The sequence below is a fragment of the Pelagibacterium lentulum genome (assembly GCF_003992625.1).
GTDB classification, from domain to species: domain Bacteria; phylum Pseudomonadota; class Alphaproteobacteria; order Rhizobiales; family Devosiaceae; genus Pelagibacterium; species Pelagibacterium lentulum.
In genome coordinates this window covers 1-57,671 of sequence record NZ_RZMW01000004.1, presented here as the reverse complement: position 1 = coordinate 57,671, position 57,671 = coordinate 1, and the positions used below count along the sequence as shown (strand labels likewise).

Sequence of the window (57,671 nt, the reverse complement as noted above, 5' to 3'; positions counted from 1 at the left end):
CACCAGATTTTCTCAATCAACTCCCCGTCAAGATCGCCGGCGAGTTTGGTGACGGGCTGAGCAATCGCTATACTGGTGAACAACAAAACCGCCGCAACCGTTGCACCCGATTTGCTCAAAACATTCATTTTGCCTCCTTGCATCCTGCGCGAATTTGCGTCCCTCGCGGGCTCAAACTAAAGCGATAGTCTATCTGAGCTTTTAAACGTGGCACAAAAAGAAAAAAGCCCGGAACTTCCGGGCTTTTAAACTGATAAGAACGGCAGAACTTTACGTCAAGCGCCCGATTTAATTTCTTCGGGCTGACGTTCCGCATAGATATAGAGCGGACGCACATCCTTGTTCTCGACCACTTCCTGACTGATCACGACCTCTTCGACACCTTCAAGCGACGGCAGGTCATACATCGTATCGAGCAGGATACCTTCAAGGATCGAGCGCAACCCGCGGGCACCGGTTTTCCGAGCGATTGCGAGCCTTGCAACTGCCTTCAGCGCATCCTCGTGGAAAGTCAATTCGACATTTTCCATCTCGAACAGACGTGCATACTGGCGCACCAGCGCGTTCTTGGGTTCGGATAGAATTCGCACGAGAGCGTCTTCATCGAGATCCTCAAGTGTCGCGATCACCGGCAAACGCCCGATAAACTCGGGAATGAGCCCAAAACGGACCATGTCGGCAGGCTCAACCTCGGCGAGAACATCGCCAACCCGACGATCTTCCGGATCCTTGACCTCGGCCATAAAGCCAATCGAGGTGCTTTCACCACGCGCAGCAATGACCTTTTCCAGCCCGGCAAACGCACCTCCACAGATGAACAGGATGTTGGTGGTATCAACCTGCAGGAACTCCTGCTGCGGGTGCTTGCGGCCCCCTTGCGGCGGCACGGACGCAACAGTGCCTTCCATGATCTTGAGCAACGCTTGCTGCACGCCTTCACCCGACACATCGCGGGTTATGGACGGATTGTCCGATTTGCGGGAAATCTTGTCCACTTCATCGATATAGACGATGCCGCGCTGGGCTTTTTCGACATTGTAGTCAGCAGACTGCAACAACTTGAGAATGATGTTTTCGACATCCTCACCGACATAACCCGCTTCCGTAAGCGTTGTCGCATCGGCCATTGTGAAAGGTACGTCAAGAATACGCGCCAGTGTTTGGGCCAAAAGCGTCTTGCCACAACCGGTCGGGCCGATCAGCAAAATATTGGACTTGGAAAGTTCCACATCCTGGTTCTTGGACGCATGGTGCAGGCGCTTGTAATGGTTATGCACAGCGACCGAAAGCACACGCTTTGCGCGCCGCTGCCCGATTACGTAATCGTCGAGCACTTTGCAAATGTCGGCAGGGCTGGGCACACCGTCCGAGGATTTGACCATCGAGGTCTTCGATTCCTCGCGGATGATGTCCATGCACAACTCCACGCATTCATCACAGATGAATACGGTTGGGCCTGCGATCAGTTTGCGGACTTCGTGTTGGGATTTCCCGCAGAACGAACAGTAAAGCGTGTTCTTTGAGGATTCTCCGCTCGAATTTTCCTTGGACATCTAGCAACTCCGAAAGCGCTTCTTGCGCTTGGTTCTTTTTGGCCGATTACAACGCTAGCCGACAACACATGAACAAACGGTAATCTGTTCTGACCATAATGGTCCTGCCGCTAACGTGCAATCGTCACAGGCGCACTTGTGAGCGCCTGTGGGATTCGTCAGGTTACCAGCCTTATCAGGCACCTGCCTCTGGTACAGACCGCTTGTCGTGAACGTGATCGATCAAGCCGAGCTCCTTGGCTTCCTCCGGGCTCAGGAAGCGGTCGCGCTCCAGAAGGTCCTCAATCTCATCATATGTGCGCCCCGTGTGCTTCACATAGATTTCATTGAGACGCCGCTTGAGGCTTTCGGCCTCCCGCGCATGAATCAGGATATCGGTAACTTGCCCTTGATAGCCGCCGGAAGGCTGGTGGACCATTACGCGCGCATTGGGAAGACACCCGCGCATATCCTTATCGCCTGCGGTCAGCAGCAGCGACCCCATTGACGCCGCCTGCCCCATGCACAAGGTCTGCACCTTGGGACGGATGAACTGCATCGTGTCATAGATCGAAAGCCCTGCCGTAACCACGCCACCAGGCGAGTTGATATACATGGCAATTTCCTTCTTCGGATTCTCCGCCTCAAGAAACAGCAACTGGGCGACAATCACGCTCGCCATGTTGTCTTCGACCACACCGGTGACGAAAATGATGCGTTCACGCAAAAGACGCGAGTAAATGTCGAACGCACGCTCACCGCGGTTGGATTGCTCCACCACCATAGGCACAAGCGTGTTCATATAAAGATCGACGGGATCTCTCATTGGCAAATATCTCCCTCGGGGAAACGAATCAGAATTTTATACTCGCGCCGATAGCAGGCGATTAGGACTTAATGGATCGTAAAGCTCACATAGGCTTGGCCGTGTTCCTGTTCAATAGCAAGCCAGAGAGTGTCCCAATTATGGCAGATGCTTAATGCATAAAATGCGAGGGGTCCTCCTGTTTGCTTTGATAAAGTTTGAGGATAGACTGGCTTCGAACATATGGAAAAACACCCATGCTCGAGCCCGGCGCTGCTCCATTCACCATTTCATCCGACCCCATAAGCGCGCGTTGCGACCCTCGGGAGCCGGAATTTTTCCGTGATCCATATCGGTTTTACATCGAGCTTCACCGACAAAAAGCCTCGCCATTCCAATGGGATGATTATGGCCACTGGTGCTTTTCCAGTTTTGACGATGTAAGCGCGCTATTGCGCGACAAGCGCTTCGGTCGCCAGATACTTCACGTCGCGGCCCGTGAGGAGTTGGGGTTGCCCGAGCCCCTGCCCCACACGCTCAATTTCGATGCAGCCGAGCGGTATTCACTGCTGTCAATCGAACCGCCCGAACACACCAGATTACGTATGCTGGTCAACCGCGCTTTCGTGTCGCGGCAAGTCGAACGGCTCCGCCCCCGAATCGAAGCGTTGACGCACGAAGTGATTGATTCTTTCGAGAGCGATGGTGGAACCGAACTCATCGAGAATTTCGCAGCGCCGATTCCGGTCATCGTAATCGCAGAGATGCTCGGAGTTCCGCGCGAGATGTGCGATCGGTTGCTCGACTGGTCCCATCGCATGGTGGCAATGTATATGTTCGGGCGCACTTATGAGACCGAACGCGATGCGGACAACGCGGCTCTGGAGTTCTCCGAGTATCTGATTTCCCTCGCCAATGAACGCCGCAACGACCTTCGCGACGATCTGATTTCTCATATGCTTTCGACCGAGGCCAATGGCGAGAGACTTTCCGAAGCCGAATTGGTTTCGACCGCTATCCTGTTGCTCAATGCTGGCCATGAAGCCACGGTTCATCAGACCGGCAATGCGATAAAATCCATCCTGGAAAGCGGCTTTGATCCACGCTCGCTGTTTTCGTCAGACGAGCAGACTGCTGCAACCGTCGAGGAAGCTTTGCGCTTTGACGCGCCGCTGCACATGTTTACCCGATATGCCCTGGAAGACATTGAATATAAGGGAATTTCACTTAAAAAGGGCGATACGATCGGGCTGATGCTTGGAGCGGCAAACCGCGACCCGGCGCGCTTCGCCAACCCCAATACCTTCGATCCCTTCCGCAGCGATGGCGCCAATGTCAGCTTTGGTGCCGGCATCCACTTCTGTATCGGCGCGCCACTGGCACGGCTCGAAATGCAGATTGCCCTCAAAATATTGTTCGAGCGCTTGCCCAGCCTGCGGATTGCTGCCGAGCCGCAATATAAAGATGTCTATCACTTCCACGGCATCGATAAACTGATGGTGGCCTGGTAACGGCAGATCAGATCGACAATTCAAAAAGAATATCGGGAAGAATGCCGGGCAGATCATCGGCAATCAGTCCCGGCTTTCCATAGCGCCGCCCGGCCAGCCCATGAATATAAGCTGCGGCACATGCACCATCGAAAGCGTTCATTCCCTGCGCCATGAGGCCCCCGATCATGCCCGCCAGAACGTCCCCCGATCCGGCGGTGGCCAGATTGGGACTCCCTGAACCATTTATCGCCACATAGCCATCCGGTCGCGCAATCACGGTATCCGCGCCCTTGTAAAGAACGACAGCCCCCGACCTTTTCGCAGCTGCTTGTGCCCTGTCCAGCTTGCAGCCAGCGATTTCCCCAAACAGCCGGGAGAACTCTCCGTGATGTGGCGTAAGAACGACGTTGGGATTTTTTCTAGCCTTTATCGCGGCGAACAGCGCATCAGGTTCTTGCGCAAACGTGGAGATGGCATCGGCATCAAGAACAATGCTTGCCTCGCTCGCTAACGCCTCGAGCACCAGTTGGCGCGTATCCTCGCTGACCCCCGCAGCCGGGCCAATAACGATAGCGTTGATCTTCCGCCGGTCGAGGAGCGGTCGCAGGTCGTCTGGCCGATCGCATTCGGCAAGCATGATAGCGGTAAGGTGCGCCGCATGAACCAAAAGCGCATCCCGTGCCCCGCCAAGCGTTACCAGGCCCGCGCCGATCCGCGCGGCGCCAAGTGCAGAAAGACGGGCGGCACCGGTATGGAGCGCGTCACCTGAGATAACAAGGCAATGTCCGGACGAAAACTTGTGATCATCGACCCGGCGCCGCGGCAACGTCCACAGGAGCCGCTCATTCTCAAACGCGAGCGGCTCGATTTCATCGATCACCGCGTCCGGTATCCCTATATCAGCGAGCAATACCTTGCCACATAGCGCTGCACCGGGCTGAAGCAGATGGCCGGGCTTGCAACGGAAGAAGGTGACCGTAAAGGCCGCTTCCATGGCAACGCCGCGAATCTGCCCCGTCGCTCCATCCACCCCGCTGGGCACGTCAATCGCGACAATCTCCGCTGCACTATTGTTCGCTGCCCGCACGATTTCGGCCGCGAGCCCATCCACATCGCGGGAAAGCCCTGCCCCGAACAGTCCATCAACGATCACACCGAAATCCATGCAAATTTCGGGTCTTGCCTGTTCGATCGGTCCCGTCCAGCGGCGAGCAACAAGCGCCGCGTCGCCTTTGAGGTCGGCTTTCTCGCCCAATAGCGCCACACGCACCGGCCAGCCGCGCTCTTCGAGCAGGCGCGCCGCAACAAAGCCGTCTCCTCCATTGTTGCCGGGTCCGCATAACACCAGAACCGGCTGCAAAGGCAAATGGCTGACGACCTCAAAAGCAATTGCCTGCCCGGCATTTTCCATGAGCGTAAGCGAAGGCACACCCGATGCAACGGCGAGTTGATCGGCTCTGGCCATTTCCCTCGGGGTCAGCAGTTCCTGCACCATGAACTCCAATATGCACGCAACATGTAGGCTATGAAACGAAAAAGGCCCCGCATGCGTTGCGGGGCCTTCGGATCATTTTATGCCGTTATGGCAATTTCAGGTCAGTGAGCGTGATCGCTGTCGATGTCGAAGCCTTCTTCGCCTTCACGAACCAGCTTGACCAACTCTTCCCGGCTAACCTTCTTTTCAGAGACCTTTGCCAGTTCGGTTACAAAGTCGATGACCTTGTTTTCAAAAATCGGAGCGCGCAGTCCGGCAAGAGCCTGCGGGTTCTTGCGGTAATAGTCGTAAACCTGCTGCTCCTGGCCCTGGAAGCGGCGAACTTCATTAATCAGGGCCTGCTGGTGCTCTTCATCGGTTACCTGAATATCATTGACGTTGCCGATTTCGGCAACGACCAGGCCGAGGCGAACGCGGCGCTCAGCGATTTTCTGGTAGTCTTCACGCGCTTTTTCTTCGGTCGTGCCTTCGGACTCAAAGGTTTTACCGTGATGCTCGACCTCGTGCTTCACACGATTCCAGATCGCATTGAACTCGGCCTCAACCAGCTTTTCGGGCACGTCGAACTTATGACCGTCATCGAGTGCATCGAGCACCAAACGCTTCATGCGCTGCTTGGTCAAACCGGACAGTTGTGCTTCGATCTGATCCCGGATCGCCTTCTTGAGTGCCGCGAGGTCTTCCAGACCGAGCGTCTTGGCAAATTCATCATCGAGCTTCACATCGGCTTTTGGACCGTCGACATGCAGAACATTGACGTCGAACGTGGCTTCTTTCCCTGCCAGTTCGGCATTCTGATAGTCTTCAGGGAAGGTCACGGTGATCGTCTTTTCGCCGCCCTTCTTGAGACCGATAAGCTGCTCTTCAAATCCAGGGATGAACTGGCCTGAGCCAACGATCAGATGAGCGTGGTCCGACTTGCCGCCTTCAAACTCTTCGCCATCGATCTTGCCAACAAACGACAGACCGAGACGATCGCCATCTTCAACAACGGCGTCATCGCCCTTGTCCTCGTAGCCGCGATTGTTTTTAAAGAACGAGTCAACTTCCTTATCGACTTCTTCATCGGTCACTTCAACGACCGGCTTTTCGATGGCGATCTTCTTGAAATCCATCAAAGTGACCGGCGGAAGCACCTCATAGCTAACCGAAAATGCCAGATCGGCTTCGCCATCGAGAACCTTGTTGATAACGGCCTGATCTTCGGCCAGATCGATCTCGGGCTGGGTTGCAGCCTTTTCCGAGCGCTCTTCAAGAGTCTTGCTGACCGTATCGTTGATCGAGTCCTGCAGCACTTCGCTCATCAGCGAACGGCCATAGACCTTCTTGATATGCGACGCCGGCACTTTGCCTGGCCGAAAGCCTTTAAGCTGAACCTTGCCCCGAACCTCGTCGAGCTTCGTGTCGAGCCGCGTGGCCAAATCCGTCGCCGGGATGGTCACATCGAGCTTGCGGCGCAGCCCTTCGTTCAGAGTTTCAGTCACATTCATTTGCGTACGATCCCGTAACATTGTTCAGTTTTCATGGTGCACCGGAAAGTGGTGCGGGTGAGAGGAGTCGAACCTCCACGCCTTGCGGCGCTGGAACCTAAATCCAGTGCGTCTGCCAGTTCCGCCACACCCGCACATCGACGACCGGCGCCGAGTTGGAAGGCGGTCTAGCCCAAGTTTTCCAGCCAGTCAAAGCCTGTTTGTCCATTTGTGAACCAATCGCCCCCCAAAACGACCGATTTCACCCCATTATATAAAGTAGCGAACGGCTCGCCAATACTTGCGCAAGAAGTGGGCAGGATGCACAATATTTGCGCAACGGCTTCGGCGCACGGTGATCACCCTGTTGGCACTCGATCCGATAACCGACTGAAAATAATTGAGAATCCGGAAAAATATCGGAGTGGCACAGCATATGCATTGTTGCGGCCAACCGGCCCGAACAAGAGGAGACGTGGACATGAAAAAGATTGAGGCAATCGTAAAGCCGTTCAAACTTGACGAGGTCAAGGAAGCGCTCCAGGAAGTTGGCTTGCAGGGCATCACAGTTACTGAAGCCAAGGGGTTCGGCCGGCAAAAAGGTCACACGGAGCTTTATCGTGGTGCAGAATATGTGGTTGATTTTCTGCCCAAGGTGAAGGTCGAGGTGGTCGTGCCAGATCAACTTGCCGACAAGGCCATCGAAGCCATCCGCAACGCTGCGCAAACCGGGCGCATCGGCGATGGCAAGATTTTTGTCACCACGGTTGAGCAGGCAATCCGCATACGCACCGGCGAAAGCGGAGACGACGCGCTTTAATCAGGCGCGTGCATCGAAACGTCCCGGCTTTCCGCCTCCCGGAACTCCGGGCCAGCAAACATAATCACTCACATCAATACTGGGGAACCCATTATGAGTTCAGCAAGCGACCTGCTTACCAAAATCAAGGACGAAGGCATCAAATACGTTGATCTGCGCTTTACCGATATTCGCGGCAAGCTGCAGCACGTAACCATGGATGCATCCGCAGTCGACGCCGACATGTTCGAAGAAGGCGTTATGTTCGACGGCTCGTCGGTCGCCGGCTGGAAGGCCATCAACGAGTCCGATATGGTGCTCATGCCCGACACCGCATCGGCTTATGTCGATCCTTTCTTCTCGGCTCCGACCCTTGCTGTGAACTGCGACATTCTCGAACCCGCCACCTACCAGCCCTACAATCGCGACCCGCGTTCGATCGCAAAGAAGGCCGAGGCTTTCGTAGCGACCTCCGGCATTGGCGATGCGGTCGTGTTCGGTCCTGAGCCTGAATTTTTCATGTTCGACGACGTTCGTTATTCGACTTCAACCTACAAGGTTGGCTTTGAAGTTGACTCCGGTGAACTGATGTCCAATTCGGACACCGAGTATGAAGGCGGCAACAGCGGCCATCACATCGGCATCAAGAAGGGCTATTTCCCTGTTCCTCCGCTCGACAGCGCTCAGGACATCCGCGGCGAAATGCTCGAAGCCATGGCAAGCATGGGCGTGGTGGTCGAAAAGCATCACCACGAAGTTGCTTCCGCCCAGCACGAACTCGGCATCAAGTTCGCGCCGATGATCACGGCAGCAGATCACGTTCTTATCTATAAGTATGCCGTTCATCAGGTCGCTCAGGCCTATGGCAAGACCGCAACCTTCATGCCGAAGCCAGTCTATGGCGACAACGGTTCGGGCATGCACTGCCACCAGTCGATCTGGAAAGATGGCAAGCCTCTGTTTGCTGGCGACGAATATGCCGGCCTGTCCACAGAATGCCTTTACTACATCGGCGGCGTAATCAAGCACGCCAAGGCTATCAACGCCTTCACCAACCCGTCGACCAACTCTTACAAGCGGCTTGTCCCAGGCTTTGAAGCTCCGGTCCTGCTGGCCTACTCGGCACGCAACCGCTCCGCTTCATGCCGTATTCCGTTTGGCCAGAGCCCCAAGGCAAAGCGTGTGGAAGTCCGCTTCCCCGATCCGATGGCAAATCCCTACCTTGCCTTCGCCGCTCTGCTGATGGCTGGCCTCGACGGCATCAAGAACAAGATTCACCCTGGCGATGCCATGGACAAGGATCTTTACGAACTGCCCAAGGAAGAACTCAAGGAAATCCCGACAGTTTGTGGCTCGCTGCGTGAAGCGCTCGACAGCCTCGATGCCGACCGCGACTTCCTCAAGGCTGGCGGCGTGATGGACGATGACTTCATCGATGCCTACATCGAACTCAAGATGCAGGAAGTCATCCGGTTCGAGCACACCCCGCATCCGGTCGAATACGAAATGTATTACTCGGCCTGATCCTTGCGGTCTGATACGAAAAGGGGGCCTATCAGGCCCCCTTTTTTGCGTCCAAATTCAAGAACGCCCTAAGAAAGCATTGCATCGCCCGTATGGCGGGACGAAAGAGCCAGGGCCACATCGCGCTCTATACCAGCATATTCGAGTGCTTTTTTGTCGAGATAGCCATGCCGGTCCATCTCGACGGCATGGACTTCGATAATTGCGCGAGCCTCGTGCGGCTGAAGGAAAGCTGTATAGTCCCGACCGTCATCCTTTGGCCCTTCAATAGCGCGCTGAGACAACATGACGTTGCGCAGTGGACGGACCGCCTCGGGATCGATCTCCAACCGCATGTGAGCCGCAATCTTTTCAAAAGCACGCACCGGATCGGTCGAAATATCTTCAAAACGCAGTACGAGAACTGCGGCGTCTTTCCGCTGCGTCCAGCTTCGTACATTCTGGCTCCATGACCCCTGCGGCTCGATAACCGTTGCGGCACCAGGACTGATGCGCCAATTGCGCGTCATAAGCATTTCGACGACCTTCATGGGCGCCATACCCAGTTCGCGCACAAAACTTGCAGCAACATCCAGCGGATTGCGCACGATATAAGTCGCGCCTCGTGTAACTTCGGGATTGATTGTCGGATTGTCGTAAAAGTCGCCGCGCACAGCCTGCGTGCGCACGATTGGCAGACCCGGAAACTCAGTGGCCAGAAGATGATGCACTTTCGGCCGCGCCGCAGCGATCTGCTGCTCGGATAGCGTATCGGCCGGCTGGCCAGTCACCATCTGATAATAGCTGGCTTTGGCGTCCCACGGCATGGCGATATCGGCATCCGCGATATTGATTTCGCTTGGTGGATTTTTCTGGTGCATCTGCCAGAGCAAAAACACGACCCGGCGCGCCCAATTGCTGCCCGACAACGGGAAAGATGCGAGGAAATAAAGCGGACGGATAGGTTTGGCTTCAGTGCTGGACAAGAGGGTGCTCCTGGACGATAGAGGAGCACTTACTAGCCGCTTGCATACATTGCGCGCAACCGGAGCAACGCGCTAAATCAGGAAAAATGCTAATGTCAGCGCAGAAAACACGCCGAAGCGCGGAACAGAAAGATGGGCAAGCCGGTACGCAATACTTTTAAACCCGGCTCGCATCCACCCGATGGCAACAAGCAAAATGATGGCAATTCGATAAGATCGCCCAAGCCCAGATTGCTCGCTCATACGGCAACTCCAAACACATGACCGTATGTGATTAGAATTAACAGGGTGGACTTAAAAAAGTGCTGATGAATGGCAAACCATCGGTAAATATCGCGCCATAGAGCAGGCACTGATCTGTGCCATCTTGGGAGCGACCTTGACCCCGCTCGTGCGAACGGGGCCGAGCGAAGGCATTAAAAATCTTGTGAAGCCCTGAATTCTGTGGTGTTTGCAGCACCTCAACCCACCATATGCTAAACAAAACTAACGAACGTGATTCGCGGACCGGACCAACGAAACAGTCAATGGCAGATAACAACGATCTTTTCGGCACCACATCAGTAGCTCCCTTGGCACCAGCGGTAGAAAAGCCGCTGTCCAAGCCGCCAGTCTCGGGGAATGGCGAAAGCTATTCGGCTGCCGATATTGAGGTGCTCGAAGGCCTTGAACCCGTTCGCCGGCGCCCTGGCATGTATATCGGCGGCACGGACACCAATGCGCTCCATCACCTGTTTGCTGAAGTCATCGACAACTCGATGGATGAAGCTATTGCTGGCCACGCGACGCGCATCGAGGTGCATCTGGATTCCGAGGGCTATCTGACTGTAACTGACAATGGTCGCGGCATTCCGGTCGACAGCCATCCGAAGCTGCCGCATTTGTCGGCACTCGAAGTAATCATGACTACGCTCCATGCAGGCGGCAAGTTCGATTCCAAGGCCTATGAAACTTCCGGCGGGCTTCACGGCGTCGGCGTATCGGTCGTTAACGCGCTTTCCGACGATCTTGTCGTTGAGGTCGCCCGCGAACAGACGCTATATCGCCAGACCTACTCGCGCGGTAAGGCAACATCCACGCTTGAACCGATGGGCCGGGTGAACAACCGGCGCGGGACCACGATAAAATTCCACCCCGACCCTCAGATCTTCGGCCCCAGCGCCAAATTCCTGCCAGATCGGGCTTTCCGCATGACCCGCGCCAAGGCCTATCTGTTTGGCGGTGTGGAAATACGTTGGTCCTGCGATGAAGGCCTTGCGTCCGACGATGTGCCTACAAAGGCGGTCTTTCATTTCCCTGGCGGATTGCGCGATTTCATTGCCCGCCGCATTGAAGGCAAGACCCGTATAATCGACGATGTGTTTTCCGGTCGCGCTGGCAAACCTGGCGGCCATGGCGCCGTGGAATGGGCGGTGTCCTGGTATATCGGCGACAGCTTCACGTCTTCATATTGCAACACGGTTCCAACACAGGACGGAGGAACCCACGAAGCGGGCCTGCGCACCGCCCTGCTCCGCGGACTGAAAAATTATGCGGAAATGACCGGCAACAAGCGGGCTTCGGTCTTAACCTCGGAAGACGTTCTCGGCCATTGCGGCGCCATGCTTTCGGTTTTCATTCGCGAGCCTGAATTTGTGGGGCAGACCAAGGACAAACTGGCATCTGGCGAAGCCACCCGCATTGTCGATAACGCTATCCGCGATGCTTTCGATCATTGGCTGACCACCTCGCCCAATCAGGCCAACAAGCTGCTGGACTGGACAATCGAGCGCGCCGAGGACCGTCTGCGTCGGCGGAAGGAAAAGGAAATCGACCGCAAATCGGCAACCCGCAAGCTGCGCCTTCCGGGCAAACTCGCCGATTGCAGTCAGTCTGCAGCGCAGGGCGCCGAATTGTTCATCGTGGAAGGCGATAGCGCGGGCGGAAGTGCCAAGCAGGCGCGCAATCGTACCTCTCAAGCCGTGCTCCCGCTTCGCGGCAAGATTCTTAACGTAGCCGGCGCCAGTCGCGACAAGGTCGCTGCCAATCAGACCATTTCGGATCTGTTGCAGGCCCTTGGTTGCGGAACACGGGATCGCTACAGGGAAGAGGATTTGCGTTATGATAAGATCATTATCATGACCGACGCCGACGTGGACGGAGCCCATATCGCAACACTGCTCATGACCTTTTTCTATCAGGAACTGCCTGCTCTGATTGACGGTGGCCACCTTTATCTCGCCTTGCCCCCGCTTTATCGGCTGTCGCAAGGCGCGAAAACAGCTTACGCGATGGATGATCGACATAAGGATCAGCTCATGCAGACCGAATTCAACGGTCGTGGCAAAGTCGACGTGACACGGTTCAAAGGCTTGGGCGAAATGCCCCATGCCCACTTGAAAGAAACGACAATGAACCCCAAATCACGGACACTGCTACAGGTGCGCGTGGTTCAAGACAAGGCCGACACCACCGACACCGTTGACCGGCTGATGGGTAATAAACCCGAGGCCCGCTTCGAGTTTATCTCAAACAAGGCAGCGTTCGTAACCGACGTGGACGTTTGATTTCACGCGATTGTTAAGCTTTATGGCCAAATTGCGTTGACTTGACGCAGTGCTACGCTATGGTCCGGCGCGTCAGAGGCCGCAATTGTCTGGAAATTGCAAATATTGGTCTGCTTTTTCCAGGCACGTCGCATCACAGGAATAGTATTGTTTACCGTGATCGACAACCGATCCGCACACTGGTGCCGGCAACGGCCCCAACCCTTTTTAAATGCCACCCTGGCAATTACAACTATTGGACGCCCGATTTGACAGTGCAGTTTTCCGATCTTGGTCTTGGCGATAAGGTAACAGAGGCAGTCACCGCCGCCGGTTACACCACGCCGACAGATATTCAGGCGCAGGCAATACCGCATGTCCTCGATAAGAAGGACCTGATCGGCATTGCCCAGACCGGCACGGGCAAGACCGCTTCCTTCGTACTGCCAATGCTCACACTTCTCGAGAAGGGCCGCGCGCGCGCGCGCATGCCGCGCACGCTCATTCTTGAACCCACGCGCGAGCTTGCAGCTCAGGTTCATGAGAATTTCGAGAAATACGGCAAAAATCATCGCCTCACCGTCGCCCTCCTTATAGGCGGCGTTTCTTTTGAAGAGCAGAACAAGAAACTTGATCGCGGCGCCGATGTACTGATTGCAACTCCGGGCCGCCTGCTCGATCATTTCGAGCGCGGCAGGCTGCTTCTGACCGGCGTGGATATTCTGGTTATCGATGAAGCCGACCGCATGCTGGACATGGGCTTCATTCCCGACATCGAGCGTATCTGCAGTCTGCTCCCTACCCGTCGTCAGACGTTGTTTTTCTCGGCGACGATGCCACCGGAAATTCAAAAACTCACGCAACGCTTCCTTCGTGACCCGGTGCGCCTCGAAGTTGCGCGTCAGAACTCGACCAACGAGAATATCGATCAGAAGCTGCTCAGGGTCGGTGCCACTCCCAAGGACAAGCGCGCAGCTCTGCGCGATCAGATCCGCGCCGCCAAGGACCTCAAGAACGCTATCATCTTCTGTAACCGCAAACGCGACGTTGCAACGGTTGCCCGCTCACTTGAGCGACATGGGTTTGACGCCGGCGCACTGCACGGCGACATGGACCAAAAAAGTCGCACGGATACGCTTGATGGGTTCCGGGCCGGAAAGTTGGCAATTCTTGTGGCCTCCGATGTCGCGGCCCGTGGCCTGGACATTCCGGCGGTCAGCCACGTCTTTAACTTCGATATTCCAACCCATGCAGAAGACTATGTTCATCGTATCGGACGCACCGGCCGCGCCGGCCGTTCTGGCTCCGCGATCACGCTCGTAGGCAAAGGCGAGAACAAATATGTTGAGGCCATTACCAAGCTGATCCAACGCGATATCGAATGGTTGGAAAGCGCAACTCCAGCAACACAAGAAAAGCCGGAAGAAGCGGTCGAAAAGGTCGAACGCAGGCCACGTAGCTCAAAACCGAGGCGCGAGAAGGCCGAACGCCAGCCGCAAGCCGAATCAAAACCGGTAAAAGAAGCGCGTTCCCAGCGGACAGAACGAAATAAACATCGCGATAATGATGACGGGCCAACTACTTTTGAAACAGCTGGCCATATCCCCGCATTTTTGCTCCGCCCGGCACGCAGTTCGGCCTGACCTTCGATCATCAAACGAAAAGCACATAAAAATCAAAGGAATAGCGCAGATTTACATATCCGCGCTATTCTAATTATAGCTTATGTTGCTCATGCAAGATTGCAAAAACTTATCATCATGCAATCGAATACATGAGAGTTGCGTGAGCAATTGTTTACTTGGGCCTAAATTGTCCTAGACACTAGGGTCCTAGCGCATTAGCACTGCACAAATACCTGTTCGAGGGGATGCGGCTTGACCGGCAACGGCGCCGGGCACGGCATACCTTTTGTTTAACATCGATGATGGCTGGCGTGTCGTGACGAATTTGGACTTTGAAAGAGCTTCCGGATTTGCGAATGCTGCATTCGCGTTACTTAAGCGCACGCAGATCCCCCCCTTTCCCGTCTATTTCGAGCTGTTCTATACCTATGCAACAGGCGCAAATGAGCAGCTCAACGCCGACGTAAATGACTTGTTGAGCCGTGGCGGCCCAATTCCGATCGAGGATGCGTCGCTGCTTTGCGAGAAATATCTCGACATCAAGGACATGGACGCAAAACTGCGGGAAATGTCGGCGGTCATGGTGCGCAAGATCGATAATGTTAACGATGCTATTGGCAATGCCATGGTCACGGCCAATTCCTATTCCGGCTCACTGCAACAGGCAAGTGGCGACCTTGCTGGCGGAATTGATGAAGACGCGCTCAAGCTTCTTTCCTCGCGGCTGCTGAAAGAAACCCGCCGCATGCAGGATATGAACCGGCGCCTTGAAATGGAGCTGGAGAGTTCCAAGGATGATATTTCGCTGCTTCAGCGCGACCTCGATGAAGTACGAAAGCAAACAGTGCTCGATCCGCTTACGCGCATACCCAACCGCAAGGGCCTTGACGAGCAACTTGCCATCGAAGTGACGCAGGCCGAAAGCTCTGGTCTGCCGCTATCGCTGCTTGTGCTCGATATCGACCACTTCAAGGCTTTTAACGATACTTATGGCCATTTGACAGGCGATCAGGTGCTGCGTCTTGTTGCGCAGGTCCTCAAGGCCAACCTGCGCAGTCGCGACATGCCGGCGCGTTTTGGTGGCGAGGAATTTGTAGCTATTCTGCCTGAGACCGATATCAACGTAGCCATAAGCATTGCCGAACGTATCCGCCAGGCCGTTCAGTCCAAGGAACTGCTCAAGCGGTCGACCAATGAAAAGCTGGGGCGCATTACGCTTTCGGTCGGCGTTGCCCAATTCCAGCAGGGCGATACGCCAGTCAAACTCATGGATCGGGCCGACAAATCGCTTTATGCAGCCAAGTCATCGGGCCGCAATCAGGTCGTCTCCCAAAACGATTTGACTGACACTCCAGGATCGATTGGCGTCGCCTGAATATAGCGGCCTGTCGCTAGAGCGTGTCCAGCAAAAGCATGCCCTTGGACTTGATCCGAGGATGGAAACGGTTGTTTTGCGGTTCGGACACGCGACCAAACGGCTCTAGGCTGGCGCGTCGGCCGCTGCACGCGCCTTTGCGATTTCAGCAAGGTCGGCGGGTTTAAGCTGCACGCTCTCCCCACAGCCACACGCACCTTCCTGATTGGGGTTGTTGAAGGTGAAGCCGGAGGAAAGCTTGCTTTCTTCAAAATCCATAACCGTGCCGAGCAAAAACAGCGTCGCTTTCGGTTCGACCCAGATATCCACGCCCTTGTCGCTGACATGGTCATCGCCCGCGATGGCCTCAGTCACATAGTCCAGCGTATAGGTCATGCCTGCGCAGCCGGCGTTTCTCACACCGACGCGAACGCCGATGACAGGCTCATCGCTGTCTTCGATGATCTCGCGAATCCGCTCTGCGGCAGCATCGGATATCGACATGATCTTCATGGACATAGGGTCAACCACTTCAATAATTCGGCCATAGGCCGGGGGTTATGAGCTCGACAAGCAGCCCATCCGGATCACGGAAATAAAGGCTTTGCCCACCCTGGGGCCAATCGAGCAGACTTTCAATCTCTATATTTAGGGACTCAAGATGGTCTTTCCAGTCCCCGACCGCATCCCGCGGCACACCGAATGCGAGATGCTGCGGTCCGCTGCCATCATGGGGTGGTATGAAGCCGTCGCCGACCCGAACCGGTTCCAGCGTCCCGCCACGTCTGAAAAGAATCAGGACCTGACCTGGCCCAACTTCGAGCACGCCGATGCGGTCGCCTTGGCCGATCGTAGCAAATCCGAACACATCGGCGTAAAAAGCGCTGCTGCGCGCCACATCCGAAACGTAAAGACACGTTTCGACCAGCCCATCGAGCGGCGGCCGGCCCAAGAGCCTACCACCAGTTCAGCGCGACTTGCGCTTCTTCGCTCATCCGGTCCGGTCCCCAGGGAGGATCGAAAACCATCGTTACCTCGACATCCTGAATGCCTTCGACCGACCGTGCGGCATTTTCCACCCAGCCTGGCATTTCGCCAGCTACAGGGCAACCCGGCGCGGTCAAAGTCATGTCGATCGACAGCTTGCGATCATCGTCCAGATCGACCTTGTAGATAAGCCCAAGCTCATAGATGTCGACCGGGATTTCCGGATCGTAAACGGTCTTGAACGCTGCAATGAGGTCAGTGGTGATACGCTCGACCTCCTCGGGAGGCAGAGCGCCGCCGGTCGCCGAGACGATGGAGTCTGTCTTGGCTTCAACCTCGGTATCTGCGGATGCGTTCTCAATCATAGTGTTCTAACTCACTTAAAAAAAGCTGCGCGCCTTCTCGATGGCTTCGACCAGCGCATCAACGTCGTCCTTGCCATTATATAGGGCAAAAGACGCACGACATGTAGAGGTGGCGCCAAATCTTTGCAGTAGCGGCATTGCGCAGTGGGTGCCCGCCCTCACAGCGATACCGTAGCGGTCCAGCAGGGTCGAAACGTCATGGGCATGGGCATTGTCCAGCGTGAATGAGAAAATGCCACCCTTGCCTCGCGCATTACCGATTATCTTGAGCGAATTGATGCGGGAAAGCTGCTCTTGCGCATAAGCCGCTACCTCCTGCTCATGCGCCTCGATGTTATCCCGCCCAATCGCTTCAACATAGTCAATCGCAGCACCGAGCCCGATTGCCTGTACAATCGGCGGCGTGCCGGCCTCGAACCGATGTGGAGGTTCGTTGTAGGTCACCATATCTATGGTCACCTCCTCGATCATCTCTCCGCCGCCCATATAAGGTTCCATTTCGGCAAGCAGATCGTACTTGCCGTAAAGGACGCCGATTCCGGTGGGGCCGTAGAGCTTATGGCCGGTAAAGACGTAAAAGTCCGCACCGATGTCCTGCACATCCACCTTGGTGTGTACCGCACCTTGGCTGCCGTCGATCAGGACGGGGATGCCCCGGGCATGAGCAATCTCGACGAGTTGTTTTACCGGCGTGATCGTTCCGAGCACGTTGGACATATGAGTTATCGCAACCATCCGAGTGCGATCCGAGAGGCTCTCGGCAAAGGCATCGAGATCGAATTCGCCCTCATCGGTCACATCAACCCACTTGATCACCGCACCCTTGCGCTCGCGATGGAAATGCCAGGGTACGATGTTGGAATGATGCTCCATCATCGAAATGACGATTTCATCGCCTTCGCCCACCCGCGGCCCGGCAAAGGAATGCGCAACCAGATTGATCGCCTCGGTCGCCGAACGGGTAAAGATGATCTCCTCGACCCGCGCTGCATTGAGAAACGCACGCACTTTTTCGCGCGCACCTTCAAAAGCCTCGGTCGCCCGGTTGGCCAGTGTATGCAGACCCCGATGCACATTGGCATATTCGTGCCGGAAGGCATGGTCCATCCGATCCAGCACCTGCACCGGCTTTTGCGCCGATGCTCCGCTGTCGAGATAGACCAGTCGCCGTCCGTGAATTTCTTCCTTCAGGATCGGGAAGTCTGCACGAACGGCATCGAGATCAATGCTCATCAAACGTCCTTTGACAGCCAGCGTTCAACGATGTCGGTCAGAACTTCCGACACGCTTTCGTTTTCAACTGCATCGACGATTTCGGCAAGGAAGGCGCGGATCAGCATGACTTCGGCGTCAGCCCTCGGAATGCCCCTGCTCATCAGATAAAACAGCGAAGTTTCATCCAGATCGCCACAAGTCGCGCCGTGTCCGCAAACCACGTCGTCGGCATAGATGACAAGTTCCGGCTTGGCGAGAATTTCGGCTTCGTCCGACAGCATCAGGCCTTGGGTCATCATCTTCGCATCGGTCTTTTGCGCGTCTTTGACCACCGTGATCTTGCCTTGGAACACGCCCTTGCCGCGACCACGTACGATTTGCTTGTAAAGCTCGGTCGATGTGGTGTTTGGCACCGCATGGGAAATATCGAGCGTGATATCCCGATGCTCGTCCGTGTCGGCCACATTAAGGCCAAGGAAGTCGCTATGGGCACCTTCACCGACGAAATCGGCAAACACTTGCGCACGCGCCAGCGCCGCACCGGCATTGATCATTACGGATTTCAACTTGGCATTCGCTTCAATCCGGTATTCCAGATTGGAAAACTGGCGTGCCTGCAGCGCTGACATATCCACAACGATATGGGTGACTTCCGCGCCTTCACCCAGCGATACATGCGTCGCCAGATTGCCCAGATGCGCGGCATCACTACCCGAAACCGTTTCAATAATGGTAGCCTTTGCGCCTGCAGCCACTGCGATCCTGGTGCGGCTCAGCACGTGGGCGGCAGCACCCTCGAAGCGGTGATCGACATGGATAACCGGGTCGACATCGCCAGTCAGGTCAAGGCCCAGAGCCTGCTTGCCCAGCGCACCATTGAGCGAAACGATCAGATCGTCGCGCGACGCCATGACCGGCCCCTCGACCGTGCCGACAGCAATACCCGCGGGGGCAGTGCCCGAGTTTTGCACAATGCCATTGGCAACGACGATGCGATAAGCGCCAGCGATATCTGTAGCGGGAGCGCCACCGGCCTGCGCCGCGCTCGCAAGCGGGGGCACGTCGTTCAGCAGCATCTTGAGGTCTGTATAGTGATAGGATTCGACACGCCTTGTAGGCAGACCCTTGTCGCGCACCAGCGTTGCCAGACCCTCCGCACCAACACTGTCGAGTTGACTGGCGAGACTTTCCTCAGCGGCACTAAGCCGGATAGGAGCTTGAATATTCATTGTCTTGCCTCAGGCAGCGGTTTCAGCGTCAAAATCGGCATAGCCCTTGGCTTCGAGTTCGAGCGCCAATTCCTTGCCGCCCGTCTCGACCACGCGGCCATCGGAAAATACATGCACGACGTCCGGCACAATGTGGTTCAGCAGGCGTTGATAGTGGGTAATCACGAGCATTGTGCGATCCGGGCCGCGCAGCTTGTTCACGCCTTCGGAAACAACCTTCAGCGCATCGATGTCCAGCCCGGAATCGGTTTCATCGAGAATACAAAGCTGCGGCGCAAGCAATGCCATCTGAAGGATTTCTGCGCGCTTCTTTTCGCCACCGGAAAATCCGACATTGAGCGGTCGCTTGAGCATATCTTGCTTGACCTCGAGAAGACTTGCAGCTTCCTTGACGGCCTTCATGAACTCTGGTGTCGAAAGTTCGCCTTCGCCACGCGACTTGCGCTGGGCGTTCATGGCAGCCTTCAAAAACGTCATCGTGGCCACACCAGGAATTTCGATCGGATACTGAAAAGCAAGAAACACACCGGCGGCAGCGCGCTCATCGGGTTCCATTTCCAGCAGGTCTTCACCATTAAACAGGATTTCGCCGTCGGTGATTTCGTAATCGTCCTTGCCAGCAAGCACATAGGAAAGCGTGGACTTGCCAGAGCCGTTCCGGCCCATCACCGCATGCACTTCGCCGCGATTAAGCGTCAGATTTACGCCCTTCAGGATTTCCTGATCCTCAACGCGAACGTGAAGGTTTTTGATTTCAAGCATCGGTGTGCTCATTATTAAAACTCCAGATTTCTATTCTGCGCCGGTTCGTCACTTTCGAGAACGCGCATCAGGTCCAATTCAAAATCAATGCGTAAAGAACTGTCGCAATCACGGCCAAAACGCCCGCCCTGCGCCATTCGGGATCTTTCCGGCGCCAATAGGCCACCCCCGCGCTCGCCGCGAACACAATGATCGCGAAGACGATGAGAACAGGCCAATTGATCGTAAATCCGGTCATCCAACGCTCCCTTCTAGGGAGATGCCAATCAGCTTCTGGGTTTCCACCATGAATTCCATCGGCAGATGCTGAAGCACGTCACGAACAAAGCCGTTGACGATCAGTGCAACCGCTTCCTCTTCGCTAAGACCGCGCTGCAGGCAATAAAACATCTGATCGTCGGAGATCTTCGATGTCGTGGCCTCATGCTCGAAAACCGCGCTCGAATTGCGGCTTTCGATATAGGGCACTGTATGGGCGCCACAGGTGTCACCGATCAGAAGGCTGTCGCACTGGGTAAAATTGCGAGCATTGGTTGCCTTGCGATGGCACGAAACCTGGCCGCGATAGGTATTGTCCGAGAACCCGGCCGCAATACCTTTGGAAATGATACGCGAAGACGTATTCTTGCCCAGGTGGATCATCTTGGTGCCGCTGTCGACTTGCTGATGACCGTTGGAAATTGCGATCGAATAGAACTCCCCACGCGAACCGTCGCCGCGCAGAATGCAGCTCGGATATTTCCACGTTATCGCCGAACCGGTTTCCACCTGCGTCCAGGAAATCTTGGAGTTCTTGCCGCGGCAATCGCCGCGCTTGGTGACGAAATTGTAGATGCCGCCCTTGCCGTTCTTATCGCCCGGATACCAGTTCTGCACCGTCGAATATTTGATCTCCGCATCATCGAGCGCCACCAGTTCCACAACGGCGGCATGAAGCTGGTTTTCGTCGCGCATTGGCGCCGTACAGCCTTCGAGATAGCTCACATAGGAGCCTTCTTCAGCGATGATCAAAGTGCGCTCGAACTGACCTGTATTCCGTTCGTTGATACGGAAGTAAGTCGAAAGCTCCATCGGGCAGCGCACGCCCTTGGGGATGTAAACAAACGAACCATCAGTAAAGACAGCCGAATTGAGCGTCGCATAATAATTGTCGGTCACGGGCACGACCGAACCGAGATACTTCTGCACGAGCTCGGGATATTCGCGCACAGCCTCCGAAATCGAGCAGAAGATGATGCCTGACTTCGCCAGTTCTTTACGGAACGTGGTGACAACCGAGACGGAGTCGAAAACCGCATCGACGGCAACATTGCCAGAAAACGGCGTGGCTTCGCCATTTCCGTCTTCCTGAACGCCTGCGAGAATTTTCTGCTCGGAAAGCGGAATACCGAGCTTTTCATAAGTCCGCAGCAGTTCCGGATCGACTTCATCGAGGCTCTTGGGGCCGGATGAACCCTTGGGCGCTGCGTAATAGTGCTGATCCTGGAAATCGATTTTGGGATATTTGACGCGCGCCCAGGTCGGCTCAATCATGGTCTGCCAGCGCCGGAAGGCTTCCAGCCGCCAATCGAGCATCCATTGAGGCTCTTCCTTTTTGGCCGAAATAAACCGGATTGTATCCTCGTCCAGCCCTTTGGGCGCCATGTCGGATTCAATATCAGTCTCAAAGCCGTATTTATACTTGTCCACATCCAGCGCGAGAACCTGATCGACGGTTTCCCTGTCGATGTTCTCTTTTAGGGTTGGGATGCCATAATCGGACATAAAATTCTCCTGATCGTTCCGCTTAAGCAGCCGCACCGCTCTTGGCGCGATGCCGGCTCAAAACCTTTTCAAATGCTTCGAGAAACAGTTCGACATCCTTTGCCGTCGAACTCCATCCAAAGCTGACCCGCAGGCCACATTCACTTAATTCGGGCGTAACGCCCATTGCCGCGAGCACATGGCTCTTGCCCACCTTGCCTGATGAGCAGGCAGACCCTGAAGAAAGAGCAATTCCGGCAAGATCGAGCGCCATCATCGAAACCGTGTTCTTGATCCCCGGAACCGCAAAATTCACGCAATTGCCAATCCGTTCGGCACCTTCGCCAAAAATCACGACCTCGGAATCCATGCCCTTTAGTCCCGTCTCAAGGGTCTCGCCCAGTACCGCCACACCTGCGCGCTCATATGACGCTGGATAGGCTTCACAGGCCTTGCCGAATCCGGCGATCAACGCGACGGGTTCTGTCCCACCACGCCTGCCCTGTTCCTGCCCGCCTCCGGGCACAAGCCGAACATTGTCGCAATGGCTCTTGACCAACAACGCTCCAATGCCTGCTGGTGCCCCGATCTTGTGGCCCGACACAGCTATCATATCGGTAGCCGAGGCAGCAAAATCCAGTGTCAGTTTGCCAAAAGCCTGCACCGCATCGATCACAAGGAGATGGCGACTTGGCCCGACCAGCGCTTCTATCCTGCCGCGCGGCTGGATGACGCCGGTTTCATTATTCACCCATGCAAAAGACACCAACAGTGTTTCGCCGCTTCCATCAGCAGCTTCCAGTGTGCTCGCCAGCGTCTCAATATCGATCGACCCCGCTGAATCGACAGGCAGCATGGTCACAGGCAATCCGGTCGCCTCGGCAGCCTTGCTCGTCGCTGTGTGATCGGTCGCACAGTAAACGATGCGATCCACATTGAATGCCTTGGCGCCGCCGACAATTGCCTGCGTCAGCGCCTCTGTTGCCGAGCCGGTGAAAACGACCTGCTTGGCTTCAGCCCCGGCCAGTTCAGCAACCGCATCGCGCGCATCGTCAACGATCTTGCGCAACGCGCGGCCCGAACCGTGGACGGAAGAAGGATTCCCCGGCAGATCGAGGGCTGCAATCACCGCGTCGCGCGCTTCGGCAAGAAGCGGCGCAGAGGCGTTGTGATCGAGATATGCAGCAACCATATTAGTCATCGATCCGGTGGCGTTGGCGCACGCGGGCGTGGCTCGCAACAAACAATCCTTGAAATTCGACTCGCACCTTAAGTAAAAGGAGCGCTCACAACCGGCCGGAGATCCAGCCAACACCGCGTTTGGAATTATTCTAAACTGGCATTTAGGTCAGTTTTAGAAAGCCCCGGCGCATTCGTCAAGCCGGACCCCATCCATTGCATGGCTGCCATGCGTCAAATTAAAAACGATAAGGTTAAAGTAAATGCCTGAAGTGATTTTCAATGGCCCGGAAGGCCGCATCGAAGGTCGGTACCAGCCAGGCAAGGAGCCGAACGCACCCGTCGCGATCATCCTGCACCCGCATCCCCAGTTTGGCGGGACGATGAACAACCAGATCGTCTATAATCTCTTTTATATGTTCGTTGAGCGGGGCTTTGCTGTTCTGCGCTTCAATTCGCGCGGTGTTGGCCGCTCGCAGGGCCTGTTCGATCACGGCGTAGGTGAGCTTTCAGACGCTGCGGCGGCCCTCGACTGGCTGCAGGCGCTCAATCGCGAAAGCCGTGGTTGCTGGATTGCCGGATTTTCCTTCGGCGCATGGATCGGCATGCAGCTCTTGATGCGCCGCCCGGAAGTTGAGGGATTCATTTCGGTTTCACCGCCGGAAAACCTTTACGATTTCTCGTTCCTCGCCCCCTGCCCGTCTTCGGGCCTGATCATCCATGGCGACAAGGATCGAGTGGCACCGCCCGAAGCGGTCCAAAAACTCGTGGATAAACTCAAAACCCAAAAAGGCATCACAATCGAGCAGCAAATCGTTGAAGGCGCCAACCACTTCTATGAGAACAAAGTGGATGAACTGATCGAAGCGTGCGGCGAATATCTCGACCGTCGCCGGGCCGAGATCGCTGCCGGCGGCGGACGATAACCAGCGGTCGCACACCGGCCCTTCGGGGTCAGCACTTACTCATTGCGAAATGCCAGGACAATGACCCAGTTCAAATCCGACTTTCTCCGCACGCTCGATGAGCGCGGTTTCATCCATCAGATTTCCGATGCCGAAGGCCTCGACAAGAAATTCGCCACCGAAGTCGTGACCGGTTACATCGGTTACGACCCCACAGCCGCAAGCCTGCATGTCGGCCATCTCATGCAGATCATGATGCTGCACTGGTTGCAAAAGACCGGCCATCGCCCCATCGCGCTGATGGGCGGCGGCACCGGCATGATCGGCGATCCATCGTTCAAGGACGAAGCGCGCAAGCTGCTCACGGTCGACGACCTTGCCGCCAACATCGAAGGCATCAAGCAGAAGTTCAAAAACTTTCTCGATTTCGATAGCGGCGAACCTAACGCCGCTATCATGGCCAACAACGCCGATTGGCTTCTGGGGCTCTCCTATGTCGAGTTCCTGCGCGATGTCGGGCGTCATTTCTCGGTCAACCGCATGCTCAGCTTCGATTCGGTGAAGCTGAGGCTGGACCGCGAGCAGTCGCTAAGTTTCCTCGAATTCAACTACATGATCCTCCAGGCCTACGATTTTGTTGAACTCAACAAGCGTCATGGCTGCGTCCTGCAGATGGGCGGGTCCGATCAGTGGGGCAACATCGTCAATGGGCTCGATCTTGGGCACCGGATGCTCGGCACCCAGTTCTATGCCCTGACCTCGCCGCTGCTGACCACGGCATCGGGCCAGAAAATGGGCAAGACCGCAAACGGCGCGGTCTGGCTCAATGACGATGCTTTGTCGGTCTATGACTTCTGGCAATACTGGCGCAACACCGAGGATGCTGACGTTGAACGCTTCCTCAAGCTGTTCACCACGCTACCGCTCGACGAAATCGCGCGCGTTGTCGGTGGCGATGCGACCGATATCAACGAAGCCAAGAAGATACTTGCAACCGAAGTGACGGCAATGGTCCATGGCCGTCAAGCCGCTCAAGACGCGGCCTCAACCGCTGTTGCTGTCTTTGAAGCCGGGCAACTCGATCTTTCCCTGCCCACCATCCAGATCGGCTGGAATGCGCTCGAAGGCGGCCTCGGCATCCTCGCAGCAACAGTGACGGCGGGCCTTGCCTCATCGAACGGCGAAGCCCGGCGGCACATTCAGGCAGGCGCGCTCAAGGTCAATGACAATGCCGTCTCCGATGAAAAGCTCGCTCTGACAAAAGAGAGCGTCCTGTCCGAAGGCGTTATCAAACTCTCGATCGGCAAGAAGCGGCACGTATTGCTCAAGCCCGTCTGATAACGACATCGTCCCGGCAATAAGCAGCCGCCACATCAATCCGGTGTGGCGGTTTTTTCTTTGAGCATGTGCATCAAGACTGAGCTCTACCCATCCTGCCGCGCGGCGCGATATTCAAACAGCGAGCGGAACATGCCGGGCGCCAGAATGGATGCCGGATTGATCAGAATGTCCGGCTCGTTCAGTGGACCGCGTATGGCAAAAGTAACCCCGATCAGCCCTTCGCCTTGTCGGCCGCCAAAAATCGGACCAAACAAGGGAATCTGCTGGAAAATATTGTTCAGCCCGAATAGCGGAACATATGTTCCTGCCAGATCATATCGGCCCTGCCCGGTCAGAATGTTCCCGCGCAACGTCCCGCCAACGCTGTCGCCGTTGATCATGGCCTCGGTCACTTCGATCCGATCCGCACGCCGGATGAACTGCGCACGGCCATAATCGAAGTTCAGTGAATTGCCACGCGCGATCAACTGACGCGATTCCGAATGCGCGCCTACGATCTGGGCCACATTTGCTTCATCTACGATGGCGAAGTTCCGAATGACAAATACACCAGCCTCGGCTTGGGCTGCCGTATCCTGCTGAATAACAAGCGTACCCTCACCTCCAACAAGGCGCGGATAAATGCCCGTAAACCGAAGCAAGGCTCCGATGTCATTGCTTGCATAGGTCATGACCCTGCCGCCCGGAACGACGTTTGTTGTCGCCGAGGCCCGGCTGTCCCCACCGAGCTGCGTGGTCAGACTTACATTTCTGATTTCATCGCCCCGCACGGAAAGCTCAAGCCCCAGATCGATCGCCACTGTGCCATAATAACCGATAGCCCGTTGAAGCTGCACACTCACGTCAAAGCGTTGGTTCTGAAGATCCTGGCTCGCGCCAGCCCCATCTGTGCCATTGAGGTCGAAAAAGCGTCGCAACATCGGTTTCACGTCCAGTTGCCGCCCCCGCACAGAGAGCGCAAATCCGCCGTCCACGGGCGTCATCGCAACCTGGGCATCGTCACCTGGACTGATCCGGAAAGTCGAAAAATCAGCGGATTTCAGAACGCCGTCCAGGCCCAGCGCAAGATCGCCCCGCAATCTCACGTCCCCAAATCCCATATCGATCTCCGATATGGCGACGTCACCGTCCTCGAAACCCACGATCCCGTTAAGTGCGCCAGCTACGCCACGAGCCTTGCTCACGCCAATATCGGTGAGCGCCAATGTGGCGTCAGTCAGATTGGCCGAAAAGCCAAACCGCCCGTCCTCACGGGGGCTGGCGATCACGCGCACTTGCCCGGTCATGTATTCGGAAACGTCGATCCCGAAAGCCGCTGCATCGGCTGCACTTAGTGTCGCTGCGACCCGGATATCGGGCGCGTTGCCGCGCGTTTGACTTGCCTGAACATCAATTGGGACGTTTTCGACCTGCCCACTGCCATTGACCTGAAAACCCTCTTGCGAGGCGGTAAATGCCAGCCTGACATCCTCGAACGAATAGCCTTCGATAGGATTGCGGCTACGCGCACCGCTGACCGAACCGTTCAGGGCATAGTCAGCGTTCACGATCTCGCCGGCTTCATCCATAATCAGCGTTGCAATGACAGTTGTTGCGACATTGCCTTCGACCTGAGAGGCGATTTCATTGATGTCATAGCCGACTTCGATCTCGCGGAGCAGATTGAGCGGTTCTCCGTTGGCCATGGCCACGATGGCGTTCACGCTACCGCTAATGTCGCCAGACAGTTCAAGCACCTGCTCTGCGGCTGCGGTGTTCTGATTGAGAAATGCCGCATTGGTAATTTCGATATTGCCAGCAGGTCCCAGAACGACCGCGTGCTCGAAAGCCAACGTCAACCGGTTGTCGCGCACCGAGACGCGCGCTGCGCCGTCAATCTCGAAATGCGGCAGGCCCTCAAAGGCCTGCAACTGCACATCATCGCCAACAATGTCGATGGTAAGGCCGCCTTCAGGGATCGGTTCGCCTGTTCCTTCCATATCGATTGTGCCGACCGGAAAGTTTACATGGATATCGGCTGAATGAACCTTTCCGTCCCTTACATAGTCAACGAACCAGTCGCGCGCCTCCGGCGAGAACAGATACGGCCAAAGGCGCTTCAGATCGTCCGCACTCGCCCCCCGGCCGCTCAACCGCAGGTCGACGCCGACCCCTTCACGCACGGCATCTATGCGGCCGTTGACGACGAGGCTCGCCATATCGCGGGCCGCAACCAACCGGTCTATACCAATTGCTCCGTAAAGCGGAGCCGACCAGCCTTCAAAACTGACAAACTCAAAGGGCTCTTCGGGCGCCTCCATATCGTCGGGATGCAGGTTCACATCGATTGCCCTGATAGACATGCCGACGGTAGGGCCGAATTGCCGGTCGAACCCAAGCACAAGATCGCCCGAAACCTGGGCTGCACTCTGGCCAACCGCCAAGTCCACCTCAACGAACTGATAGCGTGCCTCATGCGGATACCATATCAGATCGAACGGGCTCGTCGTTACCTCGAAGGCGTCATTGTTAAGCCGCAGATGCGTACCGGTAAGATCGAGGCCGAAAACGCCCCGCTCGACCACGCCAGTGTGCGCGTCAAAGCTCACCTCAAGGTCAAGCGCGCCAGCCCCACGCAGCGCCACCACGCCATCGGGATCATCGAGAAACGGTATGATCGTGGCAAAGTCGATCTCGTCCACATTGGCTTCGATACGCGCGACGCCACCGACCTCCGAGCGGATAAGGGTGCCATGCGTTACCCGCCCGGCAATCCCGGCTTCAAAAAGCGCGCTGACGCGGCCCTCCGCGCGCCCGGCTCGCACTTCCACCGACAGGCTGTCCAGTTCTTTGTAAAGTCCGTACACCGTGTCGAGGATGCCAACAGAGCCGTCTCGAATGACGATGCGAGACAATTGCCCGCTCATCGCCTGAGCGGCAATTTCCGAAAGCGATTGATTCATTGCCTCCAGGTTGTAGATCAGCCAGTCGTTATCCGAACGCAGTCCACCAGGCGTGCCGTTACGCTCCTGTCCCGCCAGTTGCAGGCCATCCTGGCGAATACGTACTGTCGGCGCGATGTAATTTCCCTCACTGATCTGCGCCGTTATTTCACCCGTATCTGCATCTTCGACCAGCGCATAGCGGGAAAAACGAGGACCAAACAGATCTTGCACCATTTGGAAATGCGGTTCGACAAGCGTAATACGAACTTCCGGCTGACCGTAAAGCAGGCCCAACGGCGAAATGCCGATTTCGAGTGCCGACATGCGTATGGACGCATCGGTTTCAGCATCCAGAAGCTCGACCGATGCAAGCCGCACTACGGGGTTGAACGGCCCATCAAGCGCAACGCCGAAATCGCCCCAGTCGACATGGAAACCATCGTCGATCAGGCTGGTTACCATGCCTTGCGCCCGATCAGAGAGAAAATTGAGCGGGACCGGTCCAATCAACAGCCGTGCGTAAATCAGCACCAGAACCAAAACCAGCGCGATAACAACCACACTGAAGACGCGGGCCAGCGTTCGGGCACGGCTCCGCCGTCCCGGAATCTGCTCCGAACTCTCGATGTTGCTCACTGTTGGCTGCGGGCTCAGATCAGTTCATCTCGGCATGCTCAAGGAATCGGCTATAGCCATACGTTCCATGCCCAATTTTGGCGGCTGGAATAAGGCACCGCATGACCGGACAGGCGTGACGACTCACAACATTATAGTGCGAGAACATAAAAAATGACGAAACTCATACCCGGCACCCCCGCACCGGATTTTGAATTGCCAACAGATAGTGGCGCTCCGTTCAAACTGTCCGATCACAAGGGCAAATCCGTTCTTCTCTATTTCTATCCGCAGGCCGACACACCGGCCTGCACAAATCAAAATCTTGACTTCACACGCCTCGCTGAAGATTTTGAACGTGCGAACACCATTTTGGTCGGAATCTCACCCGATTCGGTGGAAAAGCTGGCGAAATTCCGCGCAAAATATGACCTTTCGCCAATTCTGATTGCCGATCCAGATCGCGTTGCAATCGAAGCCTATGGCGCTTGGGGCGAGAAAAAGAACTACGGAAAAACATATACCGGCCTTATCCGGACGACCGTTCTTGTCGATGCCGAAGGCAATATTGCGCAGGTTTGGCCCAACATCCGCGCCAAAGGCCACGCAGACCGTATCATTACCGCCGTTGGCTAGACACCCGTTAGGTCTTTACTAACCATAGGGCGCCATAGTTGCCCTCGGACAGCACACGCGTATCCGGGGGCGATTTTGCGTTCAGGACCAGCAAACCAACAATTTGGCGCGCGCCAAAAGCAACGTCCGTCCAAGGGCACGGCGCGTGGCTATGCCGTGCTTTATTGCACATGTGCATTGCTGCTCTTTTGTAATATTGCGATGGGTCTGGCGCTCTATCTGGCGCCCGAAATCAATGCGCTTTTCAAGCAGGACAATTCCGCTCTGCTTGCAGCCTATGAGCAGCGCATCGTGCAACTTCGTCTTGAAGTGGACCGCCTGCACTCACGCCAATATGCGCAGATGGGCGACCTGAATTTGCAAATGCACGAGCTTGTTCAGCAGCAGGAAGTCCTGGCCGAACAGCACGAATATGTGCGCGCGCTCTCCCAGATGGCCCGCGAAATGGGCATCGCCATGGGACAGTCCGGCGACAGCGATCATTCGACAGACCTCGTGACCGGTCGCCTGACCCCTCTGCCGGAAATCAAAAATGCGCCCGATTTGGCACGCGCGCTCATCACGATGCAGGAAGAAACGCGGCAAGCGCTGGTTGCGCTCTCGGATGCCGCAACGCTTTCCACCAACGAAATCGTATCGGGTCTGCAAACAGTCGGCCTCGCGCCCGACCTTGCCGCAAAAACAGGTATTGGCGGCCCGTTTGTGCCGCCGCGAAGCAACAACGAGCTGTCCATCATCGATGAAGCAAACGCCGTGGCGCAGGCGCTGTCACAGTTTCAGTCGGCCCAGGAAGCCCTTGCCGCCGCGCCAATCCGGCGCCCGGTCCCATCCCACATTACAGTGAGTTCCAATTTCGGCAACCGCACCGACCCGTTTCTCAAGCGCACCGCATTTCATGCCGGAATCGATTTCCGCGCACCGAGCGGAACACCCATTCGCGCGGCTGCCGCTGGCGAAGTTGTTTTCGCCGGCAACAACGGCGGCTACGGCAAGATGGTGGATATCGATCATGGCAACGGCATCGTGACCCGCTACGCCCACCTCAACGCAATCGCGGTACATGTTGGACAGAAAGTTGCTGCGAGACAGCAGCTTGGCCTATCCGGCTCAACCGGACGTTCAACTGGCCCTCACCTGCATTTTGAAGTTCGCCGCAACGACAACGCCATCGATCCCAGTCGCTTTCTTGCAGCCGGACGTGCTCTTACGCAATTTCTTTAGCATCATGGCTGGAGCTAGAACGACTTCTCCGGCAATGGAATGAAGTCAGTTTCGTCGGGAACTGCGCCAAAACGGGCCATTTTCCAGTCTTCCTTGGCCTGCTCAATTCGCTCCTGACTGGATGACACAAAATTCCACCAGATATAGCGCGGCCCCTCGAGCGCGGTGCCGCCCAGAAACATCATGCGCGAGGGCTTCGTTGCCTTCACGCTTATCGGATCGCCAGGCCGGAAAACCAGCAGCCGGGGGCCCTCGAACATATCACCTGCGATTTCCACCTCGCCTTCAACAAGATAGATCGCCCGCTCCTCATAGTCGTTATCGAGTGGCGCACTCATGCCTGCGCCAAGCGTAACCTCCACATAGAACCAGTCCGAGACCGTCGAGACGCTTGATGATTTGCCAAAGGCCTTGCCGGCAATGATCCGGGCCCGAACGCCATTATCGGTTACAATTGGCAGGTCCCGCGATGAAAAGTGCTGAAAGCCCGGATCGATTTCTTCCCTGTCTTTGGGCAGCGCTATCCAGCTTTGCAGCCCCAGCATTTTCTGCCCGGCCGCGCGCTCGATTTCCGGGGTCCGTTCCGAATGGGTAATGCCGCGCCCCGCGGTCATCAGGTTCATAGCGCCCGGAACAATCTCCTGCACATTGCCCTCGCTGTCGCGATGCATGATCTTGCCATCGAAAAGATAGGTGACTGTCGCCAGTCCGATATGGGGATGCGGTTTGACGTCCATCCCCTGTCCGGGGATGAATTGCACCGGCCCGAAATGATCGAAAAAGATGAAGGGGCCAACCATCTGGCGCTTGCCATGAGGCAAGGCCCGCCGAACGGCAAACCCGTCCCCCAGATCGCGGGTCCGTGGTACCACTACCAATTCGAGTGCGTCACAGCTTTGCTTATCGCCAAGGATCGGGTCGTGATGCGGCAGCCAGGTCATGATTGTGTCTCCATTCGTTAGAGTGCTTCCAAAATATGTGGGAACCACTTATTCGGTTTGGAAGCGCGACAAGGCTAAGACTTGAGAAGCCGCTGTTCTGATTCAATCGAAACAGGAAGGCTTTAGCCCCGAATGTAAGCCCAATCACCGGCTACCGCTATATCCCCTACTCATCCTCACCGAGAGTTGCACCAACCCTTTGGGCCAGCGATGCTTCCATGAAAGGATCGAGCGCGCCGTCAAGTACATCGGAAGGCGCAGTGCTTTCAACGCCGGTCCGCAAGTCCTTGACCATCTGGTAGGGCTGCAAGACATAAGAGCGGATCTGGTGACCCCAGCCAATTTCGGTCTTTGAGGCTGCTTCCGCATTGGCCGCTTCTTCGCGCTTTTGCAGTTCGAGTTCATAGAGCCGGGCGCGCAACATGTCCCAGGCTTGCGCACGGTTCTTGTGCTGACTGCGTTCGTTCTGGCACTGCACGACGATGCCGGTTGGAATATGCGTGATGCGGACAGCCGAGTCAGTGGTGTTGACGTGCTGACCGCCCGCTCCAGACGCCCTATAGGTATCGATACGGCAATCGGATTCATTGACTTCGATATCGATTGAGTCGTCGATTACCGGATAGACCCATACGCTCGAAAAGCTCGTATGCCGCCGCGCCTGACTGTCATAGGGTGAAATCCGGACAAGACGATGCACGCCGCTCTCGGTCTTGAGCCAGCCATAAGCGTTATGGCCCTTGACCTGAATCGTGGCGGACTTGATTCCGGCTTCTTCACCGGATTGATACTCAACCGTTTCCACCTTGAACCCGCGCCGCTCTGCCCAGCGCGTGTACATGCGAAACAGCATCTGCGCCCAGTCCTGGCTTTCGGTTCCACCGGCTCCCGAATGGACTTCGACATAGCAGTCGTTGCCATCCGCTTCCCCTGAAAGCAGGGTTTCGACGCGCATACGCGCCGCGTGAGCGGCCAGAGTTTCAAGCGCAGCAACGGCCTCCGCCACAACCTCACTATCGCCCTCGGCCTCGCCAAGCTCGATCAATTCGAGATTGTCGCTAATACCCGTTTCAAGCTCACGCACGGAATTGATCGCGCTTTCGAGCGACTGGCGCTCACGCATCACCTTCTGTGCTTCTTCGGGATCGTTCCACAGGTCGCCCGATTCGGAGCGGGCGTTGAGTTCGTCTAGACGTCTTTGAGCTGTATCCCAGTCAAAGATGCCTCCTCAGCAGGCTTAGGGCCTGCTGGATTTGATCCACGGTCTTTTGAACGTCTGCACGCATTTTTTGTCGTCCAATACTTGTTTTCGCGTGAGGTCTAGCCAGAAAGGGCTAGGCAATCAACCGGTTCGCGACATTAAATGGATCAGAACAACCCGCTGCGTCCCGTTTCAAAGCGCGAGGTGTGCGGCCCACGCTCAGGGTTTACAAATGCGTCCGCACCAATCCCCATCATCGAAGACCAGCTATTTGCGCCTGTACCCGGCTTGAAAAACTCCTGAATGCCTGAGCTGCCTGCCGTTGCGGCCACGCCGGTTTGCAAATCCACCCATTCGGCAACCATGCCGGGGGGACGGGTAAAGGGTGTCGGTGGTGCGCCCTCCAGGGCCGCGGCGACGAAATCGGCAAAGATCGGCGCCGCCAATTCACCGCCGGTATTGCCCCGGCCCATATTGCGCGGCGTGTCATAACCGACATAAACGCCAACCGCCAGTTCCGGCGTGAAACCTACGAACCAGGCGTCTTTGTAATCGTTCGTTGTACCGGTCTTGCCTGCCACAGGGCGATTGACGCGCCGCACGGCCGTGCCCGTTCCGCGCTGCACCACGCCTTCCATCATCGATGTTATTTGATATGCGGTCATGCCATCGATGATCTGAGGGCGGTTATCTATGATTGTCGGCGCACCTTGCCCGCGCCATTCCGATTGTGCGCACCCCTCGCATATGCGCTCGTCGTGACGATAGATCGTAGCGCCATACCGATCCTGAATGCGGTCAATCAGCGTGGGCGTGATCTTGCGCCCGCCATTGGCAATCGTCGCATAGGCAGCGGTCATGCGCATCACGGTCGTCTCCCCTGCCCCCAGCGACATGGAAAGCACTGGCATCATGTTGTCGTAAACGCCAAAAGCCCGCGCATATTCGGCGATCATGGGCATTCCGAGATCGCGCGCCAGCCGCACGGTCATCACGTTGCGGGAAAGCTCAATCCCACGACGCAATGTTTGCGGTCCGTAAAATTGCCCGGCGTAATTTTCTGGCCTCCAGACAGAGCCGTCGGTATTGCGCATTTCAAGGGGGGCGTCCAGCACCACCGACGCGGGCGTATAGCCGTTCGCCAAGGCAGCCGCATAAACCAGTGGCTTGAACGATGAGCCCGGTTGCCGCATGGCCTGCGTTGCACGATTGAACTGGGATTCGGCAAAGGAAAACCCGCCGACCATTGCCAGAACACGCCCTGTTCGGGGGTCCATGGCAACAATAGCGCCCTCAATTTCAGGGACTTGCCGCAGCGTATATATGCCGTCCTTTCCGGGCACCGGCTCAACGTAAACCACATCGCCAACATCCATGATCTGGCCGAGCGGCTGACGAACCCAGGATACTTCGGAGCCTGGTAGTTCTCCAGTGATGCGCGCGGTAGTCACGCGCCCGTCCACATCGATAGCAGGTCTCAGTCCGATGCGGGCGAGGTTGTTTTCCATTTCCAGCACGACAGCCAACTGCCATTCGGGCACGTCCCGGAGAGGACGGATGGCGGCCAGCGATGTCCCCCAATCCTCCTCAAGTTCAATCGTCGCGACCACACCGCGAAATCCGCGCGCCTGATCGAAACGGATCAACCCGTTCATCAGCGCCCGCCGCGCGTGTTCCTGCATTTGCCGGTCAAGCGTCGTCCGCACCGACATGCCGCCGCCATAGAGTTGCTCCTCACCGTAAAGACCTGCGAGCTGGCGCCTCACTTCCTCTGTGAAATACTCTGCAGAATAAAGCTGCGAGCCGCCGATGCGCGGCACGACGTTCAGATTCTCGTTTTGCGCGTCCCCGGCCACGTCAGCGGTAATGAAACCGTTCTCCAGCATCCGGTCGAGCACCCAATTGCGCCGCTCGATGGCCGCCTCGGGACGCCGGAACGGGTGATAGAGCGCCGGACCGCGCGGCAGAGCGGCGAGATAGGCCGCCTCTGCGTATGTCAGTTCGTAAAGTGCTTTGTCGAAATAGTTGAGCGCCGCCGCCGCAACGCCATAGGAATTGAAGCCCAAGAAGATCTGGTTGAGATAAAGTTCGAGAATCCTGTCCTTGGAAAACGTATTCTCTAGGCGGATGGCAAGCAGGGCTTCCTGCAGCTTGCGCTCCATGGTCTGGTCGGCGGTTAGAAAGAAATTCTTGGCCACCTGCTGGGTGATAGTCGAGGCCCCGGCCAGATTACCACCGCGCCCTTCGATGAGTTGCATCACGTTATCGCGGGCTGCGCGAACGACTGCCGCCACATCGATCCCGAAATGGTTGTAAAAGTCCTTATCCTCGGCCGACAGAAACGCATGAATAACATGCGGCGGCATGGTTTCGACCGGTTGGAACAGGCGCCGCTCACGAGCGAACTCCGCCAGCAACACACCATCGTCGGCGTGAACGCGAGTCGTGACCGGCGGCTGATAGTCCCGGAGCACCGTATAATCGGGCAGATCGGCACTGAGCATCCAAATGAAATACGCTGCCCCGCAAATGGCGGCTATCCCGAAAAAGGCGCCAAGTCCAAAGAGCCAGCTCAGCAATCGAAACATCAATTAAGTCCTGACCTAGACCGCAACCACCGTGCGGCACCCTCCGTCGAATCTAAAAGTACCAGACCGGGGCGAAAATGTGGATGATTCCCAGAAATTTACGCGAACACAGCTCGGTGAACGACGCTAGCGCTCGTCGCTTTCAAGAAAGCCCTGTTCCTCGAAATAGACCGCGACCCCGCGCGCGAGTGCCGCGGCCACCCTATCGAGCCAGGCGTCAGTGGTAAGGTTTGCAGTATCGTCGCTGTTGGAGAGAAAGCCCAATTCGATCAGAACTGAAGGCACGTCGGGTGAGTTGAGCACAACAAAGTCCGCCTGCCGTTGCGGAAAAGGCCGCAACTGGATCGAGGGTTCAAGCTGCTCGACAAGCGCCTTGGCAGCCAGAAACGATTTGCGCCGCGTTTCCCGGCTCAAAAGATCAACGAGTACGTCAACGACTGCTGGCTCGTCGGGAGGACTGAAACCAGCGATCAGATCGACTCTGTTCTCATTTTCCGCCAGCGCGCGGTCAAGCGCGTCCGTTGCAAGGTCACCCCGCGTATAAACGCTTGCGCCCCGGACATCCTGCTGATCGAAAGAGTCAGCATGCAACGAAATGAATAGATCCGCCTGATTGGCCCGCGCCAGAGAAACACGCTCGTCGAGCCTTAGAAACACATCAGTGTCCCGCGTCAGCGCCACATCGAAACGGCCGGTTTCCACCAACAGCCTTTGCAGTTTCAAACCGAACGCCAGCACAATGTTTTTTTCTTCCAGTCCGGAAGCCGATCGCGCACCGCTATCCACCCCGCCATGGCCGGGGTCGATGACGACCAGCGGCCTTGTTGTCGTGTCGGCGGTCGCCGTCTCGCCCGGCGCCATTTCCTGGCCGTCCAGTTGTGGCAGGGAATCAGGCTGTGCCGCCGCCGCTTCGCTGGCTTCACCCGGCAACGTCCTTGCGTTGGCAGCGAAATTCGCAGCGCTATCGGGAATCAGATCGATCACCAGGCGCGCCGGCTGGTCCTCGAATGGTTCGAGCACGTATGATTGCTGAATCTGCGCCGGAGCTGCCAGAACCATTTCGGCACGCACGCGCCCCACAACGCTGGGCGCCAGACTGTAGCTGGACACCATGCCCTCACCAGCCAAGGCACCGAATTCGTCTGCATCGGGATCGAGTTCGCCGCGCAATTCTACAATCACCCGGTCAGGCCCGGTTACTGTGAATGCACCAAATTCAGTCGGCATGGAAAGATCGATCACCAGTCGCCCACGCTCCTGGGTCGTCGTTACTCGTGCATCGAGCACCACAGGAACGGCGTCGGAACCATCCGCGGGTTCCACGCTGTCGCTTTCCTGCGCTGACGGGGCGAGCACCAAGGCCAGAACGACAACGAACCCAACAAGCAATACGCCAAAAATTGACGCCAACCGCGTCCGGATCATCGCCATAGACCACTCCATTTCGCGCGCACCATAAGTGATTCTCCGGCAAATTTCGGGCAATCTGACATCAAACCTCCATAAGTGCAGCCCAACACCCTGTCAGCCCTTGTTAAAAGACTTTCCTATTGCCAACCTTGAGGAACACCCGTAAGGACAATAGGGTGATGTTATGCCGTCTGCGGCGAAGGCAGAAACCAAGCGGAAGCAATGCTTCGGACCATGTTACTGCCCAGTACGCGCGACAAATACGGAAAAGCATACACATTACAAGGACTTTCGGCTGCCCCAGGCAGCCGGCAGGTGGTGTAACCGGAATTTCACCGGTCACCTTCAAGGACGAGGTCGGATGGGTTTGACGCTGGCACAAGGCACGACGATTACGAGCGTATGCCGCAGCCTGCTGCCCAATTTCACGCTGACCCCTGCCCTGCACACAGCAAACGCCCTGAGCGTTATCACACACATGATATTCGCCTCGCATGGCGCCCGCGTCCAGTCCATGGCATGGACCACGCCTGGCGCGCGAGCGCGTGGAGTTTTACTTTATGGCCACAAAAAGAATGCTGGTGGATGCCACCCACCCGGAAGAAACACGGATTGTCGTTACAAGCGGTAACAGACTAGAGGAATTCGACTTTGAATCCGCCGAACGGCGGCAATTGAGGGGCAATATCTATCTCGCGAAAGTTACGCGGGTAGAACCGTCCCTGCAGGCCGCCTTTGTCGAATATGGCGGCAACCGTCACGGCTTTCTCGCCTTCTCGGAAATCCATCCTGACTACTACCAGATCCCGGTCGCCGACCGCGAAGCGCTTATGCGCGCCGAGGAAGAAGAACTCGAAGAAGCCGATCCTATCGACGTCAATGGCGACGACAACGGCGATGAGTCCGATGCCGAAACGGACGAAATGGCCTCTGCCGATGACAATGGCGACGATGGTGAAAATGGCGGTAAGAAGGTAGAGCAGCTTGGCGAAGGCGATGCGCTCGAAGACCTTCAGGAGCGCCCGCGCCGCAATCAGCGCAAATACAAGATTCAGGAAGTCATCAAGCGCCGTCAGGTTCTGCTTGTGCAGGTCGTGAAGGAAGAACGTGGCAACAAGGGCGCGGCTCTGACCACGTATCTCTCCCTCGCCGGACGCTATTCCGTCCTGATGCCAAACACGGCGCGTGGCGGCGGCATCTCACGCAAGATCACGAGTGCAGCGGATCGCAAGCGTCTCAAGGAAATCGCGTCGGAGCTCGAAGTGCCGCAAGGTATGGGCGTTATTTTGCGTACCGCTGGTGCCAGCCGTACCAAGGCCGAGGTCAAGCGCGACTTTGAGTACCTGATGCGCCTTTGGGAAAATGTGCGCACGTTGACCCTGGAATCCTCTGCGCCCTGCCTTGTTTACGAGGAAGGCAGCCTGATCAAGCGAACCATTCGCGACCTCTACAACAAGGACATCACCGAAGTTCTTGTTGCCGGCGATGCAGCCTATCGCGAAGCGAAAGATTTCATGCGCATGATAATGCCCAGCCATTCCAAGAATGTGCAGGGGTATAAAGACGATGCGCCAATTTTCTCGCGTTATAATGTAGAGTCGCAGCTCGACTCCATGTTCCATCCGCAAGTCACCCTTCCGTCGGGCGGCTATATCGTGATCAACCCGACCGAAGCGCTCGTTTCCATCGACGTCAACTCGGGCCGGGCGACCAAGGAACATAATATCGAGGATACCGCCCTCCAGACCAACCTGGAAGCGGCCGAGGAAATCGCGCGGCAATTGCGCTTGCGTGACCTTGCGGGCCTTATTGTGATCGACTTCATCGATATGGAGGAAAAGCGCAACAATCGCGCTGTCGAGCGCAAGCTCAAGGATTGCCTCAAGAACGATCGCGCCCGCATTCAGGTTGGTCACATCTCCCATTTTGGGCTGATGGAAATGAGCCGCCAGCGCATCCGCTTCGGTGTTCTCGAAAGCTCGACGCACACCTGCCCCACCTGTGCGGGCACCGGCCTTGTGCGCTCGGTTTCATCGCTCGCCCTGATGATCATGCGCGCTATTGAAGACCATGTTCTGCGCAAGCCCGGCGTCTCGATCAACGTCAACATGCCGACTGACGTTGCGCTTTATATCCTCAATACCAAGCGCGATATTCTGATCGGTCTCGAAGCCAAATACGGCCTGACAATCACCATTTCATCTGCTGGAAATCTCGTTGGCAGCCAGTTCAACATCGAACGTGGTGAGGCCCGCGCCATGGCGCCCGACGTCAAGGCCGCTCATATTCGCGCCGACTCCGCATCAATCGACGATTACGACGAGCCCGAAGTCGCAGAAGTCGTGGAAGAAGAAGAGGAAGAGCGCGAAACCGCAAAGAGCGAAGAAGGCTCGAGCCGCGGCAAGCGTCGTCGCCGTCGTCGTCGCGGTGGCAGCGGCAATGGCGTCAGCGAACAACAGGCCGTTGCAGACCCAGAGGCGGAGAAATCCGAAGAGACAGCCGAGACTGAGAGCGTCGAGGCAGAATCGACCGATGACGACGATCAGCCGAAAAAGCGCCGCCGCCGCGGTCGCCGTGGCGGTCGCCGCAACAAGCGTGGCGCCGAAGGCGCAGACGAGCAGAACGACGTTAGTGACGCCGATGCGATGGGCGCTGTTGAAGATCGGGAAATGGCAAAGCCTTCCGAAAACGTCATGCCTTCTGCCGATGCAGCGCCCGAAGCTGCTACGCAACCGCGCATCTCTGGGGAAGGCGCTGAACACGCTGTCGCTGATGCCGAGGAAAAGCCCAAGCGCGCCCGCCGTCCGCGCAAATCCGCCAAAGCCAAGGCTGCTGAAGCCGAAGCCGGTACTGATGCCGTAGCGCAGGAAAGCGTCGAGGCAGCAAGCACCGACACAGAGAAGGCTGAAGAAGCTGAAAAGCCAGCCAAGAAACCGCGCGCGCCGCGCAAGCGGGCGACAAAGGCCAAGGCCGAGCCTGAAGCAGAAAGCGTGGCTGAAACCGCGAGTGCCGATCAACCCCCGGCGGCCGAACCGGCACCCGAGCCGCAACCGGAACCGGTGCAAGAGGCCGAAAAGCCCTCACGGCCAAAGCGTGAATTGCCTGCTGATGAAATCGTTGTCTCTTCATCCTCGACTGACGAGGAAGGCGAGACCAAACCCAAAAAGGGCTGGTGGCAACGCCGGCTTGGTCTGGGCTGATTGGAGTTCCAGGGGCGGCCTTCGGGCCGCCCTTTTCAATTGTATCCCCATAACTTCCGCAGGATTTGCCTGCCCGCATCATGCGAGGCTCTGTATGACTTCAAGCGCGACAGGAATGAATTGCCATGCTCAAAGATCATACTCAGGAAAGCTATCACACTCGCCTCAATCGGGTCTTGGACTACGTCTATACTCATCTTGAGGAAGACCTGTCCTTCGACCGGCTCGCGGAAGTCGCCTGCCTTTCCCCCTATCATTGGAGCCGGATCTATTCGGCCATGCGTGGGGAAACGATCGCCGCGACAATCCGCAGGCTGAGACTCCAGCGCGCGTCGGACCGGCTGGCCAACTCGGAATTGGACATTGAAGCGGTCGCGGAGCGGGCAGGCTATAGTTCAACCGATACATTTGGACGCGCGTTCAAGCAAACGTTCGGAACCACTCCGACCGCCTATCGCGAGAAAGGCGCTCATGCAGGCTTCAAGGCCGCCAGCGCCGCTGGCGATGCGGAGGGTTTTCCAGTGGCGGTGGAAACTTTGCCGGAGCGGCGCTGCGCCAGCGTCGATCACACAGGCTCTTATATGGAGATTGACCATGCGATGGGGCAACTTTTCGCTGAGCTTGTCGCGCGTCAGACCCTTCCTGCCCAACCCACGATGATCGGTGTCTTCTTCGACGATCCCGACCTGGGGCCAGAGGAGGAATTGCGTTCGCGCGCCTGCCTGCCGGTTGCTCAGGATGTACCTATAGACGCCCCACTGGTGGAAACCGTTCTGCGCGGCGGGCCCTATGCAAAGCTCTCCTATACCGGCCCCTACGCAAATATGCGCGGCGCCTATCGGTGGTTTCTGGGTGTGTGGCTACCGGCTTCCGGCTACGAACCCGGCGATGCCCCGATCTTCGAGGCCTATCTCAACGACCCGCGTGAGGTGCCGCAAAATGAACTTCGTACCGACATCCACCTGCCCCTCGAAGTCGTGCGATGACAAGCCCACCAATCCCGAAACCCGTTGCCGAATCACTTGCACGCTATTCCCACCCGATCCGTGCGCGCTTGCTGGAGATTCGCGAGGCCATTTTTGCTGTTGCCGCACAAACCGAAGGCTTAGGCCCTCTTACCGAAACGCTCAAATGGAGCGAACCGGCCTATCTCACCGAGCAGAGCAAAAGCGGTACAACCATAAGGCTGGGGACGTCGAAAAACGCGCCCGACAAATGTGCGGTGTTTTTCAACTGTAGAACAACGCTGGTGGAAACGTTCCGAACGCATTTTTCCGATGCCTTCGAGTTCGAGGGCAATCGGGCGCTCATCGTGCCAGCGACCGCCCAATTATCCGAAGGACCACTTGCACACTGCCTGCGAGCGGCGCTCATCTATCACCGGAGTAAGGGGCGCCACTGGTAGAACCATGTGGAACGAAGTGCAGCAACCTCACCCCCTGCCTAAAAACTGCTCCATTCGCTCCAATGCACTGGCCACTGTCTCTGGTGTGCCCGCATAGGAAAACCGCACATACTTGTGCCCGTCCGCGCGGTCAAAATCGGCCCCTGGCGTAGCTGCCACCCCGGCCTCCTCAAGCATGGTCATGCAAAACTCCATGCTGTCATTGGTAAAGGGCGACGCATCGACATAGGCGTAAAACGCGCCGTCCGAAGCCTTGGATTCGCCAAAGCCGAGTTGATTAAGCCCGTCGAACAGCGTCAAACGGCTACGCGCATAGGCCTCCCGCTGTTCATTGTAAAAGGCGCGCTCATCCAGCGCCGCCAGTGCCGCGGTCTGCGATACGCTGGATGCTGAAATAAACAAGCTTTGCGCCATGATCTCTGCGCGGCGGATGAGATCGTCGGGCATCACCAGCCAGCCGATCCGCCAGCCGGTCATACAGTAATATTTGGAAAAGCTGTTGATCACGATATGCCGGTCGCTGATTTCCAGCGCACTTGTATCGGTCCCCGCATAGTTCAGACCGTGATAGATTTCGTCGGATAGAAACCGGATGCCAAGCCTGTCGCACACAGCGATAATCGCCCCAAGCTCGTCCCGCTCGAGCACTGCACCCGTGGGGTTGGCCGGGCTGGCCAGCAGCAGCCCCGCAAACGGTTCCTGCTTGTACGCCGCTTCAATATCCGCTGCCGTCAGCTTCCAGCCATTGGAAGCATTAACAGCAATTTCGGTAACGTCAAAATTGAGCGAGGCCAGAATATTGAGATAAGCAGGATAGCCCGGACGGGTGACAGCAATGCGCGCACCAGGCGCAAACCCTGCAAGAAACGAAAGGATAAAGCCGCTGGACGAGCCCATGGTCACCATGATGTGCTCGGGGTCGACGCTCACCCCATGGCGTTCCTTGTAGTATCTGGCCAACCGCTCGCGCAGCGCAAGCATACCTTTAGCCGTGGTGTAACCCATCGGCTGCTCGATGCACGACTTCACGGCTTCCAGCACACGCGGCGCGGGCTTTCCGCCCGGCTCTCCGATTTCAAGGTGACAGATTTCCCGCCCCTGTGCCTCCAGCGCCCGTGCCTTGGTCAGCAGTTCAAGGGCGTAAAATGGGCGAATTGTGTCGCTGGTCATGAAATCGTCCGACTTGTGATTAATGGAAATGGCGTTAAACTGGAACCGGCCTTATTTCAAGGTCGACGCGCATTAAAAACCGAAAAAAAATAGGACCAATTGGCGCAAACCAAATCATAATTAGCATCAGTTGCTAATACTGATCAAAATGGTAGCACAAAATTCCTTTTTCGGTTTCGAGGGGATTATCACCGTGCAAAAGCTGCTTTTTCAACCCAAGGCGCTTCTCACCTATCTTGTTGCAATCGCTGTTTTTTTTAGCGCAGCCATGCCTTCGCACGGTCAGCAGGTCAGCATTATTCGCGATGCGGAAATCGAATCGATGGTTCGCAATTTCGCAGCACCGCTGCTCCGCGCAGCCGGAATTCAGCGCGCGCCGCGCATTGTGATCGTAAACGATCGTCGGTTTAACGCCTTTGTGACTGAGGATGGCAATATCTACGTCAACTACGGCACCATTCTCGAATCGCCCAATCCAGCCGCGCTCAAGGCAGTCCTGGCGCATGAAATCGGACATCTGGCAGGCGGCCACATTGCCCGCCTGCGCGAGCAAATGGAGGTGCGCGCCCAGGCTCAGGCGATTTCAATGCTGCTTGGCATTGGCGCCATGGCCGCAGCGTCGGGATCGGGCGCAGCACCGGAAGTCTCGCAAGCTGCCGCAGCCTTCATCATGGCCTCCCAATCGGCAAGCCTCAATTCGCTCGCTGCCTATCGGCAGTCCGAAGAAAGCGCCGCCGACGCCGCGGCCTTGCGCATCCTGCAACAGGCTGGGCAGTCTCCGCGCGGCCTTGTCGAGACGCTGCGCATCCTGTTGGAAAACCAAGTGCAGCGATCGGGCGCCGCCGCCTATCTGCAAACTCACCCGCTGGCACAGGACCGTCTGCAACAGGTCGAGCAAACGGCTCGCCAAAGTCCCTATTGGAACCAGGGCGATTCATCGGCCGACATCCGTGCGCTGGAAATGGCGAAAGCCAAGATCACCGGCTTTTTGGAATCCTCGAGCACCGTTGCCAATGTCTATCCCAATTCCAACAGCTCATTGCCGGCCCGCTATGCTCGCGCCATAGCCGCATATCGCGGCGGCGGCGGCGTCAGCGCCTTGCAGGTCATGCCCAACCTGATCGCCGAAGCCCCCTCAAACCCTTATATGCGTGAATTATACGGCCAGATGCTTTATGAGCTTGGTCGCCCGGTCGAAGCAATAGCCCCCTTGCGGCGCGCCGTTGAACTGGCGCCGGACGAAACCCAGATCCGCATCCTTTATGGACAGGCGCTGATTGGCGCTGGCGGCTCGGCCAATCTCAATGAAGCGGTATTACAATTGCGGCGGTCCGCTGTCAGCGAGCCGCGCAATGTCCGCATCCACACTCTGCTATCGCAGGCATTTGCTGGCCTTGGCATGATGGGTCACGCCTCACTCTCTGCGGCAGAAGCGGCCGCTGCCCGAAACGATATGCCAACTGCGCGTGGCTTGGCGCGACAGGCCACCCAGCAATTGCCGCAAGGCGGCCCGGAATGGTTGCGTGCCAACGACATTTTGTCCAACTAGGCGCAATCGCTCGACCCCTGATTCGGAGTAAATGATGCAAAAAGCGATAAATGCCGCACTGGCCGCCGCGCTGATCCTCGTCGCCGGGGCCGTTGCAGCACTGTATCTTGCTCCGCCTCAGCATCCTGCGCCCGATATCGATACGCTGGTCGACGCTGCCATCGAAGCACGGCTGGCGGAAATCGCCCCCCAACCTCCCGAAGATCCAGCACCTTCGCAACTCGGCACAGCCGATTTCGGAGATGCCATAGAAACCTACCTGTTGGACAATCCGCGCCTGCTTGAACGCATGTCTGCTGCTCTGGAAACCGAGTTGCGCGCCCAGGAGCGCGAACAGGCCCGCACCGCACTCGCGAGCCTTGAGGACGAGATCTACAACGATCCCGCCAACATCGTTCTGGGTAATCCCGATGGTGATGTGACGCTGGTCGAATTGTTCGACTACAATTGCGGCTATTGTCGGCAGGTCGTGCCCGATTTGCTTGCCCTCATCGACCAGGACCCTGACCTGCGCATAATTCTCAAGGAATTTCCCATTCTCTCGCAAGGCTCTGTCGATGCGGCCCGCATCGGCATTCTGGTCAATCGCGAGGGCGCCGACTATACCGCCTTCCACACCGCGCTGTTTTCCGCTCGTGGCGCCATCGATGCCGAAGTGGCCCTTGCGGCGGCCGAAAGCGTCGGCCTCAATCGCGTATTGCTTGAGTTGGACATGAACAATGACGACGTTACGGCAGTCATCGAACGCTCTTACCGGATCGCGCAGGGTCTGGGCGTGTCGGGAACACCCACCTTCATCATCGGCGATGAGGTCATTCCCGGCGCAGTCTCCAAGGATCAGCTTGAAAGACGCATCGCCAATATGCGCGAATGCGGACACACAGTCTGCAGCTAGTAAGCATCATCCTTTGCGTTTTCAGTGCATTTCGTATAACGCGAGCTTGCGCAAGCGCGCCGTGTGTACCAGAACCAGAGGTCACACTCGCAATTTTGCGGACTTGGCGCATCATTGTATAAGCGGGACAGGATAATCGTGCCCCGGACAAGAGGCGCAGCCAAACAACCCGTTCGATAATGCAGGGTTTGTGGAGACAGGATAACAATGGCAAAAATTTCACAGATCGATCAGGATCTCATCCGCACCATCGCCGAACTCGTCAACGAAGCCAATCTGGCCGAAATCGAGCTTGAGCAGGACGATTTCCGGATCCGCGTAACCCGCACCCTGCCCGCCAAGGAAGTGGTTCATGTCGGCGCGCCTGCTGGCTATGCAGCCCCTGCGCCCGCGGCCGCCCCTGCCGCTGCTACGGCCCCTGCATCGTCGCCCGCAGCCGCGCCCGCCGCAGAAGATCTTGCCTCCAACCCCGGCACGCTGACCTCCCCAATGGTTGGCACCGCCTACATGGCGCCTGAGCCCGGCGCAAAACCCTTCGTTGAAATCGGCAGCAAGGTTGCCGAGGGCCAGACGGTTCTGATCGTTGAAGCCATGAAGACCATGAACCAGATCCCGGCCCATAAGTCCGGTACGGTTACGCGCATTCTTGTCGATGACGCTTCGCCCGTGGAATATGGCGAACCGCTTCTTGTGATCGAGTAAGGAAAACCGGTGGCCATGTTTTCCAAGGTTCTCATAGCCAATCGTGGCGAAATCGCCCTGCGTATCCTGCGCGCCTGTAAGGAGCTTGGCATCCAGACTGTTGCCGTTCACTCCCAGGCCGACGCCAACGCCATGCACGTTCGTCTCGCCGACGAAAGCGTTTGCATCGGCCCCAACGCAGCCAAGGACAGCTATCTTAACATTCCCTCCATTCTGGCCGCCTGCGAGATAACCGGCGCCGAAGCAGTCCATCCTGGCTATGGCTTTCTGTCGGAAAACGCGCGTTTTGCCCGTATTCTCGAAGAACACAAGATTTCCTTCATTGGCCCGTCCGCCCACCATATTGAGATCATGGGCGACAAGATTCAGGCCAAAAAGACCGCTCTGGAACTCGGCATTCCCTGCGTTCCCGGTTCAGCGGGTGCTGTAACCAGCGAGGCAGACGCCAAACGCACCGCCGCGGAAATTGGCTACCCCGTTCTCATAAAAGCCGCCGCTGGCGGTGGCGGTCGCGGCATGAAGGTTGCCAAAACCGAAGCCGATCTGTCGACAGCCTTCTCAACTGCGCGCACCGAGGCCAAAGCGGCTTTCGGAGACGATGCGGTCTATATGGAGAAATATCTCGAAAAGCCGCGCCACATCGAAGTTCAGGTCATCGGCGATGGCCAGGGTAACGCCGTGCATCTTGGCACACGCGATTGCTCGCTCCAGCGTCGTCACCAGAAGGTCTGGGAAGAAGCGCTAGCGCCGACCGTTCCAATGGAAGAACAGAACAGGATCGGTGAAATCTGTTCAGCGGCCATGCGCAAGATGAAATACTCCGGCGCCGGCACCGTCGAATTCCTCTACGAAAACGGCGAGTTCTATTTCATTGAAATGAATACCCGCCTGCAGGTGGAGCACCCGGTTTCCGAACGCATTACCAATTTCGACATCGTTTATGAGCAAATCCGCGTCGCTGCTGGCGAAAAGCTTTCGCTCAGGCAGGAAGAGGTCGAATTTTTCGGCCACGCTATTGAAGTGCGCATCAACGCTGAAGACCCGCAGACCTTTGCCCCCTCACCGGGCCGCATCACCTATTATCACCCCGCTGGTGGTGTGGGAGTGCGCGTCGACGCGGCCGTGTATCAGGGCTATAATATCCCGCCCTATTACGACAGCCTCATCGGAAAACTGATCGTTCACGGTCGCAACCGCCCGGAATGTCTGCAGCGCCTCAATCGTGCGCTTGATGAATTTATCGTCGACGGCGTAAAGACTACGCTGCCTCTGTTCCGGCGTCTCATCAAGGAGCCCGATATCCAGGCGGGCAATTACGACATTCACTGGCTCGAGAAATATCTTGAGGCCAATAAGGAATAAAATTGCACGCTTCCGGTTAGGGTGAGTCGAAACGGTGGTTTTCGAGCGTGACAAGCGGACTTAAGGTACTTTAGGACCGGAAGCGCAGAGAACCACCATTTCCAGACCACCATAAACGGTATCGCATGCGAAACGACCCGTTTGACATAGAACTGACGCCAGAGCTTATCCTGCGCGCTTATCAGGCAGGGATATTTCCCATGTCCGAAGGCGCGGACGATCCCGATATCTTCTGGGTCAGCCCGCAAAAGCGCGGAATTATCCCGCTTGATGGCTTCCGCGTTTCAAAAAGCCTCGCTAAAACCCTGCGTCGGCACAGGTTCGATATCCGCGTCGATCACGATTTTGAAGCGACGATAGAGGCCTGTGCATCCGAAGGGGCAGATCGGGATAACACCTGGATCAACCGCACGATCATCGATCTCTACGGCCAATTGTTCGAGCAAGGCTATTGCCATACCGTCGAGGTTTATGAAGGCTCCGAACTGGTTGGCGGACTTTATGGATTGGCTATCGGCGGCGCTTTTTTTGGCGAGTCCATGTTCCATAGGCGCACCGATGCATCCAAGATCGCGCTCGCCCATCTCGTGGATCGACTGAACGCAGGGGGATTCAAATTGCTGGACACCCAATTCATAACGCCGCACCTCGCTTCAATGGGGGCAATCGAAATCTCGCGCGCTCATTACGAAGCCCGGCTTGGCGAAGCTCTGAAAGCCGCAGCCGACTTCAATAGGCTAGCCTGATCGGTGGTTTTGGCTATACGCGCTGAAAAACAAGCGTTTCGCAGAACAAAAGCGCCCTGCAGCCTCGGATTTCGACCGTATTGGCATCGACTTGGGTCAATGTTCCTTCGGCCTCAGCGCCTTCAAAGACCACAGTTCCTTGCCACTGATTTTCAGCAACCAAGTCTGCTTGCATGATCTGTTGATTCACATAGGCTAGATTTTCCGAGGTGCGGGACTCACCCTGAACATCCAGCAGCACCACGCAAAGCTGTGTGTTGTCGTCACCACACGCCGAGATGCTCAGAGCCGTGCCATATTCATCCATCCACTCGCCCGTTGGCGTGATGTTCTGCGCATTGGCACCGACCGCCATAAAAATGGTCGCGATAAAAACCAAGAGAACGCGCATATCTTTCTCCATTTCTCGTTTCAGACAATCTCGTACCCCCCGCTGGGCAGACCGCTAAACGATCAACCCCTGCGAATGGTTGCCAATTTTTCGATAACGATTTTCAGCGTTGGCTTGGTGGCGGGATATCCGAAGCAGTTTTGCAGTCCACCAGCCAGATGTCATAGACCGCATCGTCGATTGCGTGCAGCGCCGGGCTCTCGGCGAACATCCAGCCAGAAAAGATTCGGCGCATCGTCGAACGTAATGACACCTGATCGACTTCAACAAAGGCAATGCTGTCCTGCGCCTCGCTGGCTGGGCGCGAATGACATGCGCGCGGCGTCAGCTGTAGCGACCCGAACTGCACGGTTTCGTCGATATAGACATCAAAGATCGTGATCCGCCCTGTAATCTTGTCCAGACCCGTGAAGACAGCAACGGGATTGGCAACAGGCTGGGCAATAGCCGATGTGGTTGCCCATACCAGAACGCCTCCCGCAAGGGCCATGCAAAATGCTGATCTAAGTGGTTTGAAGGGCATTGCCCGTACCGGCTTGAAGCGCCTTATTCTGGCGACCAGGCGTCGTAATCGCCCGACACGCGCGGACGTGAGGCAGGCGTCAGAATCGAACCGTCGGGGCGATAAGCCATAGACGTTCCGGTCAGATTCGGCTGATGCGGCTTTTCCCATGTGTGCGCCTTGTAGTCCTGTTCGGACGGCGCTACGTCGGTGCGGTAATGCATCCAGCCGTGCCAGCCCGGCGGGATCGCTGAGGCCTCGGCAGGACCGTTATAGATTACCCAGCGCCGACCATCCTTCTTGCCCTTGTAATAGACATTGCCCAACTCGTCTTCGCCGACCTTGACGCCACGCAGCGCCGTAAAGATGCGTGTTGAGAGCGTCTGCTTGTGCCACCATGCAAAGATTTCGAGGATGAACTGTTTCATGCCAATGGGCCTCATTGATGCGCGGCTGTGCAATTGAAATCGCACAGCTTGAATCCTTTGCCCGCGTTTAGCACGCACATTGGGCAAGCACTAGTATTTTTCGGCAACGTCTCAGTTTGAATTCCGTTTGTGATGGAAAACGAAACAATTGCCATTCGAGCCGCAGCCCGCAGAGTGCTGCCACTCGCAAACCGTCCCTCACTTCGCACGGTAGCGCAACGCCTCGATCAGGACAGCCAGCGCCGGGGGATGCTGCCTGCGGTTGGGGTAGTAGAGGTGATAACCTTCGAAAGTCTTGCGCCAGGAGGACAACACCTCGACAAGTTGACCGTCTTCAAGGTGCCAAGCGACATAATCGCGTGGCAAATAGGCCAGCCCGAACCCGGAAAGGCACGCCTGGCGCACCTCGTGAATGCTGCTGAAGACGAGTCGGCCCTGGGTGCCGACGCGCAGGTCCTTCGCGCCCTTGCTAAACGTCCACTCAAAAAGCGCACCATGCGTCGGAAGACGCAGGTTGATACACGGATGGTCGGCCAGATCCTGCGGCTCATTCGGCCTTCTTCGCTCTTTGAAGCAGGACGGTGCAGCGACCACCGCCATCGGAACGTCAGGTCCAATCCGCATGGCGATCATGTCCTTGGAGACCAACTTGCCCCGGCGGACGCCCGCGTCATGGCGTTCGCGCACGATGTCTGTGCGGCCATAGTCGGTTGTCAGTTCGACGCTGATCTCGGGAAATTCGCGCAGGAACCGCTCCAGCGCCGGCCATAGCACGCTCTGGATGGCGTACTCGTCAGCCGAGATACGAACGATGCCAGCAGGACGGTCACGCAGCGCGCCAAGCTGCGAAAACCCACGGTCGATCTCTTCCAGTGCAGGTGATACCGATGACAGCAGACGGTCGCCCGCTTCGGTCGGAGAAACGTTGCGCGTCGTACGGTTGAGCAGGCGGATGCCTACCCGCTCTTCGAGGTTGCGAACCGTCTGGCTGAGCGCAGATTGGGATACGCCAAGCCGTGCGGCTGCTCGCGTGAAGCTGCCTTCCTGAGCCACCACGACGAAGGCGTTGAGGTCGCGTAGATTCTCATTGCTCATTTATAAGTCAGCCTAATAATAGCATCAACTTTATACCGTCTAATCTAAATTTAGGGTCGTTGCTACCTTCAGATCAACCGGATGGACCGCGGTCACATCCGGCACCGTCGGAAAAGGAGCATGAAAATGAGATCCGTGACTTTCAAGAACAAGACCTGGGATGTGGCTGCCAACCTGCATGTCCCGAACGACTTTGACGAGACGCAGAAATACCCTGCCATCGTCGTGGCGCACCCGATCAGTTCCTGCAAGGAGCAGACTGCCGCGATCTACGCCTCCAGGCTGGCGGAACTGGGTTACGTCGCCCTCGCATTCGATGCTTCGACGCAGGGTACGAGCGGTGGGCTTGGCCAATACCTCGAAGACCCGGCAACCCGCGTGGAGGACTTCCGTTGTGCGGCAGACTATCTCGTCACGCTCGATTTTGTCGACGAGGACCGCATTGGTGTCTTGGGTATCTGCGGTGGCGGTGGTTATGCCGTGAATGCCGCAATGACCGAACGCCGCTTCAAGGCGGTTGGTACAATCGTCGGGGCCAACTACGGTCGCCTCGCGCGGGAAGGCGATTTGTCGCCTGACGCGGCGCTCAAGGCGATGGAAGCGATCAGCGCCCAGCGGACGGCCGAGGCGCGCGGTGCTGAGACCGCTCTTACGACCTATATCCCGCAGTCGAAGGCTCAGCTCGAATCCTATGGCATCAAGGATGTCGATGTCGTCGAGGCGGTGGATTACTACACCACGCCGCGCGGCCAGCAGCCGGGCTCGCCCAACAAGCTGAACGTCACCAGCACCGGCGCCGCCTTCAACTGGGATGCGTTTCATTTGGCCGACAAGTTGCTGACCCAACCGCTGCAGGTGATTGTCGGCGGTGGACAGACAGGGGCCTTCGGTTCCTATCGTGATGGTTTTGACTTGTTCAACCGCGCGCGATCAGAAAAGAAGAATATCCTCGTGGTGCCGGAGGCGACCCATTACGACCTTTACGACAAGCCGGATTGCGTCGATGAGGCTATGAAGAAGCTAGAGGTGTTCTACGGCGAAAACCTCTGACTTGAGTGAAAGCTATGACCGGTCGCCCCATGGCGGCCGGTTTCCTCCAATCCGCCTCTAATCTCCGCAATCGGTGGGCGGGATCGCTGCCATCGAAATGTCGTGCAATTGCGCTATCGGTCTGCCCACAGAAAAAAAGCGCCCATAAGGGCAAAATTTTGGCGCTTGACAGGGATTGAGGCCGACTCACTTGAGCAATTTGAAGTCAAACTTTGCAGGCAGAACCGCCACTTAGCGGGCAAAGCCAAAACAACACTTCATTAACCTTTGCCCAAATGACGCTTTTAAGACCTCCGATCACATTGTCATCCATTGTCCCCAATTTCCTCGCTATCCACAGCCAGATACACTATATTTAGGCCTGAAGGGTACCCTGCATACAACGGGTAGTCGATTTCTGCCGATTGACGTTGATCCAAAGAATCGAAAAAGGTGGGCCCAAGCATGCTGATCAAGCTGCGGCACATACCAACACGATCTTTGGGGTCAACGGCACTTGCAGGGGCACCTGTCGGCAAGTGCGTGGCCAGTTTGGGGAATAAAAGAGAATGCATTTCGAGCGGCGATTCACCAAGGCGGGCGAGTCCGCCTATGCGAGCCTTGAATTCAAAAGCGCAACCAGCGAAATCCGCAACCCGGACGGGTCTGTGGTGTTCAAGCTCGAGGATATTGCTATCCCTGCGAGCTGGAGCCAGGTCGCGGCAGATATCATTGCGCAGAAGTATTTCCGCAAGGCCGGTGTCGCCAAGGTTTTAAAAAAGGTCGAAGAGAACGATGTTCCCTCGTGGCTGTGGCGTTCGGTCCCCGACGAAAAGGCACTTGCCAAACTCCCCGAAGACCAACGCTTTGGCCCGGAAATGGATTCGCGGCAGGTCTTTAACCGTCTCGCCGGCACCTGGACATACTGGGGCTGGAAGGGCGGCTATTTCACCTCCGAAGACGATGCCCGCACCTTCTATGACGAGCTGTGCTACATGCTCGCCACCCAGCGCGTTGCCCCAAATTCCCCGCAATGGTTTAACACCGGTCTGCATTGGGCATACGGCATCGATGGCCCCGGCCAGGGCCATTTTTATGTTGACCCTTTCACCGGAAAGCTCGTGCAGTCCAAATCGGCTTACGAGCATCCCCAGCCGCACGCCTGCTTCATCCAGTCTGTCGACGATGACCTCGTCAACGAAAACGGCATCATGGACCTTTGGGTCCGTGAAGCGCGCCTGTTCAAATATGGTTCGGGCACCGGCACCAATTTCTCCGCCCTGCGCGGTTCGGGCGAAAAGCTCTCGGGCGGCGGCAAGTCCTCTGGCCTGATGAGCTTTTTGAAGATCGGCGACCGTGCGGCGGGCGCCATCAAGTCGGGCGGCACCACCCGTCGCGCCGCCAAGATGGTCGTGATCGATATCGATCACCCCGATATCGAGGAATATATCAACTGGAAGGTCAAGGAAGAACAGAAGGTGGCAGCGCTTGTCACCGGCTCCAAGACCGTCTCAAAGCACCTCAAACTCATCATGAAAGCCGCCGTCAATTGCGAAGGTAATGGCGACGATTGCTTTGATCCCAACAAGAACCCGGCGCTCAAGCGTGAAGTGAAGGCCGCCAAGAAGTCTCTGGTGCCGGAAAACTACATCTTCCGCGTCATTCAGTTCGCCAAGCAAGGCTATACTGATCTCGACTTCCCCATCTACGATACTGATTGGGACTCTGAGGCCTATCTCACCGTTTCGGGCCAGAACTCAAACAACTCGGTGCGCGTCACCGATGGGTTCCTGGCGGCTGTCGAAAATGACGGCGAATGGAACCTGACCGCGCGCCAGACCGGCAAGGTCACAAAGACCCTCAAGGCCCGCGATCTCTGGGAGTCTGTCGGCTACGCCGCATGGGCCTGTGCCGATCCCGGCATCCAGTACCACACCACCATCAACGACTGGCACACCTGCCCTGAAGCCGGCCAGATCAACGCGTCGAACCCGTGCTCGGAATATATGTTCCTCGATGACACGGCCTGTAACCTGGCGTCCATCAACCTCCTGCCCTATCGCGGCAAGGATGGCGTGTTCAACACCGCCGATTACGAGCACACAGTCCGCCTCTGGACGCTGGTTCTCGAAGTTTCGGTAATGATGGCCCAGTTCCCCTCAAAGGCCATTGCGGAGCGCTCCTACCTCTACCGCACCCTTGGTCTCGGCTACGCCAATATCGGCGGCCTGCTGATGACCTCGGGCATCCCCTATGACAGCGACGAAGGTCGCGCCATCGCCGGTGCGCTGACGGCGATCCTCACCGGCGTCTCCTACGCCACGTCCGCAGAAATCGCCTCAGAACTCGGCGCCTTCAAGGATTACAAGCGCAACGCCAAGCACATGCTGCGCGTCATCCGCAATCACCGCAATGCCGCCTACGGCAAGGCCGATGGCTACGAAAAGCTTTCGATTGCCCCCGTCCCGCTCGATCATGCCGCCTGCTCCGATCAAAATCTGATCGACCGGGCAATCGCGGCTTGGGATGCAGCGCTTGAGCTGGGTGAAAAGCACGGCTACCGCAATGCGCAGGTCTCCGTTATTGCGCCCACCGGCACCATCGGTCTGGTGATGGATTGCGATACCACCGGTATCGAACCTGATTTCGCGCTGGTCAAGTTCAAGAAGCTCGCCGGTGGCGGCTACTTCAAGATCATCAACCGCGCCGTGCCCGAAGCGTTGCGCACCCTTGGCTATTCCGAAGATCAGATTGCCGAGATCGAAGCCTATGCTGTCGGTCATGGCAACATGAACCAGGCCCCGGCGATCAACCCGGCGACTCTTGCCGCCAAGGGTTTCCCGGAAGACAAGATCGCCGCGCTCAACGCGGCCATGAAGTCTGCCTTCGACATCAAGTTTGTGTTTAACCAATGGTCGCTTGGCGCTGATTTTCTTAAGGAACTCGGCGTAACCGACGAGCAGCTTTCCGATCCGACCTTTGAGCTTTTGCCCTTCCTTGGCTTCTCCAAGAAGGACATCGAAGCGGCCAATATCCACGTTTGCGGTGCCATGACGCTGGAAGGCGCGCCCTTCCTCAAATCCGAGCATCTGCCGGTTTTCGATTGCGCCACGCCCTGCGGCAAGGTCGGCAAGCGTTACCTTTCGGTCGAAAGTCACATCCGCATGATGGCTGCTGCCCAACCCTTCATCTCGGGCGCGATTTCCAAGACCATCAACATGCCCAACGACGCCAGCGTTGAGGACTGCAAGGAAAGCTACATGCTCTCCTGGAAGCTGGCTCTGAAGGCCAACGCGCTTTACCGCGATGGTTCCAAACTCTCCCAGCCGCTCAATTCCTCGCTGCTGGCCGACGATGATGAGGACGAGGATCAGGTCGAAGAACTCGCCGCCCTGCCCGTTGCCGAGCGCGCGCCGATGGTTGCCGAAAAGATCGTCGAGCGCATCATCGAAAAGGCTGTTCGCGACCGCGAAAAGCTGCCTTCGCGCCGCAAGGGTTACACCCAGAAGGCGATTGTCGGCGGGCACAAGGTTTACCTGCGCACCGGCGAATATGACGATGGGCGTCTGGGTGAAATCTTCATCGACATGCACAAGGAAGGCGCCGCCTTCCGCGCCATGATGAACAATTTCGCCATCGCCATTTCGCTTGGCCTGCAATATGGCGTGCCGCTCGATGAATATGTCGAGGCCTTCACCTTCACCCGGTTTGAACCGGCTGGCCTTGTCATGGGCAACGACCAGATCAAGAACGCGACCTCGATCCTCGATTACGTGTTCCGTGAACTGGCTATTTCCTATCTCGACCGCACCGATTTGGCCCATGTCACCCCGGATGCGGGCGCGACTTCGATTGGCCAGGGCGTGTCCGAGGACAATGCCATCAAGGACCGGTCCAGCCCCTCGCCCGTCTCGGCCGAGCGTTTCGTCTCGCGCGGCATGACGAGAGGCCGGGTCAAGGACAAGAACCTGATGCTGGTGTCCTCAAGCGACCTCAACCTGCCCAACCCGGTCCAGGCCATGCAAAGCCAGACGGTTACGGCACTCAAGCAGGGCACGGCGCTAAAGACGGAAGAACAGGAAGCCCCCAAAGCCGAACTGCCCCCGCTCGAAGCGCTCAAGACCGCCAAAGACGCCACCACCCTGCGGTTAGAGGCCCAGATGAAGGGCTATGTCGGCGAAGCCTGCTCGGAATGCCAGAACTTCACCCTCGTCCGTAACGGCACCTGCCTCAAGTGTGACACATGCGGATCAACGACCGGGTGTAGTTGAGCTAAATCTTCTGCGATCTAGACAAGCAGCCCGCCCTCAGATCAAGAGGGCGGGCTTTTTTGCAAATCGCGTTATGCAGCAATGCGAGTTAGCGTAACAGAAAATTGAATGCGTTCGGCTTTCAGGATCACCGTGTTATTTGCCGCAATCGAGCCCAAAAGGCTGACATTCACACTGTCCTGCCCCAAGACGTTGAAGCCGCCGCCGCTGTGCCTAAATGTCTGAAGCTCGGCGGAAATCTTATCCCCGCTTTGCCCGAAGCTGCCAACATAGGCAATGACACTGTCGCCACCGCTAAATTTGTTTTGGCGAACGACGACTACACCGTTTCCAACGCCCAAAGGCCCAGAGAAACTTGCCTTATAAAGTCCGTCTTCCATATCGCTTGTCTTTCAATCGGTTGGCAAAGGGAACAATGGCGGCGACGCCGCCATTGTTCTAAGGTATGGGTCAGCCGCTAATGCGGCGGCAATGATCGCACTTCGGATAGCCACCGGTTCCGGAGACTTTGTTATACGACTCGATGTTATTGCCCTCGGTACAGGTCGTTTCGTCGTGATGAACCTTGCGAGAGTTGGGTGCTTTGGAATGCCAAGGGCTACGCTTAGCCATAGTTTTTCCTTTCGCGACGGACACATTGTCGTCGCGTTCGAGATGTGTAAAATGGGGAGTGTTGAAATGGCTGGCGACGCTAATGTACCGTCAACCAAATTGACTTAGACTGCGACAGATGAAGCCATAGGCATGTCGGTCCTTACCGCCTCCTTCTGGTTTCGGTTCTGTAGTTCGGCTGCTTTGCAAGGGCTCCGCCGTACTACACTCAAAGTCAAAAAAGGCGACCGGCTTATGCCGGTCGCCTCAATAAAGGTCATCAGACAAATCCTCGTGACGATCTTGCTCACCTCCAAAATCGTCCGAAGTCGAAATCTCCATCCCGTGCACCTTATAGCGCCCATACCCGAGCCGTGTAAGCGCGCCAGTGCGGATCAAATAACTGATCGAATTATATATTTCCTTAGGCTCGGCCTCTATCCCTTGCTCTACCACTCCCTTGCGAAGGTCTGCAGCTGTCACCACTTGTCCACGCGGCGCAAACTTCAAAACATTCGAAAGTGCCTCGGTGGGCGTACTCGCTCCGACATCAGAGAACAGAGACCTGGTTAATTCACGGATCAGATCATCACGCCGCTGGGGCGGCAACGCATCAATCAGCACTCGAACCAAGCGCACCTTCTCCTCGGCGAGCCTGCTCTCGACGGAACCGTCATCAACTTGGGAGGGCATTAACGCTTTTTCCATACCACATAGGTAGCAGGTAAGACTTCTCAGAGTCCAGCGCAAACACCATTCTCTTCCGATTCGGGCATCGCAATCAACAGTTATCCACAGAATGCCTAAATAGGCTGTGGAAAACCGGGCCAAGCCACTAAATGTAGACTTGGCAGACTCATCCATGAAACCTGTTTCAACTATGACTGTCTGAACGCCTCCGTCTTTTGAGACTACGCTGACGTGGCCCTTAGATGGAATCTCCGTCACCGGCACTCACCACCTCACGCGCCACATTGTCGCTAGCCACACCAATCCTTCCCCACCTTCACCCTCGATTGCCTTGCGCCACCCGCCGCGATAGCCTTCCACTCCAAAACCAGCAAGAGGGGCGCATCATGGACCGATACACCGGCGGCTGCCTGTGCGGCAGCGTCAGCATTGTGGCGACGGGCACACCCAATCGGGTGGGATTGTGCCATTGCATGGAATGCCGCAAGCATCACGGGGCGCTGTTCTTCGCTGCGGCGATGTTCCCCCAAAACGCCGTGACGATCACGGGCGAAACCCGCGATTACAAGGGCCGCAATTTTTGCCCGGAATGCGGCTCATCGGTCTTTGCCCGCACCGACGACGAAATCGAAGTGCATCTGGGCGCCCTCGATGCCCCGAACCAGTTGATGCCGACCTACGAGAACTGGACGATCCGCCGCGAGGCCTGGCTTCCACCCTTTCCGCTCAAAAAGCACTATCCACGCGACCGCGACAGCGCCGGGCTTTTCGAGGAATAAACGAAAACTTATCCCCGC

Annotated in this window: 49 protein-coding genes and 1 tRNA gene (1 of these 50 running past the window's edge); 21 read left to right on the top strand and 29 right to left on the bottom strand. The window is 56.8% G+C overall.

Going from position 1 to position 57,671, the window contains the following annotated elements; translation table 11 throughout:
* From EO133_RS01180 to EO133_RS01170, 3 genes are all read right to left on the bottom strand, one after another.
* Window positions 1-128, bottom strand: the 5' portion of a protein-coding gene (locus EO133_RS01180; protein WP_127070790.1) for a hypothetical protein. 244 nt of this gene lie to the left of the window's left edge; 128 of the gene's 372 nt are visible here — the first part of the coding sequence; the start codon lies at window positions 126-128; the stop codon falls past the left edge of the window.
* Window positions 129-275: 147 nt separating this feature from the next.
* Window positions 276-1,553 carry an ATP-dependent Clp protease ATP-binding subunit ClpX gene (gene clpX / locus EO133_RS01175; protein WP_127070788.1) on the bottom strand — a complete coding sequence of 426 codons (1,278 nt, stop codon included), beginning with the start codon at window positions 1,551-1,553 and terminating at the stop codon, window positions 276-278.
* 175 nt (window positions 1,554-1,728) lie between these two features.
* Complete coding sequence (locus EO133_RS01170) at window positions 1,729-2,358, bottom strand: ATP-dependent Clp protease proteolytic subunit (protein ID WP_127070786.1); 630 nt, start codon at window positions 2,356-2,358, stop codon at window positions 1,729-1,731.
* A 236-nt stretch (window positions 2,359-2,594) separates the two neighbouring features.
* Between EO133_RS01170 and EO133_RS01165 the strand changes: the two genes are divergently transcribed.
* Complete coding sequence (locus EO133_RS01165) at window positions 2,595-3,848, top strand: cytochrome P450 (RefSeq protein WP_127070784.1); 1,254 nt, start codon at window positions 2,595-2,597, stop codon at window positions 3,846-3,848.
* Between the two features lie 7 nt (window positions 3,849-3,855).
* On the opposite strand, the gene EO133_RS01160 is transcribed toward EO133_RS01165, so the two are convergent.
* The 3 genes from EO133_RS01160 to EO133_RS01150 form a co-directional block, all read right to left on the bottom strand.
* A complete protein-coding gene (locus tag EO133_RS01160) occupies window positions 3,856-5,325 on the bottom strand; it encodes an NAD(P)H-hydrate dehydratase (protein WP_244640863.1) in 1,470 nt (489 codons plus the stop codon).
* 101 nt (window positions 5,326-5,426) lie between these two features.
* Complete coding sequence (gene tig / locus EO133_RS01155; protein WP_127070782.1) at window positions 5,427-6,815, bottom strand: trigger factor; 1,389 nt, start codon at window positions 6,813-6,815, stop codon at window positions 5,427-5,429.
* Window positions 6,816-6,864: 49 nt separating this feature from the next.
* A tRNA-Leu gene (locus EO133_RS01150) sits at window positions 6,865-6,949 on the bottom strand.
* A gap of 326 nt (window positions 6,950-7,275) precedes the next feature.
* Between EO133_RS01150 and EO133_RS01145 the strand changes: the two genes are divergently transcribed.
* Together EO133_RS01145 and glnA are read left to right on the top strand one after the other, a co-directional pair.
* The gene (locus EO133_RS01145) at window positions 7,276-7,614 is read left to right on the top strand and encodes a P-II family nitrogen regulator (protein WP_127070780.1); all 339 of its coding nucleotides are present in this window, start codon (window positions 7,276-7,278) and stop codon (window positions 7,612-7,614) included.
* Between the two features lie 93 nt (window positions 7,615-7,707).
* Window positions 7,708-9,117 (top strand): type I glutamate--ammonia ligase, encoded by a 1,410-nt coding sequence (glnA, locus tag EO133_RS01140; RefSeq protein WP_127070778.1) that lies wholly within the window; start codon window positions 7,708-7,710, stop codon window positions 9,115-9,117.
* A 68-nt stretch (window positions 9,118-9,185) separates the two neighbouring features.
* Here glnA and EO133_RS01135 read toward each other — a convergent pair whose 3' ends face one another.
* Both EO133_RS01135 and EO133_RS20095 read right to left on the bottom strand, forming a co-directional pair.
* Window positions 9,186-10,082: a sulfotransferase domain-containing protein gene (locus tag EO133_RS01135; protein ID WP_127070777.1), complete on the bottom strand. Its 897-nt coding sequence runs from the start codon at window positions 10,080-10,082 to the stop codon at window positions 9,186-9,188.
* A 72-nt stretch (window positions 10,083-10,154) separates the two neighbouring features.
* Window positions 10,155-10,325 carry a hypothetical protein gene (locus tag EO133_RS20095; RefSeq protein WP_164734828.1) on the bottom strand — a complete coding sequence of 57 codons (171 nt, stop codon included), beginning with the start codon at window positions 10,323-10,325 and terminating at the stop codon, window positions 10,155-10,157.
* A gap of 284 nt (window positions 10,326-10,609) precedes the next feature.
* Between EO133_RS20095 and parE the strand changes: the two genes are divergently transcribed.
* The 3 genes from parE to EO133_RS01120 all read left to right on the top strand — a co-directional run bounded on the left by parE (window position 10,610) and on the right by EO133_RS01120 (window position 15,607).
* Entirely contained in the window at window positions 10,610-12,628 is a 2,019-nt protein-coding gene (gene parE, locus EO133_RS01130; RefSeq protein WP_127070775.1) for a DNA topoisomerase IV subunit B, read from the top strand.
* Between the two features lie 254 nt (window positions 12,629-12,882).
* Window positions 12,883-14,250: a DEAD/DEAH box helicase gene (locus EO133_RS01125; RefSeq protein WP_127070816.1), complete on the top strand. Its 1,368-nt coding sequence runs from the start codon at window positions 12,883-12,885 to the stop codon at window positions 14,248-14,250.
* Window positions 14,251-14,548: 298 nt separating this feature from the next.
* Window positions 14,549-15,607 (top strand): GGDEF domain-containing protein, encoded by a 1,059-nt coding sequence (locus EO133_RS01120; protein WP_127070773.1) that lies wholly within the window; start codon window positions 14,549-14,551, stop codon window positions 15,605-15,607.
* Window positions 15,608-15,712: 105 nt separating this feature from the next.
* Here the strand turns inward: EO133_RS01120 and EO133_RS01115 are convergent, their stop codons facing one another.
* The 9 genes from EO133_RS01115 to EO133_RS01080 all read right to left on the bottom strand — a co-directional run bounded on the left by EO133_RS01115 (window position 15,713) and on the right by EO133_RS01080 (window position 23,079).
* Window positions 15,713-16,105: a HesB/IscA family protein gene (locus tag EO133_RS01115; RefSeq protein WP_164734827.1), complete on the bottom strand. Its 393-nt coding sequence runs from the start codon at window positions 16,103-16,105 to the stop codon at window positions 15,713-15,715.
* 13 nt (window positions 16,106-16,118) lie between these two features.
* The gene (locus EO133_RS01110) at window positions 16,119-16,538 is read right to left on the bottom strand and encodes a VOC family protein (protein WP_127070772.1); all 420 of its coding nucleotides are present in this window, start codon (window positions 16,536-16,538) and stop codon (window positions 16,119-16,121) included.
* Window positions 16,539-16,542: 4 nt separating this feature from the next.
* Complete coding sequence (locus tag EO133_RS01105; RefSeq protein ID WP_127070770.1) at window positions 16,543-16,938, bottom strand: SUF system Fe-S cluster assembly protein; 396 nt, start codon at window positions 16,936-16,938, stop codon at window positions 16,543-16,545.
* 15 nt (window positions 16,939-16,953) lie between these two features.
* Window positions 16,954-18,171 (bottom strand): cysteine desulfurase, encoded by a 1,218-nt coding sequence (locus EO133_RS01100; protein WP_127070768.1) that lies wholly within the window; start codon window positions 18,169-18,171, stop codon window positions 16,954-16,956.
* Window positions 18,171-19,382, bottom strand: a complete 1,212-nt coding sequence (gene sufD / locus EO133_RS01095) for a Fe-S cluster assembly protein SufD (protein ID WP_127070766.1) — start codon at window positions 19,380-19,382, stop codon at window positions 18,171-18,173. The genes EO133_RS01100 and sufD overlap by 1 nt, the downstream gene beginning before the upstream one ends.
* A gap of 9 nt (window positions 19,383-19,391) precedes the next feature.
* Window positions 19,392-20,144, bottom strand: a complete 753-nt coding sequence (sufC, locus tag EO133_RS01090; protein WP_127070813.1) for a Fe-S cluster assembly ATPase SufC — start codon at window positions 20,142-20,144, stop codon at window positions 19,392-19,394.
* Between the two features lie 67 nt (window positions 20,145-20,211).
* Entirely contained in the window at window positions 20,212-20,382 is a 171-nt protein-coding gene (locus tag EO133_RS20090; RefSeq protein ID WP_164734826.1) for a DUF4175 domain-containing protein, read from the bottom strand.
* Window positions 20,379-21,908 carry a Fe-S cluster assembly protein SufB gene (gene sufB, locus EO133_RS01085; protein ID WP_127070764.1) on the bottom strand — a complete coding sequence of 510 codons (1,530 nt, stop codon included), beginning with the start codon at window positions 21,906-21,908 and terminating at the stop codon, window positions 20,379-20,381. The genes EO133_RS20090 and sufB overlap by 4 nt, the downstream gene beginning before the upstream one ends.
* A 22-nt stretch (window positions 21,909-21,930) precedes the next feature.
* Window positions 21,931-23,079 carry a cysteine desulfurase family protein gene (locus EO133_RS01080; protein WP_164734825.1) on the bottom strand — a complete coding sequence of 383 codons (1,149 nt, stop codon included), beginning with the start codon at window positions 23,077-23,079 and terminating at the stop codon, window positions 21,931-21,933.
* Window positions 23,080-23,329: 250 nt separating this feature from the next.
* Between EO133_RS01080 and EO133_RS01075 the strand changes: the two genes are divergently transcribed.
* Together EO133_RS01075 and tyrS are read left to right on the top strand one after the other, a co-directional pair.
* The gene (locus EO133_RS01075; protein ID WP_127070761.1) at window positions 23,330-23,992 is read left to right on the top strand and encodes an alpha/beta hydrolase; all 663 of its coding nucleotides are present in this window, start codon (window positions 23,330-23,332) and stop codon (window positions 23,990-23,992) included.
* A gap of 60 nt (window positions 23,993-24,052) precedes the next feature.
* Entirely contained in the window at window positions 24,053-25,309 is a 1,257-nt protein-coding gene (gene tyrS / locus EO133_RS01070) for a tyrosine--tRNA ligase (RefSeq protein ID WP_127070759.1), read from the top strand.
* Window positions 25,310-25,395: 86 nt separating this feature from the next.
* On the opposite strand, the gene EO133_RS01065 is transcribed toward tyrS, so the two are convergent.
* Window positions 25,396-28,872: a hypothetical protein gene (locus EO133_RS01065; protein ID WP_127070757.1), complete on the bottom strand. Its 3,477-nt coding sequence runs from the start codon at window positions 28,870-28,872 to the stop codon at window positions 25,396-25,398.
* Window positions 28,873-29,025: 153 nt separating this feature from the next.
* Between EO133_RS01065 and EO133_RS01060 the strand changes: the two genes are divergently transcribed.
* Both EO133_RS01060 and EO133_RS01055 read left to right on the top strand, forming a co-directional pair.
* On the top strand, window positions 29,026-29,487 hold the full coding sequence (locus tag EO133_RS01060) for a peroxiredoxin (RefSeq protein WP_127070756.1): 462 nt from the start codon (window positions 29,026-29,028) through the stop codon (window positions 29,485-29,487).
* Window positions 29,488-29,562: 75 nt separating this feature from the next.
* The gene (locus tag EO133_RS01055) at window positions 29,563-30,708 is read left to right on the top strand and encodes a M23 family metallopeptidase (protein WP_244640864.1); all 1,146 of its coding nucleotides are present in this window, start codon (window positions 29,563-29,565) and stop codon (window positions 30,706-30,708) included.
* 14 nt (window positions 30,709-30,722) lie between these two features.
* Here the strand turns inward: EO133_RS01055 and EO133_RS01050 are convergent, their stop codons facing one another.
* The 4 genes from EO133_RS01050 to EO133_RS01035 all read right to left on the bottom strand — a co-directional run bounded on the left by EO133_RS01050 (window position 30,723) and on the right by EO133_RS01035 (window position 36,869).
* The gene (locus tag EO133_RS01050) at window positions 30,723-31,649 is read right to left on the bottom strand and encodes a pirin family protein (RefSeq protein ID WP_127070755.1); all 927 of its coding nucleotides are present in this window, start codon (window positions 31,647-31,649) and stop codon (window positions 30,723-30,725) included.
* A 166-nt stretch (window positions 31,650-31,815) separates the two neighbouring features.
* Window positions 31,816-32,935 (bottom strand): peptide chain release factor 2 gene (gene prfB / locus EO133_RS01045; protein WP_127070753.1). Its coding sequence is split into 2 segments (ribosomal slippage): window positions 31,816-32,865 and window positions 32,867-32,935, totalling 1,119 coding nucleotides; the frame shifts between segments, so codons are not numbered across the junction.
* 82 nt (window positions 32,936-33,017) lie between these two features.
* Window positions 33,018-35,438 carry a penicillin-binding protein 1A gene (locus tag EO133_RS01040; RefSeq protein WP_127070752.1) on the bottom strand — a complete coding sequence of 807 codons (2,421 nt, stop codon included), beginning with the start codon at window positions 35,436-35,438 and terminating at the stop codon, window positions 33,018-33,020.
* Window positions 35,439-35,564: 126 nt separating this feature from the next.
* The gene (locus EO133_RS01035; RefSeq protein ID WP_164734824.1) at window positions 35,565-36,869 is read right to left on the bottom strand and encodes an N-acetylmuramoyl-L-alanine amidase; all 1,305 of its coding nucleotides are present in this window, start codon (window positions 36,867-36,869) and stop codon (window positions 35,565-35,567) included.
* Between the two features lie 539 nt (window positions 36,870-37,408).
* On the opposite strand from EO133_RS01035, the gene EO133_RS01030 reads away from it, so the two are divergent.
* From EO133_RS01030 to EO133_RS01020, 3 genes are all read left to right on the top strand, one after another.
* Window positions 37,409-40,048 (top strand): Rne/Rng family ribonuclease, encoded by a 2,640-nt coding sequence (locus EO133_RS01030; protein WP_127070748.1) that lies wholly within the window; start codon window positions 37,409-37,411, stop codon window positions 40,046-40,048.
* 125 nt (window positions 40,049-40,173) lie between these two features.
* The gene (locus EO133_RS01025; protein ID WP_127070746.1) at window positions 40,174-41,034 is read left to right on the top strand and encodes an AraC family transcriptional regulator; all 861 of its coding nucleotides are present in this window, start codon (window positions 40,174-40,176) and stop codon (window positions 41,032-41,034) included.
* Complete coding sequence (locus tag EO133_RS01020) at window positions 41,031-41,453, top strand: DUF1801 domain-containing protein (RefSeq protein WP_127070744.1); 423 nt, start codon at window positions 41,031-41,033, stop codon at window positions 41,451-41,453. The genes EO133_RS01025 and EO133_RS01020 overlap by 4 nt, the downstream gene beginning before the upstream one ends.
* A gap of 27 nt (window positions 41,454-41,480) precedes the next feature.
* Here EO133_RS01020 and EO133_RS01015 read toward each other — a convergent pair whose 3' ends face one another.
* Window positions 41,481-42,623, bottom strand: coding sequence for a pyridoxal phosphate-dependent aminotransferase (locus EO133_RS01015; RefSeq protein WP_127070743.1), 1,143 nt, complete (start codon window positions 42,621-42,623; stop codon window positions 41,481-41,483).
* Window positions 42,624-42,816: 193 nt separating this feature from the next.
* On the opposite strand from EO133_RS01015, the gene EO133_RS01010 reads away from it, so the two are divergent.
* From EO133_RS01010 to aat, 5 genes are all read left to right on the top strand, one after another.
* Entirely contained in the window at window positions 42,817-44,172 is a 1,356-nt protein-coding gene (locus EO133_RS01010; RefSeq protein ID WP_164734823.1) for a M48 family metalloprotease, read from the top strand.
* A 31-nt stretch (window positions 44,173-44,203) separates the two neighbouring features.
* The gene (locus tag EO133_RS01005) at window positions 44,204-45,067 is read left to right on the top strand and encodes a DsbA family protein (protein ID WP_127070741.1); all 864 of its coding nucleotides are present in this window, start codon (window positions 44,204-44,206) and stop codon (window positions 45,065-45,067) included.
* Between the two features lie 207 nt (window positions 45,068-45,274).
* Window positions 45,275-45,769 carry an acetyl-CoA carboxylase biotin carboxyl carrier protein gene (accB, locus tag EO133_RS01000; RefSeq protein WP_127070740.1) on the top strand — a complete coding sequence of 165 codons (495 nt, stop codon included), beginning with the start codon at window positions 45,275-45,277 and terminating at the stop codon, window positions 45,767-45,769.
* A gap of 15 nt (window positions 45,770-45,784) precedes the next feature.
* A complete protein-coding gene (gene accC, locus EO133_RS00995) occupies window positions 45,785-47,131 on the top strand; it encodes an acetyl-CoA carboxylase biotin carboxylase subunit (protein WP_127070739.1) in 1,347 nt (448 codons plus the stop codon).
* A 125-nt stretch (window positions 47,132-47,256) separates the two neighbouring features.
* A complete protein-coding gene (gene aat, locus EO133_RS00990; RefSeq protein ID WP_127070738.1) occupies window positions 47,257-47,877 on the top strand; it encodes a leucyl/phenylalanyl-tRNA--protein transferase in 621 nt (206 codons plus the stop codon).
* Between the two features lie 13 nt (window positions 47,878-47,890).
* Here aat and EO133_RS00985 read toward each other — a convergent pair whose 3' ends face one another.
* From EO133_RS00985 to EO133_RS00970, 4 genes are all read right to left on the bottom strand, one after another.
* Window positions 47,891-48,280: a hypothetical protein gene (locus EO133_RS00985; RefSeq protein WP_127070737.1), complete on the bottom strand. Its 390-nt coding sequence runs from the start codon at window positions 48,278-48,280 to the stop codon at window positions 47,891-47,893.
* A gap of 91 nt (window positions 48,281-48,371) precedes the next feature.
* Window positions 48,372-48,758: a DUF2155 domain-containing protein gene (locus EO133_RS00980; RefSeq protein ID WP_244640865.1), complete on the bottom strand. Its 387-nt coding sequence runs from the start codon at window positions 48,756-48,758 to the stop codon at window positions 48,372-48,374.
* Window positions 48,759-48,814: 56 nt separating this feature from the next.
* Window positions 48,815-49,198 carry an NADH:ubiquinone oxidoreductase subunit NDUFA12 gene (locus tag EO133_RS00975; RefSeq protein WP_127070735.1) on the bottom strand — a complete coding sequence of 128 codons (384 nt, stop codon included), beginning with the start codon at window positions 49,196-49,198 and terminating at the stop codon, window positions 48,815-48,817.
* Between the two features lie 198 nt (window positions 49,199-49,396).
* Window positions 49,397-50,293, bottom strand: a complete 897-nt coding sequence (locus EO133_RS00970) for a LysR family transcriptional regulator (protein WP_127070734.1) — start codon at window positions 50,291-50,293, stop codon at window positions 49,397-49,399.
* 126 nt (window positions 50,294-50,419) lie between these two features.
* Between EO133_RS00970 and EO133_RS00965 the strand changes: the two genes are divergently transcribed.
* Window positions 50,420-51,343, top strand: a complete 924-nt coding sequence (locus EO133_RS00965) for an alpha/beta hydrolase (protein WP_127070733.1) — start codon at window positions 50,420-50,422, stop codon at window positions 51,341-51,343.
* Between the two features lie 548 nt (window positions 51,344-51,891).
* The gene (locus EO133_RS00960; RefSeq protein WP_127070732.1) at window positions 51,892-55,593 is read left to right on the top strand and encodes a vitamin B12-dependent ribonucleotide reductase; all 3,702 of its coding nucleotides are present in this window, start codon (window positions 51,892-51,894) and stop codon (window positions 55,591-55,593) included.
* 71 nt (window positions 55,594-55,664) lie between these two features.
* Here EO133_RS00960 and EO133_RS00955 read toward each other — a convergent pair whose 3' ends face one another.
* Window positions 55,665-55,973, bottom strand: a complete 309-nt coding sequence (locus EO133_RS00955) for a hypothetical protein (RefSeq protein ID WP_127070731.1) — start codon at window positions 55,971-55,973, stop codon at window positions 55,665-55,667.
* Between the two features lie 478 nt (window positions 55,974-56,451).
* Window positions 56,452-57,048, bottom strand: a complete 597-nt coding sequence (locus EO133_RS00950) for a hypothetical protein (RefSeq protein WP_127070730.1) — start codon at window positions 57,046-57,048, stop codon at window positions 56,452-56,454.
* Window positions 57,049-57,260: 212 nt separating this feature from the next.
* On the opposite strand from EO133_RS00950, the gene EO133_RS00945 reads away from it, so the two are divergent.
* Window positions 57,261-57,653 carry a GFA family protein gene (locus EO133_RS00945; protein WP_127070591.1) on the top strand — a complete coding sequence of 131 codons (393 nt, stop codon included), beginning with the start codon at window positions 57,261-57,263 and terminating at the stop codon, window positions 57,651-57,653.
* The last annotated feature ends 18 nt before the right edge of the window (window positions 57,654-57,671 follow it).

Bases quoted from the DNA above. Each gene is read 5' to 3' on its own strand.
- clpX (WP_127070788.1), bottom strand. From the start codon at position 1,553: ATGTCCAAGGAAAATTCGAGCGGAGAATCCTCAAAGAACACGCTTTAC.
- EO133_RS01170 (WP_127070786.1), bottom strand. From the start codon at position 2,358: ATGAGAGATCCCGTCGATCTTTATATGAACACGCTTGTGCCTATGGTG.
- EO133_RS01165 (WP_127070784.1), top strand. From the start codon at position 2,595: ATGCTCGAGCCCGGCGCTGCTCCATTCACCATTTCATCCGACCCCATA.
- EO133_RS01160 (WP_244640863.1), bottom strand. From the start codon at position 5,325: ATGGTGCAGGAACTGCTGACCCCGAGGGAAATGGCCAGAGCCGATCAA.
- tig (WP_127070782.1), bottom strand. From the start codon at position 6,815: ATGAATGTGACTGAAACTCTGAACGAAGGGCTGCGCCGCAAGCTCGAT.
- EO133_RS01145 (WP_127070780.1), top strand. From the start codon at position 7,276: ATGAAAAAGATTGAGGCAATCGTAAAGCCGTTCAAACTTGACGAGGTC.
- glnA (WP_127070778.1), top strand. From the start codon at position 7,708: ATGAGTTCAGCAAGCGACCTGCTTACCAAAATCAAGGACGAAGGCATC.
- EO133_RS20095 (WP_164734828.1), bottom strand. From the start codon at position 10,325: ATGAGCGAGCAATCTGGGCTTGGGCGATCTTATCGAATTGCCATCATT.
- parE (WP_127070775.1), top strand. From the start codon at position 10,610: ATGGCAGATAACAACGATCTTTTCGGCACCACATCAGTAGCTCCCTTG.
- EO133_RS01115 (WP_164734827.1), bottom strand. From the start codon at position 16,105: ATGTCCATGAAGATCATGTCGATATCCGATGCTGCCGCAGAGCGGATT.
- EO133_RS01105 (WP_127070770.1), bottom strand. From the start codon at position 16,938: ATGATTGAGAACGCATCCGCAGATACCGAGGTTGAAGCCAAGACAGAC.
- EO133_RS01100 (WP_127070768.1), bottom strand. From the start codon at position 18,171: ATGAGCATTGATCTCGATGCCGTTCGTGCAGACTTCCCGATCCTGAAG.
- sufD (WP_127070766.1), bottom strand. From the start codon at position 19,382: ATGAATATTCAAGCTCCTATCCGGCTTAGTGCCGCTGAGGAAAGTCTC.
- sufC (WP_127070813.1), bottom strand. From the start codon at position 20,144: ATGCTTGAAATCAAAAACCTTCACGTTCGCGTTGAGGATCAGGAAATC.
- EO133_RS20090 (WP_164734826.1), bottom strand. From the start codon at position 20,382: ATGACCGGATTTACGATCAATTGGCCTGTTCTCATCGTCTTCGCGATC.
- sufB (WP_127070764.1), bottom strand. From the start codon at position 21,908: ATGTCCGATTATGGCATCCCAACCCTAAAAGAGAACATCGACAGGGAA.
- EO133_RS01080 (WP_164734825.1), bottom strand. From the start codon at position 23,079: ATGGTTGCTGCATATCTCGATCACAACGCCTCTGCGCCGCTTCTTGCC.
- EO133_RS01075 (WP_127070761.1), top strand. From the start codon at position 23,330: ATGCCTGAAGTGATTTTCAATGGCCCGGAAGGCCGCATCGAAGGTCGG.
- tyrS (WP_127070759.1), top strand. From the start codon at position 24,053: ATGACCCAGTTCAAATCCGACTTTCTCCGCACGCTCGATGAGCGCGGT.
- EO133_RS01060 (WP_127070756.1), top strand. From the start codon at position 29,026: ATGACGAAACTCATACCCGGCACCCCCGCACCGGATTTTGAATTGCCA.
- EO133_RS01050 (WP_127070755.1), bottom strand. From the start codon at position 31,649: ATGACCTGGCTGCCGCATCACGACCCGATCCTTGGCGATAAGCAAAGC.
- EO133_RS01040 (WP_127070752.1), bottom strand. From the start codon at position 35,438: ATGTTTCGATTGCTGAGCTGGCTCTTTGGACTTGGCGCCTTTTTCGGG.
- EO133_RS01035 (WP_164734824.1), bottom strand. From the start codon at position 36,869: ATGGCGATGATCCGGACGCGGTTGGCGTCAATTTTTGGCGTATTGCTT.
- EO133_RS01030 (WP_127070748.1), top strand. From the start codon at position 37,409: ATGGCCACAAAAAGAATGCTGGTGGATGCCACCCACCCGGAAGAAACA.
- EO133_RS01025 (WP_127070746.1), top strand. From the start codon at position 40,174: ATGCTCAAAGATCATACTCAGGAAAGCTATCACACTCGCCTCAATCGG.
- EO133_RS01020 (WP_127070744.1), top strand. From the start codon at position 41,031: ATGACAAGCCCACCAATCCCGAAACCCGTTGCCGAATCACTTGCACGC.
- EO133_RS01015 (WP_127070743.1), bottom strand. From the start codon at position 42,623: ATGACCAGCGACACAATTCGCCCATTTTACGCCCTTGAACTGCTGACC.
- EO133_RS01005 (WP_127070741.1), top strand. From the start codon at position 44,204: ATGATGCAAAAAGCGATAAATGCCGCACTGGCCGCCGCGCTGATCCTC.
- accB (WP_127070740.1), top strand. From the start codon at position 45,275: ATGGCAAAAATTTCACAGATCGATCAGGATCTCATCCGCACCATCGCC.
- accC (WP_127070739.1), top strand. From the start codon at position 45,785: ATGTTTTCCAAGGTTCTCATAGCCAATCGTGGCGAAATCGCCCTGCGT.
- aat (WP_127070738.1), top strand. From the start codon at position 47,257: ATGCGAAACGACCCGTTTGACATAGAACTGACGCCAGAGCTTATCCTG.
- EO133_RS00985 (WP_127070737.1), bottom strand. From the start codon at position 48,280: ATGGAGAAAGATATGCGCGTTCTCTTGGTTTTTATCGCGACCATTTTT.
- EO133_RS00980 (WP_244640865.1), bottom strand. From the start codon at position 48,758: ATGGCCCTTGCGGGAGGCGTTCTGGTATGGGCAACCACATCGGCTATT.
- EO133_RS00975 (WP_127070735.1), bottom strand. From the start codon at position 49,198: ATGAAACAGTTCATCCTCGAAATCTTTGCATGGTGGCACAAGCAGACG.
- EO133_RS00970 (WP_127070734.1), bottom strand. From the start codon at position 50,293: ATGAGCAATGAGAATCTACGCGACCTCAACGCCTTCGTCGTGGTGGCT.
- EO133_RS00965 (WP_127070733.1), top strand. From the start codon at position 50,420: ATGAGATCCGTGACTTTCAAGAACAAGACCTGGGATGTGGCTGCCAAC.
- EO133_RS00960 (WP_127070732.1), top strand. From the start codon at position 51,892: ATGCATTTCGAGCGGCGATTCACCAAGGCGGGCGAGTCCGCCTATGCG.
- EO133_RS00955 (WP_127070731.1), bottom strand. From the start codon at position 55,973: ATGGAAGACGGACTTTATAAGGCAAGTTTCTCTGGGCCTTTGGGCGTT.
- EO133_RS00950 (WP_127070730.1), bottom strand. From the start codon at position 57,048: ATGGATGAGTCTGCCAAGTCTACATTTAGTGGCTTGGCCCGGTTTTCC.
- EO133_RS00945 (WP_127070591.1), top strand. From the start codon at position 57,261: ATGGACCGATACACCGGCGGCTGCCTGTGCGGCAGCGTCAGCATTGTG.